This window comes from Flavobacterium sp. (assembly GCF_035292545.1).
Taxonomy (GTDB): Bacteria; Bacteroidota; Bacteroidia; order Flavobacteriales; family Flavobacteriaceae; genus Flavobacterium.
The window spans coordinates 1-40438 of sequence record NZ_DATDPV010000081.1 but is presented as its reverse complement, the minus strand read 5'-3'; the positions used below and the strand labels follow the sequence as shown (position 1 = coordinate 40438).

Annotated in this window: 35 protein-coding genes and 1 tRNA gene; 18 read left to right on the top strand and 18 right to left on the bottom strand. The window is 35.5% G+C overall.

The window, feature by feature from the left end; all coding sequences use genetic code 11:
- The coding region (locus tag VI621_RS14085) for a T9SS type A sorting domain-containing protein (protein ID WP_324219047.1) at nucleotides 1-1429 on the top strand (1429 nt) is incomplete at its 5' end.
- A 119-nt stretch (nucleotides 1430-1548) separates the two neighbouring features.
- Here VI621_RS14085 and VI621_RS14080 read toward each other — a convergent pair.
- The 9 genes from VI621_RS14080 to VI621_RS14040 all read right to left on the bottom strand — a co-directional run bounded on the left by VI621_RS14080 (nucleotide 1549) and on the right by VI621_RS14040 (nucleotide 9542).
- Entirely contained in the window at nucleotides 1549-2673 is a 1125-nt protein-coding gene (locus tag VI621_RS14080; RefSeq protein ID WP_324219046.1) for an ABC transporter permease, read from the bottom strand.
- 109 nt (nucleotides 2674-2782) lie between these two features.
- On the bottom strand, nucleotides 2783-3889 hold the full coding sequence (locus VI621_RS14075; RefSeq protein WP_324219045.1) for an ABC transporter permease: 1107 nt from the start codon (nucleotides 3887-3889) through the stop codon (nucleotides 2783-2785).
- Between the two features lie 32 nt (nucleotides 3890-3921).
- On the bottom strand, nucleotides 3922-4656 hold the full coding sequence (locus VI621_RS14070) for an ABC transporter ATP-binding protein (RefSeq protein ID WP_324219044.1): 735 nt from the start codon (nucleotides 4654-4656) through the stop codon (nucleotides 3922-3924).
- Between the two features lie 3 nt (nucleotides 4657-4659).
- Nucleotides 4660-5571, bottom strand: a complete 912-nt coding sequence (locus VI621_RS14065; RefSeq protein ID WP_324219043.1) for an ABC transporter ATP-binding protein — start codon at nucleotides 5569-5571, stop codon at nucleotides 4660-4662.
- A 7-nt stretch (nucleotides 5572-5578) separates the two neighbouring features.
- On the bottom strand, nucleotides 5579-6463 hold the full coding sequence (locus tag VI621_RS14060) for an HlyD family secretion protein (RefSeq protein ID WP_324219042.1): 885 nt from the start codon (nucleotides 6461-6463) through the stop codon (nucleotides 5579-5581).
- 16 nt (nucleotides 6464-6479) lie between these two features.
- On the bottom strand, nucleotides 6480-7742 hold the full coding sequence (locus tag VI621_RS14055) for a TolC family protein (protein ID WP_324219041.1): 1263 nt from the start codon (nucleotides 7740-7742) through the stop codon (nucleotides 6480-6482).
- On the bottom strand, nucleotides 7739-8332 hold the full coding sequence (locus VI621_RS14050) for a TetR/AcrR family transcriptional regulator (RefSeq protein ID WP_324219040.1): 594 nt from the start codon (nucleotides 8330-8332) through the stop codon (nucleotides 7739-7741). The genes VI621_RS14055 and VI621_RS14050 overlap by 4 nt, the downstream gene beginning before the upstream one ends.
- 110 nt (nucleotides 8333-8442) lie before the next feature.
- Nucleotides 8443-9084, bottom strand: coding sequence for a Crp/Fnr family transcriptional regulator (locus VI621_RS14045; protein WP_324219039.1), 642 nt, complete (start codon nucleotides 9082-9084; stop codon nucleotides 8443-8445).
- Complete coding sequence (locus tag VI621_RS14040; protein WP_324219038.1) at nucleotides 9081-9542, bottom strand: DUF1801 domain-containing protein; 462 nt, start codon at nucleotides 9540-9542, stop codon at nucleotides 9081-9083. The genes VI621_RS14045 and VI621_RS14040 overlap by 4 nt, the downstream gene beginning before the upstream one ends.
- A 110-nt stretch (nucleotides 9543-9652) precedes the next feature.
- On the opposite strand from VI621_RS14040, the gene VI621_RS14035 reads away from it, so the two are divergent.
- The 6 genes from VI621_RS14035 (at nucleotide 9653) to VI621_RS14010 (ending at nucleotide 14598) form a co-directional block, all read left to right on the top strand.
- Complete coding sequence (locus VI621_RS14035; protein WP_324219037.1) at nucleotides 9653-10420, top strand: dienelactone hydrolase family protein; 768 nt, start codon at nucleotides 9653-9655, stop codon at nucleotides 10418-10420.
- A gap of 31 nt (nucleotides 10421-10451) precedes the next feature.
- A complete protein-coding gene (locus tag VI621_RS14030) occupies nucleotides 10452-11405 on the top strand; it encodes a DUF3667 domain-containing protein (RefSeq protein WP_324219036.1) in 954 nt (317 codons plus the stop codon).
- 5 nt (nucleotides 11406-11410) lie between these two features.
- Nucleotides 11411-12430: a M28 family metallopeptidase gene (locus VI621_RS14025; protein ID WP_324219035.1), complete on the top strand. Its 1020-nt coding sequence runs from the start codon at nucleotides 11411-11413 to the stop codon at nucleotides 12428-12430.
- 112 nt (nucleotides 12431-12542) lie between these two features.
- The gene (locus VI621_RS14020; RefSeq protein ID WP_324219034.1) at nucleotides 12543-13016 is read left to right on the top strand and encodes an RNA polymerase sigma factor; all 474 of its coding nucleotides are present in this window, start codon (nucleotides 12543-12545) and stop codon (nucleotides 13014-13016) included.
- Complete coding sequence (locus VI621_RS14015; protein WP_324219033.1) at nucleotides 13003-13599, top strand: hypothetical protein; 597 nt, start codon at nucleotides 13003-13005, stop codon at nucleotides 13597-13599. The genes VI621_RS14020 and VI621_RS14015 overlap by 14 nt, the downstream gene beginning before the upstream one ends.
- A gap of 72 nt (nucleotides 13600-13671) precedes the next feature.
- The gene (locus VI621_RS14010; RefSeq protein ID WP_324219032.1) at nucleotides 13672-14598 is read left to right on the top strand and encodes an alpha/beta hydrolase; all 927 of its coding nucleotides are present in this window, start codon (nucleotides 13672-13674) and stop codon (nucleotides 14596-14598) included.
- A 15-nt stretch (nucleotides 14599-14613) separates the two neighbouring features.
- Here VI621_RS14010 and VI621_RS14005 read toward each other — a convergent pair whose 3' ends face one another.
- From VI621_RS14005 to VI621_RS13985, 5 genes are all read right to left on the bottom strand, one after another.
- Entirely contained in the window at nucleotides 14614-15078 is a 465-nt protein-coding gene (locus VI621_RS14005) for a hypothetical protein (RefSeq protein ID WP_324219031.1), read from the bottom strand.
- Between the two features lie 91 nt (nucleotides 15079-15169).
- A tRNA-His gene (locus VI621_RS14000) sits at nucleotides 15170-15243 on the bottom strand.
- Between the two features lie 62 nt (nucleotides 15244-15305).
- Complete coding sequence (gene bshB1, locus VI621_RS13995; protein ID WP_324219030.1) at nucleotides 15306-16022, bottom strand: bacillithiol biosynthesis deacetylase BshB1; 717 nt, start codon at nucleotides 16020-16022, stop codon at nucleotides 15306-15308.
- Nucleotides 16019-17095, bottom strand: a complete 1077-nt coding sequence (locus VI621_RS13990) for an isochorismate synthase (RefSeq protein ID WP_324219029.1) — start codon at nucleotides 17093-17095, stop codon at nucleotides 16019-16021. The genes bshB1 and VI621_RS13990 overlap by 4 nt, the downstream gene beginning before the upstream one ends.
- A gap of 49 nt (nucleotides 17096-17144) precedes the next feature.
- On the bottom strand, nucleotides 17145-17570 hold the full coding sequence (locus VI621_RS13985) for a PaaI family thioesterase (RefSeq protein ID WP_324219028.1): 426 nt from the start codon (nucleotides 17568-17570) through the stop codon (nucleotides 17145-17147).
- Nucleotides 17571-17716: 146 nt separating this feature from the next.
- On the opposite strand from VI621_RS13985, the gene VI621_RS13980 reads away from it, so the two are divergent.
- The 9 genes from VI621_RS13980 (at nucleotide 17717) to VI621_RS13940 (ending at nucleotide 33959) form a co-directional block, all read left to right on the top strand.
- The gene (locus VI621_RS13980; protein ID WP_324219027.1) at nucleotides 17717-19279 is read left to right on the top strand and encodes a hypothetical protein; all 1563 of its coding nucleotides are present in this window, start codon (nucleotides 17717-17719) and stop codon (nucleotides 19277-19279) included.
- Nucleotides 19280-19539: 260 nt separating this feature from the next.
- The gene (locus VI621_RS13975) at nucleotides 19540-21660 is read left to right on the top strand and encodes an endonuclease (protein WP_324219026.1); all 2121 of its coding nucleotides are present in this window, start codon (nucleotides 19540-19542) and stop codon (nucleotides 21658-21660) included.
- Nucleotides 21661-21748: 88 nt separating this feature from the next.
- Complete coding sequence (purL, locus tag VI621_RS13970; protein WP_324219025.1) at nucleotides 21749-25402, top strand: phosphoribosylformylglycinamidine synthase; 3654 nt, start codon at nucleotides 21749-21751, stop codon at nucleotides 25400-25402.
- Nucleotides 25403-25524: 122 nt separating this feature from the next.
- Complete coding sequence (locus VI621_RS13965) at nucleotides 25525-27303, top strand: AMP-dependent synthetase/ligase (protein ID WP_324219024.1); 1779 nt, start codon at nucleotides 25525-25527, stop codon at nucleotides 27301-27303.
- Nucleotides 27304-27438: 135 nt separating this feature from the next.
- Nucleotides 27439-27819, top strand: a complete 381-nt coding sequence (locus VI621_RS13960; RefSeq protein ID WP_324219023.1) for a hypothetical protein — start codon at nucleotides 27439-27441, stop codon at nucleotides 27817-27819.
- Nucleotides 27820-27969: 150 nt separating this feature from the next.
- Complete coding sequence (locus VI621_RS13955; RefSeq protein ID WP_324219022.1) at nucleotides 27970-28452, top strand: MarR family winged helix-turn-helix transcriptional regulator; 483 nt, start codon at nucleotides 27970-27972, stop codon at nucleotides 28450-28452.
- 83 nt (nucleotides 28453-28535) lie between these two features.
- Nucleotides 28536-30926, top strand: coding sequence for a 3-hydroxyacyl-CoA dehydrogenase/enoyl-CoA hydratase family protein (locus VI621_RS13950; RefSeq protein ID WP_324219021.1), 2391 nt, complete (start codon nucleotides 28536-28538; stop codon nucleotides 30924-30926).
- Between the two features lie 38 nt (nucleotides 30927-30964).
- On the top strand, nucleotides 30965-32146 hold the full coding sequence (locus tag VI621_RS13945; RefSeq protein WP_324219020.1) for an acetyl-CoA C-acyltransferase: 1182 nt from the start codon (nucleotides 30965-30967) through the stop codon (nucleotides 32144-32146).
- Nucleotides 32147-32168: 22 nt separating this feature from the next.
- Nucleotides 32169-33959: an acyl-CoA dehydrogenase family protein gene (locus tag VI621_RS13940; protein WP_324219019.1), complete on the top strand. Its 1791-nt coding sequence runs from the start codon at nucleotides 32169-32171 to the stop codon at nucleotides 33957-33959.
- 115 nt (nucleotides 33960-34074) lie between these two features.
- On the opposite strand, the gene VI621_RS13935 is transcribed toward VI621_RS13940, so the two are convergent.
- On the bottom strand, nucleotides 34075-35034 hold the full coding sequence (locus VI621_RS13935; RefSeq protein WP_324219018.1) for a YihY/virulence factor BrkB family protein: 960 nt from the start codon (nucleotides 35032-35034) through the stop codon (nucleotides 34075-34077).
- Nucleotides 35035-35049: 15 nt separating this feature from the next.
- Nucleotides 35050-36252: an FAD-dependent oxidoreductase gene (locus VI621_RS13930; RefSeq protein WP_324219017.1), complete on the bottom strand. Its 1203-nt coding sequence runs from the start codon at nucleotides 36250-36252 to the stop codon at nucleotides 35050-35052.
- A gap of 152 nt (nucleotides 36253-36404) precedes the next feature.
- Between VI621_RS13930 and VI621_RS13925 the strand changes: the two genes are divergently transcribed.
- Nucleotides 36405-36932, top strand: coding sequence for a superoxide dismutase family protein (locus VI621_RS13925; protein WP_324219016.1), 528 nt, complete (start codon nucleotides 36405-36407; stop codon nucleotides 36930-36932).
- An 82-nt stretch (nucleotides 36933-37014) separates the two neighbouring features.
- Nucleotides 37015-38208, top strand: coding sequence for an LETM1-related biofilm-associated protein (locus tag VI621_RS13920; RefSeq protein ID WP_324219015.1), 1194 nt, complete (start codon nucleotides 37015-37017; stop codon nucleotides 38206-38208).
- 39 nt (nucleotides 38209-38247) lie between these two features.
- On the opposite strand, the gene can is transcribed toward VI621_RS13920, so the two are convergent.
- Both can and VI621_RS13910 read right to left on the bottom strand, forming a co-directional pair.
- Complete coding sequence (gene can, locus VI621_RS13915) at nucleotides 38248-38886, bottom strand: carbonate dehydratase (protein WP_324219014.1); 639 nt, start codon at nucleotides 38884-38886, stop codon at nucleotides 38248-38250.
- A 100-nt stretch (nucleotides 38887-38986) separates the two neighbouring features.
- A partial coding sequence (locus tag VI621_RS13910) for a SulP family inorganic anion transporter (protein ID WP_324219013.1) occupies nucleotides 38987-40438 on the bottom strand: 1452 nt, incomplete at its 5' end.

Sequence of the window (40438 nt, the reverse complement as noted above, 5' to 3'; positions counted from 1 at the left end):
GGTTACATATAATATTTCGTTGATTCCAGACCCCACTTATAAGCCCACAAATGATTATGTACAGTGCGGTGATACAGATACTCAGACAGGTAGTATCTCAGCTGTGATAGCAGAAGCAGGAAATCCTTTTACTAAGACTTGTATTAGCAATACAAGCGGCGGTACAATTGGTGAAACCTCTGCAACTGGTTATACTTATTCTTGGTCACCGGCCACCGGCTTGACCGCAACTAATGTGAGCAGTCCAACAGCTAACCCATCATCTACCACCACTTATACGGTAACTAAAACTAATACCATCACTGGTTGCAGTGATACAGATACAGTGGAGATAACGGTGAACAATACAGCTGTAACGGCAGAAGCAGGAGATCCTTTTACCAAAACTTGTGTTAGCAATACGAGTGGTGGTACAATTGGAGAAGATGCTGTAGTTGGTTTTTCTTATTCATGGTCACCGGCCGCAGGTTTGAGTGCAACTAATGTGAGCAATCCAACAGCTAACCCTTCATCCACTACCACTTATACGGTAACTAAAACCACTTCCGCTAGTGGTTGCAGTGATACAGATTCAGTGGAGATATCGGTAAACAATACAACTGTTACAGCCGAAGCAGGAGATCCTTTTACCAAATCTTGTACCAGCAATATAAACGGTAAAACAATTGGAGAGGATGGTGTAGCAGGTTTTTCTTATTCATGGTTACCAGTCGCAGGTTTGAGTGCAACTAATGTGGGCAATCCAACAGCTAATCCATCATCCACTACCACTTATACGGTAACTAAAACCAATACTTCCAGTGGTTGCAGTGATACTGATACAATGACTGTTACAGTTAATACTGATACTCCAGACGACCCAACTTTTTGTGTAGTGTTGCCATCTTTGTGCGATATCACAAAAAAAGGAAGTCTTACTATCCTCACTCCAGTGGGAGCATTGGGAGATTATCAATATAGTATTGATAATGGAACAACTTGGCAAGATGATACCACTTTCAATGGTTTGGATCCAGGTTCAATAACTGGGGTAAAAGTTAAAAATTTAGCCAATGGTTGTATCTCAAATCCAGTAAATTGCAGTGATTCAAATATCTGCACACCATCATCTCCTAAAACAGCGGAAACAGTTGTTCCAATAAAAACATCGATAATTAATAAAACTGACAATGTAGGTTTTGATGCCTATCCGGTTCCTTTCAAAGACCTGCTTAACATCAAATATAAATTTGACTACAAAACTGATGTGAAAATTGAAATATTTGACTTGCGTGGTGTCTTGATACAATCGAAAACGGATACGGATAGTTATTTCGACAAAGAAATTATGCTGGAACTTAATTTCAATGTTAATAAAGAACAAATTTATATTGTAAAAGTAACAACTAACAGGGGTAGTAGTGCGAAAAAAATAATTTCTTCAAATTAGTTCTAAAATAATTTTAACTGGAAAGCATCCGCGAAAAACGGATGCTTTTTTATTTTTGTCAGGATCTGTGAAGTGGTAAAAATATTGCTGAACAGATTCCATACATTGAATTTAAAACATCAATTCGTTTTTTTATAACTCCAGACTGCAAACCCGTTTAAAATAAAAGCATACAAAACGATTATAAAAAACGGGGTGGAAATGTCTGAAAACGAAGCTCCTTTGAGCATCACCATTCGAATAACTTCCACAAAATACCGAATCGGATTAAACAAAGTCACCTTTTGTGCCCATACCGGCATACTTTCTATCGGTGTAAACAATCCGCTCATGAGTATAAAGATAACTGTAAAAAACCAGGCAATAAACATAGCTTGCTGCTGGGTTTCCGTGTGATTGGATATGAATAAACCAATGCCGAGAATTACCAATAAATAAACTGAGGTAAACAAATAAATTAATCCAATATTTCCTAACATCGGAATATTAAAAATCCCTTTGGCAATTAGTAATCCAACCGTTAAAATTACCAGTCCCAACACCCAAAAAGGGAATAATTTGCCGATGATAAATTGATATTTTTTGATTGGCGTAACATTAATCTGTTCTAGTGTGCCCATTTCTTTCTCGCGAACAATATTCATCGACGACAGAAATAATGTGAGCATCGTTACTAAAAGCACCAAAATCCCGGGAACCATAAGCGTTTTATAATTCAGGGTTTCGTTATACCAAAAAGACGGAATCGTGATTATATTTTGAGGCTGTATAAAAGAACCGTCATTGTATTGGAACAATTTGGTTTGTATCTTTTGATTAAAATTATTGATGATTTGCGAAATATAAACGTTCGTTACTCCAGCGGCGGCACCATCAATGGCATTGATACTCACCGAAAGATTTGATTTTTTGTCATTGAGAAGATTCCGTTCAAAATGATTGGGGATTTCCAGAATAACATCCACTTTTCCCATTTGCATTTGTCGGTCTGCTTCTTTTTTGGAAGAAAAATTTTGCACTACATTAAAATAAGCTGACGCAGAAAAGGTGCTGATTAATTCTCTTGATGCACTGGAATGATCATTATCAATATACGATAATTTGATATTTTTTACTTCAAAACTGGCTGCGTTAGACAATATCAGCAACTGGATTATGGGTAAAATGAATATAATCGGGAGCATGGCTTTATTTCTAAAGATTTGCCGGAATTCCTTTTGGATGATGAAGAATATAGTTCTCATGATAGTTAATGATTGTTTTAAACTAGCCCTGATTATAGTGGAAATCCTTTTGTTTTTTTCTTTAAAAAATAAAAGATTGGAGCGGAAAGCAGGAAATAGCTCCTAAAAATTATTCTATTCTTATTTTATATTTTTTGATGCTTAACACGATGAAAAACACGGTCATTCCTAACAAAATTAAGGTTTCTTTCCATATAATATCGAAAGTGGCACCTTTGAGCATAATGGCCTTGAGGATGATGATAAACCATTTGGCCGGGATGATATTACTGATGATTTGCAACGGTAAAGGCAGGCTGGAAATAGGAAAAATGAATCCCGAAAGTATGATTACGGGCAGCATTAATCCCATCAGGGAAATCATCATGGCGGTTTGTTGCGAATTGGAAATTGTGGAGATTAATATTCCGAGCGAAAGTGCTGAAATGATAAACAGAATACTCTCGAAAGCCAATAAAAACAAGCTGCCTTCAATGGGCATTTTGAACACAAAAAATCCCAAAAGCAGGATGACTGTCGCGTTGATAATGGAAAGAAAAATATACGGAAATACCTTGCCGATGATGACCTGAAAAGGTTTTAAGGGTGATACTAAAAGGACTTCCATGGTTCCGAGCTCTTTTTCTCTTGTTATTGAAATAGAGGTCATCATGGCTGAAACCAGCATCAAAATAATGGTCATAACTCCGGGAACAAAGGTAAAAACGCTTTTTAGTTCGGGATTGTAATACAGTCGCGTTTGGGTTTGAATCTGATACGTCGGTTTGTCAGTCTGGTTGATTTCCTGTAGGTAATTCTGTAAAATTGCGTTGACATAATTTGTGATGGTATTGGCGATATTCGGATCTGTGGCATCCGTTATCACCTGAATTTTGGCTTGCTTTTGTGTTTGTAAATTCTTGATGAATTCTTTTTCGAAAACCAAAACGGCTTTTACTTTCCCCTTTTTAAAAATAGATTCAATCTGGGCTTCACTGGTAATTTCCTGCTCGATATTAAAATACTTGGAAGCGTTGATTTTGTTGATTATTTTTTGCGTTTCGGTATCTTTGGATTTATCTAATATGGCGACATTTACGTTTTTGATTTCATTGGTAATGGCAAAACCAAACAACATAATTTGGGCAATGGGCATTCCGAAAAGAATAAACATAGAACGTTTGTCACGAAAAATATGATAAAATTCTTTTGTGACAAAACCGATAAATCTTTTCATTTTTTAGATTTTTTGATGGTTTTATTTTTAGACTATTCGATATTACGAGCTAATTTCAGGAATACTTCATTCATGGAATCCACATTAAATTGCTTTTTCAGGTTTTTTGGAGAGTCCAAAGCTTCGATAGTTCCTTCGACCATAATAGAAACCCGGTCACAGTATTCGGCTTCATCCATATAATGTGTGGTTACAAAAATGGTGGTTCCTTTGTGCGCTTCAGCATAAATCATTTCCCAGAATTGTCTTCTTGTAATGGGGTCAACGCCACCAGTTGGTTCATCCAGAAACACAATCTTGGGTTCGTGTAATAAGGCCACCGAAAATGATAATTTCTGTTTCCAGCCCAATGGCAAAGAGCCCACAAGTTTATTTGCTACTTCATGAAGTCCTAACTCATCGATTAATTCGGATGTTTTTTCTTTGATTTTAACTTTTGATAATCCATAGATGCCTCCAAAAAAAGTAATATTTTCTTTGATGGTCAAATCGTCGTACATCGAAAATTTCTGGCTCATGTAGCCAATGCTATTCTTGACCATTTCGGCATTGGTTTTTACATCAAAACCGGCAACTGAAGCTTCACCAGAGGTAGGTTTTGAAATCCCGATGAGCATTTTCATCGCAGTGGTTTTTCCGGCACCATTGGCTCCAAGAAACCCAAAAATCTCGCCTTTCTGGACATCAAAAGAAATACTTTTGACGGCAGTGAAATTACCAAATGATTTGGTGAGATTTTTTACGGATATGATTTTTTCAGGGTTCAAAATTTACTGATTTAGGGTTGTTAAATCCATGAAAACGTCTTCAATTGTTGTATTGGAAACATGGATTTCTATTGCGGAATGCTGTTTATCTTCAAGATATTTTTGCAAATCGGCAGCTTTAAAGTCTCCGCCTTTATCAATGTAATGGATGTATTCTCCAAAGGCAAAAACACTGTATTGATTTGGATAATCTTTCAAATCCTGAATCAGCTGATAGGTATTTTTGGCCCTAACATTATAAATGGTTTTATCGTATTTAGTAATGATATTTTGCGGGGTATCAATTTTTAAGATTTTTCCTTTTTGGATTAAAGCAATTCTGTCGCACAATGCGGCTTCGTCCATATATGGTGTAGAAACCAAAATCGTGATGCCTTTTTGTTGCAAACGCTTGAGCATTTCCCAAAATTCCTTTCGGGAAACCGGATCAACACCGGTTGTGGGTTCGTCAAGAAATAATACTTTGGGTTTGTGGATTAACGCACAACACAATGCCAATTTTTGCTTCATTCCACCAGAAAGTGCTCCTGCCCTCCTATTTTTGAAAGGTTCAATCTGAACGTAAATATCTTTGATTAAATCGTAATTTTCTTCAATTGTAGTGCCAAAAATAGTGGCAAAGAATTTCAAATTTTCCTCCACCGTTAAATCCTGATACAACGAAAACTTTCCTGGCATATACCCCACCGAATTCCGAATGGCTTTATAGTCTTTCACCACATCAAAACCGGCAACGGAGGCAGAACCTTCATTGGCTATTAAAAGTGTGGTCAATATTCTGAAAAGAGTCGTTTTTCCGGCACCATCGGGACCAATCAGTCCAAATAATTCGCCTTCCTCAACTTCAAAAGAAATTGCATCAACCGCTTTGATGTGGTTATACGATTTGGAGATATTTTGAACTAGTATACTCATCCGATGATTATTTAATCCACATTTCGGCTGGCATACCGATTTTTAAACTGCCATCATTTTTTACTTTCACTTTTACAGCGTAAACCAGATTCACCCGTTCTTCTTTGGTCTGAATAATTTTAGGCGTGAATTCTGCCGAAGAAGCAATCCAGGAAATCGTTCCGCCATAGGATTTCATATCTTTTTCAGCATCAATTTTAACGGTAACTTTTTGTCCCGATTTTATTTGAGACAATTGGGTTTCGCTTACATAAACTCTCAGTGTCATTTCTGAGATATCGGCAATTTTGTAAAGCGGTTTTCCAAAAGAAGTAATCTCGTTTGGCTCAGCATATTTTGCTAAAACCGTTCCTTTTATCGGATTGATTATTTTGCTTTTCTGGATTTGGTCGTTGATTTTTTCGATTTGCACCTCGATTGATTTTACTTCGTTTACGATGGGAGTATTTTGTGTTGCAACACTTTTTATTTGTTCATTCAGCACATTTACTTTTCCGTCAACCTCATCCACTTGTCTTTTGGTTGCTGCGTTTTCGGCAAACATATTCTGAATCCTTTTTTTCTCAATCAAAGTGGTTTTGAGTTGTTCTTTTAAGACATTGATTTGTGACAATACGTTTTTTGATTTTGAAAAAACGGTTCCTTTAGAAGCAATCAATTGTTGTTTGTTGAAATACAATTGGGTGGTATCAATCAATCCTACCTGAGCATTGGCTTCCAGCATGTCGCCTTCTTCCAGTTTTAAAAACTCGATTTTTCCATTGGCTTCTGATGAAATGGTTACTTCAGTTGCTTCAAAATTGCCGTATCCATCTGCTTTTTCGTTGCTTTTATCACAAGAAACTAAACTTGCTAAGACAAAAAATACTACTATTATTTTTATATTTTTCATATGTGATTCTTACTTTCTAATTACTATTTCCCTTGATAACCTGATAATTTGCTTTTGCCAAAGCCAACTGGATTTCATGCAGTCTTTGATTGGTTTTGGCGTCATATAAATGAATCAATTCCACCAAATATTCGGAGGAAGTAATCACGCCGTTTTTTAACTGAGCATCTGAAGATTTAACGACATATTCGCGCAGATCGATGATTTCAGCATCCGTTAGTATCACTTCTTCTGACTTTTTTATTTCGCTTTCCATTTCCTGTAATTGCAGGTTGTTGTTGAGCAAAAAGGTTTCTTTTTCGGAAGTTACAATGGCTTCCGCAATTAAAAGAGCTTGTTGATCCGTCTTGGATTTATTCCAGTCAAATACATTCCAATTGGCTTTTAAGCCCACCATATAAAAAGTCTGAAACGAATTGTCTAACATATTCAGGCCCGGATTTCCGTAACCGGCCTGACCAAAAGCATTTATTTTTGGCAGATTGTTTTTGAAAATCACCTTTTTTGAAACTTGAATTTGCTCGTTTTGCAAATCAAATAATTTCAATTCCGGACGAGAATTTTCGGCAGAAAAATCAGAAGCAATTGTGGGTTTAACCAAAGTGGTATTTTCATTAATGGAAGAAAAAGTTAGCGATGAAAGATTTTCGAGTAATCGTTTTTTGTCAAATTGAATTTCGGTTAGTTGTTGTTTTATTTTTAAATTTTCGGCTTCCAGCACTTTCTCTGAAGCGGGAAGAATAGCGCCAAATTTCACTCCCGATTTTACTTCTTTGATTTTAGAACCTAATTGTTCCTGTTTTAAAAACAAAATCGCTTTTCGTTCCTGTAACAATAAAACCGAAAAATACAACTGATTGATTCTGGTTTTGAGTTGGTACAAATTGACTTCTACCTGTTGCTGTTGTGTTTTGATTTGTACGTCTTTGAGTTTCGCATTGGCATCAATCATTCCGCCGTTGTACAACAATTGATTAACGTCTAAAGTAGCGCGATATTGGTCTTTGTTGGGAGGATTTACAGAAACATTGGGCAATTGAAAAGGCAGTTGGGTCACATCGGACTGATACGTTGCCTGCGCATTCAAATCTATTTTTGGTAATTTTGATTTGTTGAGCGCTTCAATTTCTAAAGTAGATTTTTGCTGCAATAAATCCGTTTGTCTGGCTAACGGATAATTTTTGTTTACCAAAATATAGCATTCTTCCAAAGACAAGGTTTGCTGTGCATTTGAAAATACTGAAAAAATCATCAGCAATAAGAAGAGTCCCTTTTTCATTTTTTTATCGAATTAATAATTTGTTCGGCAATGGTGGTTTTACGTTCTTCCATCATTTCGTTAAATTCTGTTTCAGAAATTTGCAAAATTCCTTTCATCATCATTTGAGCTGCGAAAGGAAAAATCGTCATCGAAAAAACATCCAGTAAAAGTTGTTTGGGTTTAATGGGTTTTATTATTCCATCTGCAATTTCTTTTTCTATTTGGGAAATCAATAAGGTGGGATTGGGTCGATTTTCATTTTTCAAAAAAGTCATCACAAACTCGGGATTATTATTCATTTCCTGAATGATAAATTGTGGTAAATACGGATTGTGAATCACAAACGAGATGTAACTATGGGTAAAATTTTTTATTTTATCAAAAACCGTGTCCTGAGAATTGAAGATCTCATTGATTTGCGGCGCCAATTGCCCAAAAGCATTCATAAAAACCGCCTCAAAAAGCGATTGTTTGTTTTTGAAACAATAATGAAGCATAGCCTTGTTAATCCCTGCTTCATCGGCTATTTCCTGCATGCGGGCGCCAGCAAATCCTTTTTTTTGGAATATAACTCTGGCGGCATTAAATATTTTTTCTTCGGTTGTCATGTGTTTAACTCTTTGGTTTAACCATTTAGTTAACAAAGGTAAATAAAAAAAGTATTCCACAAGAAATACTTTCAATTTAAATTTCCAACTTCATTAAAATATATCTTTCCTTAACTATTATTTTTTTCAAGCACTTCAATGGAAGCCCTGTTCAAACGGATTTTACCTTCATTTTCCAATACTTTCAACAATCGTGAAATGACTACACGGGAAGTATTCAAATCATAAGCAATTTCCTGATGTGTATTCTGAATTTGATTCGTCTTATTAATTTTGGCTTTCTCATAAATATAGTTCAGCAGTCTTTCGCTCATGTTCATAAAAGCCAAATTATCAATGGCCGAAAGCATTTCTTTTAAACGATTATTGTAACTGTTGAAAACAAAATTCCTCCAGCTTTTATATTTGCCTAACCACTCCTCTATTTTCTCCACTGGAATCATGATAACAGTACCATTAGTTTCTGCGACAGCCCTGATTTCACTTTTAGTTTGGCCCATACAACACGCCATCGTCATGGCACAAGTATCGCCTTTTTCAATAAAATACAATAGCAATTCGCCTTCATCGAAATCCTCCCGCAATATTTTGATGGCACCATGAAGCAAGAGCGGCATTTTTTTTATATAATCACCAAAATCGATAAGAATTTCTCCTTCCTCGAAATCATGAAGTGAAGAAACTTGTGCAATTTCTTCTATCAATTTTTCTTCAAAAATAGCTCCGTAGGTTTTCTTGAGTAAATCTATCATTTCTGCTTTTTAAAATTATTTTCATACCTAGAAATCCAATCCTGAACTGTCATTTTAGTTGCCAATTCGCCAATTAACTCATACGGGATATCTTCCATTTTTTTGAACCGAATACAGCTTTTTCCCATATCGAGCTTAGTTTTGGCATGCTTTGGATATTCCGATACAAACCAGGCTAACAATTCGGGGTCTGCATAAATTCCCATGTGGTATAAAGCTACAAAATTCTTTTGCGAAGCGATATTCATAAACGGCAATGGCAATTTAGGATCACAATGATAGCCGTTTGGATATATAGTATGTGGTATAACAAAACCCAGCATGCCATAACCCATCACTTCTTCAAATCCTTTTGGGATATTTTTTAAAATAACGCTTCTCAATTTACTAATGACTGTTTTTCTGTCCTCAGGCAATGAATCTATGTATTTTTGAGGTGTTTTTGTCGTTGATTGCATTTTCTTAAATTTAGATTATAAAATTAGAAAAAAAACAACAGCAAGTATTGATTTTTGAAGTATTCTACCGATTTATTTCGGATATTTGTAATGCACTAAAAATCAACATCATGAAAAAATCCTGTATCTTATTATTTGTTGTATTGATGATTACAACATCTGGTTTAGCGCAACTCAAACCAGTATCCTATAAAGACGGTAAACAAGTCTTGAATGGTTTTCAAACCAAACCAAAAAAAGCCAACAAAGAAAAACCCGGCATACTTATTCTTCCGGCTTGGAAAGGAATCGATAAACATGCTAAAAATACGGCACAGCAACTTTCAGATTTAGGATATTATACTTTTGTAGCCGATATCTATGGAGAAGGGAATTATCCAAAAGATACTAAAGAAGCCGGAGAACAAGCTGGTTTTTATAAGAAAAACGTCGACCAATATCAAAAACGAATTCGTCTGGCATTAGAACAACTTATAAAATCGGGCGCGAATCCGGATAAAATCGTGGTGATTGGCTACTGTTTTGGCGGAACAGGCGCTTTGGAATCCGCAAGAGGGCAATTGCCTGTAAAAGGTGTCGTTTCTTTTCATGGCGGTTTAGGCAAAGACGGTACAAGAATTACTAAAGATTTAACTGCAAAAGTATTGGTTTGCCATGGTGCTGATGACCCATATGAATCAAAAGAAGAAATAACGGCTTTTCAGCAAGAAATGCGTGATGCAAAAGCGGATTGGCAAATGATTTATTATGCGAATGCCGTACACGCTTTTACAGATCCGGAATCTGGAAATGACAATTCGAAAGGTGCCGCTTATAATGAAAAAGCAGCCAAACGCTCCTGGGAACATTTATTGCTTTTCCTGAAAGAAGTTTTATAATCAGCTACTTTTATAACAGAATTTTTTGTTCATGAGTAAAAATCTTTTAAGAAAAGACAAAACCTGTTTAAACTGCAGACATGTGGTTGAAAATAGATTTTGTCCCAATTGCGGGCAGGAAAATATTGATACAAGAAAAACATTTTATCAATTGTTTATCCATTTTTTTGAAGATTTAACGCATTATGAAAATGCTTTTTGGAAAACCATAAAAAACCTGCTTCTTAAACCTGCAATATTAACAAAGGAATATCTTTCCGGTAAACGATTATCTTATTTAGCACCGTTTCGTCTTTATATTTTTATTAGTTTCATTACCTTTTTTTTGATCACTATTTTTCCGAATAAGGCTTCAAATATAACAACAATAAAAGAAGCGGATACAGTAAATCAAACCGAAAAGAAAGAAGTTAAAGATTTTCTGTTTTTTGGCTATGATTCAACAAAAGAGTTGGATTCTATTCAAAAACACGGAGCAAAATCGGATAAATTATCGTCCTTGCAATATTGGGCAATAAGAAAAGGGTTAGCTGTTAGTGAAAATAATACTCCAACAGAGATTTTCAAAAAATTCAAAGAATCTTTTATTAATAATTTCTCAAAATTTTTATTTATATACATGCCAATCTTTGCCTTTTTTCTATGGCTTTTTCATAGCAAAAAACGATGGTATTACTTTGATCATGGCATATTTACACTGCATTATTTTTCGTTCTTATTATTACTCTTTTTAATCCTTTTCTTGATAGATAAAGTATTTCTGTTTTTTGGCTCATCAGGTATTTCCGATTTTATAAACGGATTGATTAATTTTGCTGGATATACATGGATGGCCTATTATTTTTTACCCGCACATCATCGTTTTTATGGCGAAACCCGAATTGTTTCTTTTATAAAAAGTTCCTTTCTATTTTTCATAAACTTCTTTTTTATTATAATAATATTGTTGTTATTTGCTTTTTATACATTCATTAACCTACACTAAGAAAAATGAAAAAAACAATCTCATTAGCTCTTCTGCTGGCTTTAAGCGTAAGTTGCTCAGCTCAAAAACTGGCAAATTCTCATGTAGAGCCAACAAAATATATGAATTCCATCACTCCCAGAGAGTTAAAAACACATCTTTATATAGTGGCTTCCGATGAAATGGGAGGTCGTGAAACCGGATCAGAAGGTCAGAAAAAGGCAGGCAAGTATTTAATCAATCAATACAAAGCCGATAAAATTCCTTTTCCTAAAGGAGCTACAACTTATTACCAACCGATTCCTGCAGCTTATCTGAACGAAAAACACGATGAGAATTTACCCGATTCCGAAAATATCTGGGCATTTATCGAAGGATCTGAAAAACCGGATGAAATCCTTGTCATTTCCGCTCATTACGATCATGTAGGAATAGAAAATGGCGAAATTTTTAATGGTGCCGATGATGATGGTTCCGGAACCGTAGCTTTATTAGAAATAGCACAAGCATTCATGCAAGCCAAAAAAGAAGGTCACGGACCAAAACGTTCCATCCTTTTTCTACATGTAACCGGTGAAGAACACGGTCTTCATGGGTCCCGTTTTTATTCCGAAAATCCATTGTTTCCATTAAAAAACACGATTGCTAATATCAATATAGACATGATTGGCCGTCGTGATGTAGAGCATGCCAACACCAATAATTATGTCTATGTGATAGGTTCCGACAGATTATCGACAGATCTTCATACCGCTAATATAATAGCAAACAAGAAATATGTCAATCTCGATTTGGATTATAAATTCAATGATTTAAAAGATCCTAATCGTTTCTATTATCGTTCGGATCATTACAATTTTGCTAAAAATGGCATTCCATCAATATTCTTTTTTAATGGTGTTCACGCTGATTACCACAAAGAGAGTGATACTCCAGACAAAATTGAATACGATGCTTTGGCAAAAAGAGCGCAACTTGCCTTTGTTTTAGCATGGGAATTGGCAAATCGAGAAAATCGTCCTGTAGTTGATAAAGACGGGAAATAAATTATGATTTAAAAATTGAAAAACTCCGACATGAATCGGAGTTTTTTTATTTGTAACATTTTACATTTTCTGGTATCCAAAATCAATAAACCAATTTTAACGAATACATTTTATGGAATTTGAGGAAATTTATAAAACCTATTGGCAAAAGATTTATCGCGTCTGTCGTGGTTATGTCAGCGACGACGATTGGGCAAAAGACATAGCTCAGGATACTTTCATTATCGTATGGAATCAATTGCACACTTTTAGAAATGAATCTGCAATCAGCACTTGGATTTACCGAATTGCGGTCAATAATTGTCTGAGACAAATTGAAAAACAAAAAAGATTGCCTGCAGCAAATTTTCCGGAGCATTTGAGTGAAACTTTAGAAATTCCCCTAGATAGCAAAATTGCCTTTTTATACCAATGCATTAATGAATTAAAGGAAGTGGATAGAATCATCATTTCATTAGAACTGGAAGATATCAAACAGGCCGAAATCGCAACAATTGTCGGTATTTCCGAAGCAAATGTAAGAGTGAAAATTCACAGAATAAAAGAAAAATTAACCGAAAAATTCAAGCGCTATGACCGAGACTAATTTTAAAGATTTGTGGCAAAGCCAAAATACAAATGCCAATTTGAATTCAAAAGATATTATATCGAAAGCTGAGCAATTACAAAAGAAAACACGAATAAAACTGCTATTGACAAATGGGTTACTATTCGTCACCATGTTATTTATAATTGGCATCGTATTGTATTTTAAACCCGAAATGATAACTACAAAAATTGGAGTAGTGCTTGTTATCATTGCCATAGTTATGCAAATTGTAGCTTCCAGCAAGCTTACTTCGGTATCTGATAAAAATAATGCGCAAACCAGTAATGCCGAATATTTGCAGCAATTATTGATGTTTAAGAAGAAACAGGTTTTTTTGCAATCGACCATTATGACTGCTTATTTCATATTATTAGGGCTCGGAATTGTATTGTATATGATTGAATACACGATACGAATGAGTGTTTTGGGTGCAGCATTAGCTTATGGAATTACAGGATTATGGATGGCGCTGAATTGGTTTTATTTCAGACCTAAAATCATAAAAAAGCAACAACAAAAACTGAATGATATTATTGCTGATTTAGAAAAAATTAATGACCAATTTTTAGAAGAAAAATAAATATTTTTAAATACAACTGTAACTTTTTACCATTTCTTGTATCCAAAATCAACAAACTAAAAAAGTCTACAAATGAAAAAAATTATTTTATTATTCGTCCTTATGTTCTCAATTTACAATGGTGTTGCTCAAGAACTTTACAGCAAAACTTTTGGAAATGCAAATGACGCTCCCATCCTATTTCTCCATGGTGGTCCTGGATACAACTGCGCTGGTTTTGAAACTTCAACAGCACAAGAATTGGCCAATAACGGTTTTTTTGTAATTGTTTATGACCGTCGTGGCGAAGGTCGTTCAACGGATGTAAATGCTAGATTTACTTTCCAGGAAACTTTTGATGATATTATTGGCATCTATAAGAAATACAATCTAAAAAAAGCCAATCTTATCGGTCATAGTTTTGGCGGAATTGTTGCCACTTTATTCACTGAAAAATATCCGGAAAAAGTAAGCATGCTTGAATTGGTTAGTACGCCGATATCTTTACCGGAAACCTTTAAAACCATACTTCAATCATCAAGAAAAATTTACATAGCAAAAAATGATGTAACCAATCTGAATTATATCGATATGATTGAAAAAATGGATCCGACATCTGTCGAATATTATGCTTATAGTTTTGGACATGCCATGCAAAATGGGTTTTATTCTCCAAAGAAAATGAGTGAGGAAGCCAAAGCCATTTATTCGAATTTTGCAAAAGATGCTTCATTTAAGTATGCTTCCCAAATGAGCCGTGAAGCGCCACAAGGTTTTTTGAAAAACGAAAACTATACTTCCATTGATTTGACCAAAACATTGCAAAAATTAGTTTCCAACAAAACTAAAATCTATGGATTATACGGAAAAGACGATGGATTATATTCTCGAGAGCAAATAGCCCAATTGCAGAAAATTATTGGAAATGATAATCTAAACTATTTTGATGATTGTTCACATAATGTCTTTATGGATCAACAATCTTTATTTATCAATTCAATTAAAAATTGGGTCAAATAGTTTTTAAAGTAAAATTTAGAATTTCGATTTATATTCGGTTAATAAGGCATCCGAAAAGAACAAAGAAGAATAAGATTCTCTAGCCTCAACATTATTCAATTCAAATTCTGTTAATTTATTTCTGTATAATTCCAATTGCTCTTTCGTCAAAAGATTGCGGTAATCCTCTTCCTGACGCATGATAATTTTTACAAATGCAGTTGAAGCTTTTTCATCCTGAGTTTCTACCATTATCTTGAAAACAGGAATAATTTCACGATATTGATTAATAAATAATTCCTTGAACTTTGGATTTTGCTCGTCAGTATAATTCACGATAGCAAAAGTAATTTTACCTTTAGTTTGCCAGAATGCCTGCTCGCCATCCGCACCTTGGTTGACAAAATTCTGTAAAATCCCAATTTTAAACTGCAATGATTTTTCAAGCTGTGCAAATGAAAATAATGGCAAAAGCAATAATAATAAAATAATCTTTTTCATATCTGGAGATTTTTAAAGAAGTGGAAATATATTTATTTTTTTTGGAAAAACAAAAAAAGCTTCGAGTTTCCTCGAAGCTTTTGCGTTTTTGGGTGGCTGACCGGGTTCGAACCGGCGACCCTCGGCACCACAAACCAATACTCTAACCAGCTGAGCTACAACCACCATTTTTAACGAGTGCAAATATAGTACAAATAAATTATTTTGCAAACAAAATTATCGAAAAATTACATCAAATCCCCTAAGCTATTGACTGCCACACTTCTTTCTACCGTAAATCCTTCGGCATAATCGGTGCCAATTAACCTTCCTAAATCCTGGGCGCGATAATGAATGCTGTCAAGAAAGTTTTTTGTGGCAATTGGTGTTACGGGTTCATTTGTATTTGGATTATAAAATTGAGAGCCATAAGCCATAATCGCTTCCGTTTTTTTATCGGTATAACCCGTGATATCAACCACAAAATCGGGTTCTATATTTTTCCATTGAATGTAATGATAGACTAATTTTGGACGCCAGGCAGCTTGATTTTCTCCATCTATGGAAGTTTCAACCTTTAGTAATCCGGATAAAAAACAGGCATCCGAAACAAGTTTACTTCCTTTTCCATGATCGATATGACGGTCATCAATAGCATTGCATATCACAATTTCAGGTTTGTACTTCCGTATCATTTGAATGATTTTCAATTGATGACTTTCATCATTTACAAAAAAACCATCTCGCATATTGAGGTTTTCACGTACAGCAACTCCCAGAATTTTTGCAGCTGCATTCGCTTCCTGGTCTCTAATTTCAGCCGAACCGCGTGTTCCGAGTTCCCCTCTTGTCAGGTCAATAATTCCAACTTTTTTTCCTAAAGCAATCTCTTTGGCAATCGTACCGCCACAACCCAATTCTACATCATCCGGGTGTGCACCAAAGGCAAGTATGTCTAATTTCATATTATAATTTTTTTCATGGTCAATGATTTATTGACTGTTTCTTCCCATTCTTTTTCAGGAATGCTGTCTTTTGTTATACCGCAACCCACATACAAATGGGCTTGTTTATCCTTAATTTGCATGCATCTTAAATTAACAAACAAGTCGGATTTTGATTTTGATTTTGATTTTCGTTTTTTGGCAACTTTCTTATTTAATTCGCCTAAAAAACCAGTGTAATATTCCCTGTCGTAACCTTCATTTTCCAAAATAAAATCTTTTGCAACCAGTTTAGGCAACCCACAAACGGCGGGTGTCGGATGCAAAATAGAAACTACTTTTTTCAGGTTTGATTTTTTATTTATAATTCCTTCAATATCTGTTTTGATATGTAATAAATTCCCCGCTTTTAACGTATAAGGACTGGAAACAGACACTTCTGAAGTTACACCTTTTAGATTATCCAAAATAAAATCAGTCACAAATTGTTGTTCTTCTTTCTCTTTATTTTCCCAATCGACTTCAGAAGAACCGTGAAAACTCTGCGTTCCTGCCAAAGCCATAGTATAAAATTTATTTTTCTTAGCTTTCAACAATCGCTCCGGTGTTGCGCCCATCCACAAACCAATTTTTGGATGAAACCAACAATAGGTAAAGGCTGTTGGATAGGTTCGGGCTAATTTTTCAAAAACTGAAACCAAATCAAAATTAGGCACATCGACGATTTCTTCTCGTGATAAAACGACTTTATTGAAAAATCCTTTTTCAATGGCGTCTATTCCTTTTTGAACCAATGTTTCAAAATGTTCTTTGGATTGATTATTTTTAGAAAACGCAAAATCAGCATGATGATTTTCTTCAAAGGTAATCAACCGGGTTTCCCATTTTACGGATTGTTTTTTTGGGATGAGTATCATTTGTGCCCCATCAAAAGGAGCGAAAACAAATCCTTTTTCATCAAATTTTTCAGCGAAATACAAATGGTCATTTTTCTGAAAAAATCCTGTTAACTTATTTTTATTTGGCTTACTGTAAATTACGAAAGGCAAATGTAAGGCTTCCTGCTGTTTTACTTTTATAAAAAAATCAATCATACTTAATTTATTTTAAAGATTAATTTAACCGAAAAAACATTCTTTTTTCTTATTTCTTTCTTGACAAAACCATGTTGGTTAATTTACAGATTGAAATCAGATTATGCTCCTCATCGGTAATTCTAATTTCCCAAAGATGTAAGGTTCGTCCTCTGTGAATGATTTTTGCCGTTCCGAAAACTGTTCCTTCTCTTTTACTTCTTATATGGTTTGCAGAAATCTCGATACCTCTTACCTCCTCTTCCTTTGGATTGATGAACATGAAAGAAGCGGCGCTTCCAACACTTTCAGCCAACGCTACAGTTGCGCCGCCATGAAGTAATCCCATGGGTTGATGCACATTTGGGTTTACCGGCATTTTTGCAGTCAAGAAATCTTCGCCTGCATCTATATACTCTATTTCTAAGGTTTGCATCAATGTGTTTTTAGCAAATTGATTACACATGGCTAATATTTTTTCCTTGTCGAAAGTCATTAAATTTGTTTTTTGTAAATGTAAAAAATAATATATTTATGGGGATAGGCAAAAGACACAGACTAAATATATAATTTTTTTCGTTATCTATGTAATTAATTTACAAATTGACTCATTTTTCCTATTTTTACCAAAATTCAACACCAATGCGTAATTCTATTTTTATACTTTTTATCGGAATATTAATTTCAATGTCTTCTTGCAGAAAAGATTTTGATTTTGAACCGAGCACCGGAGATTTACAATTTTCAAAAGATACGGTTTACCTGGATACGGTTTTTGCAAACATTGGTTCAAGCACTTACACCTTAAAAGTTTACAATAGAACCAATAAAGACGTCAAAATTCCTAAAATTCAATTAGAAAAAGGCGATGCTTCCAAATACCGAATTACCGTAGACGGAATGGAAGGCGTTGATGCCGATAATAGCGGTTATGGCGATGGGAAAATTTTCAATAATGTAGAACTTTTAGCCAATGACAGTCTGTATGTTTTTATAGAGACCACTGCAGATGTTGCAGATGCCAATCCGACTGATTTTCTTTATACCGATCAAATTCAGTTTGATTTAGGGAGTAATCTGCAAAATGTGGAATTAGTCACTTTAATACAAGATGCCGTGTTCATTTATCCAAACAGACCTTTGGATACCGGAATAAAAGAAACGCTCTTAGTGGCCGGATTAGAAGGTGTTGAAGGACATACCTTAACCGATTCTGAATTGCATTGGACCAAAGACAAACCTTATGTGATTTATGGCTATGCTGCAGTTTCAACCGGAAAAACATTGGTTATTGACAAAGGTACCAGAGCGCATTTCCATGCCGATTCAGGTTTGGTTGTTGATAATGGTGCTACTTTAAATATAAATGGTGAAGTCAATGTCTTTGATGCCACCGGAAACATAATTACACAAAATGAAGTTACGTTTGAAGGCGATCGATTAGAACCTCTTTTTGAAGATGTTCCCGGGCAATGGGGAACGATTTTGTTGTTTTCGGGAGAAAACAATACCATCAATCATTTAACTTTAAAGAATGCGGCGATTGGTATTTTCATGCAAAGGAACGTGGCGACAACTACACCAAAATTAGAAATCAATAATTCCCAAATTTACGGTTGTTCCAATTTTGGAATTTTGGCACGAAGCTCAAATATAACTTCAGAAAACCTGGTAATCAGTAGCGCGGGTCAAGCCAGTTTAGCTTGTACACAAGGCGGTGATTATAATTTTACCCATTGCACCTTTAATAACAATTGGGCAAGCTCTAAACAGGCTGCCGTTTTGGTTGATAATTATTATCTGGACGAAAACAATCAGCCGGTAGCTTTTGATTTAACTCAGGCTACTTTCTCCAATTGCATCATTTATGGCTCTAACCAAGTGGAATTATTTTTGAATAAGAATGACAGCAAACTGTTTCTACACCAATTCAACAATTGTTTGATAAAATTTAATGATACCAATACTTCCCTTGCCAATAATACTTTATATGATTTTATAAGAAATCAGCAAAATGGAAATATTAAAAATCAAAATCCTAACTTCTTAAATACAAATCAGAATAAACTAAACATTGACGATTCTTCCGGGGCTTATCAAAAAGGAAGTTTAAGTTATCTTGTGCCTTTCGATATTTTAGGAAAACCACGCACATCAAACCCTCCGGATATAGGGGCTTATCAAAGTGCTCCTTTTCCAGAGTAATTTATTTTTTTAGAGAAATCAAAATTCCGTTTTTAATTTATTTAAAAACGGAATTTTTTTTTGTTTAAAATCTAAATCGACAACCTTACCATCTTTTAAATTTATATCGTGAGAAAATCATGATTAAGTAAACATTTCTTAACCTCAGTGATCTTGATAAATTTTACTTTTGTAAGGATTATAAGAATATTAACTTCAAAATCAGGTTTTTAATAGTTTTTATATTACTTTTAGAAAACCAAACCATCAAATTTGAAACCATGAAAAAAGGCTACTCGTTATTATTACTGATGTTCTTCACTGCCGGTTTTGCACAGATTCCTGCAACTTACTACAACAATGCGACCGGAACCGGTTATACCTTAAAAACCCAATTATACAATATTATTAAAGGTCACACAGATAGAGGTTATGCGGGACTTTGGACTACTTACAGCACTTCAGACAGGGATAATCAATATGAAAATGACAATTCAATAATAGATGTCTATTCTGAAAATCCAACCGGAGTGGATCCTTATAAATTTCTGTACAGCACAGACCAATGTGGGACTTATAGTATGGAAGGCGATTGCTACAATAGAGAACATATGATACCGCAATCGGTATTCAATACTTCCGCACCAATGGTTTCTGATGCGCATTTCATTACCCCAACCGATGGAAAGGTAAACGGAATGAGATCAAATTATCCACACGGGATGGTAAATGCTCCAACTTATACTTCTCAAAATGGAGGCAAATTAGGTCCTAATTCAAATTCAGGTATCTCCGCCGGATATACCGGAACCGTTTTCGAACCAATTAATGAATTTAAAGGAGATATTGCAAGAATGTATTTCTATTTTGCCACTCGTTATCAGAATACCGTTTCAGGTTACCCTTATCCCATGTTTGACGGTTCAAGCAATAAAGTATTTACAACTGCTTTTTTAAATATCCTTTTGGCTTGGAATGCTCAAGATCCGGTAAGTGCAAGAGAAATTGCACGAAACAATGCTATTTATGCCCGTCAAAATAATAGAAATCCCTATATTGACCATCCGGAATATGTGCAAAGAATTTGGAATCCTACTGCAGATACTCAGGCTCCGACTACCCCGAGCAGTTTAGCTTCCACATCAAAAACAACGACTACAATTTCATTAAGCTGGCTGGCTTCTTCTGATAATATTGGTGTTACAGGCTATGCCGTTTACGCAAACGGAGTGCTTAAAACTACTGTAACAGGAACTAGTTATACCCTATCAGGTTTGACTTCATCAACTGCTTATTCTATTTATGTTATTGCAAAAGATGCCGCAGGAAACTCTTCGCCATCAAGTAATACGATAACCGTAACGACTAATTCAGCTACGGATACTCAGGCTCCAACTGCCCCGATCAGCTTAGCTTCAACATCAAAAACAACGACTACAATTTCATTGAGCTGGCTGGCTTCTTCTGATAATGTTGGCGTTACCGGTTATAATGTTTACGCAAATGGTGTTCTAAAAACTACTGCAACAGGAACTACTTATACTATATCCGGTTTAACGGCTTCAACAGCGTATTCTATTTATGTAATTGCAAAAGATGCCGCCGGAAATTCTTCGATATCAAGTAATACAATAAGCGTAACAACTAATGCCGCAAGCGTTGGGGCAACAGATTTGCTTTTCTCTGAGTATATTGAGGGATCGTCAAACAACAAAGCTTTGGAAATTTCAAATTCAACTGGCAGTCCGGTGGCCATGTCAGCTTATAGCATAAAAAAACAAACCAATGGTGCCGGAACATGGAGTACCGGTTTGAGTTTAACGGGTACATTAAACAGTGGAAGCAAATTTACCATTGTAAATAGTTTAATCGCTTCAACTTGCTATGCAATAGGCTCAGCAAACTTGTCTACTGCTGCTGCAGAAATGACTTTTAACGGAAATGATGCTGTCGGTTTATTTAAAAATGGAACCCTTATTGACATCATTGGAACTTTTAATGGCGGAACGGCAAACTTTGCAGCTGACCAAACATTAAGAAGAAAATCAACAGTAACTGCTCCAAGTACAACCTTTAATAAAACTACCCAATGGGATTCATTTATATCAGATACTTGCACCAATTTAGGAAGCCGTTTCGGTGAAGATTCAAATGAAGTTGTTTTAGACTTTAGCGAAATAAAAATTTACCCAAATCCTTCAAACGGAAACTTTACAATTGATTTTGGCAGTACAAACAACGTCTATTCAGTAGAAATTTATTCTATATTAGGACAGAAAGTATTTGAAAAAGAAAACAGTAAAAACCCTTCCATTTCAGTTTCAAACTTTCAAAAGGGAATGTATTTAATGCGGGTTAACAAAGATTCTAAAACTTATATCAAAAAAATAGTAATCAATTAATTAAAAAAGCGGCAATTGCCGCTTTTTTTTTATTCGGATTTTAATCTTAATTGATTAAATTTGCACCACAACAATAACTACACATACAATGATTCATTTCTTCGGAAACCAAACCAAGACGGTTTTTGCAGTTCAGTCGCAAAACCAAATTTCTACAGAAGACATTTCAAAATTAAACTGGCTTTTTGGCGACGCGCATAAAATAGAAAAATCCGTACTAGCGGATTTTTTTGTTGGACCACGTGTGACAATGATAACGCCTTGGAGTACTAATGCAGTGGAGATTACTCAAAATATGGGAATTTCAGGCATCATCCGAATTGAAGAATTTGAAAAAGTTTCTGAGGATTTTATGGATTTCGATCCCATGCTTTCGCAGAAATATTCCGAATTAAATCAGGACATATTTACCATCAATATCAAACCGGAAGCGATTCTTGAAATTGATGATATTGCCGGTTATAACCAAAAAGAAGGTTTGGCTTTGAGTCCCGAAGAAGTAGAGTATTTGGATAATCTGGCGACTAAATTGGGTAGAAAACTAACGGACTCGGAAGTTTTTGGTTTCTCACAAGCCAATTCAGAGCACTGTCGTCACAAAATTTTCAACGGAACTTTTGTTATCGATGGAGAGGAAATGCCTTCTTCGCTCTTCAAATTAATCAAGAAAACATCGGCAGAAAACCCTAACGATATTGTTTCGGCTTATAAAGATAATGTAGCTTTTGTAAAAGGGCCAAGAGTACAACAATTCGCACCAAAAAGTGCCGACAAACCTGATTTTTACGAAGTTAAAGAATTTGATTCAGTAATTTCCTTAAAAGCAGAAACCCACAATTTCCCAACGACTGTAGAACCTTTCAACGGAGCAGCAACAGGTTCGGGTGGAGAAATTCGCGACCGTTTGGCAGGTGGACAAGGTTCTTTGCCATTGGCAGGAACGGCGGTTTACATGACTTCGTATTCGCGATTGGAAGAAAACAGACCTTGGGAAAACGGAATGACCGAAAGAAAATGGTTGTATCAAACTCCAATGGATATTTTAATCAAAGCTTCCAACGGAGCTTCTGATTTTGGAAATAAATTCGGGCAACCATTAATTACAGGTTCTATCCTGACTTTCGAACACGAAGAAGACGCCCGTAAATTAGGTTTCGATAAAGTGATTATGCAAGCCGGAGGAATCGGTTACGGAAAATTAGACCAAGCCATAAAGAAAAAACCACAAACAGGCGATAAAATCGTTATCCTTGGTGGTGAAAATTATAGAATCGGAATGGGTGGTGCAGCAGTTTCTTCTGCAGACACCGGTGCTTTTAGTTCAGGTATTGAATTAAATGCAATCCAACGTTCAAATCCTGAAATGCAAAAACGTGCTGCCAATGCCATTCGTGGTTTGGTGGAAAGCGATGTAAATCCAATTGTATCTATTCACGATCACGGCGCTGGAGGACACTTGAACTGTCTTTCGGAATTGGTCGAAGAAACTGGAGGTTTGATTAATTTAGATAAATTGCCAGTGGGTGACCCTACCCTTTCGGCAAAAGAAATAATCGGTAATGAATCCCAAGAAAGAATGGGATTGGTTATTGGCCAAAAAGACATTGACACTTTACAACGTATTGCCGATAGAGAACGCTCACCAATTTACCAAGTTGGGGAAGTTACGGGAGACCATCGTTTTACTTTCGAGTCAAAAACTACGGGTGCTAAACCAATGGATTTTGCTTTAGAAGACTTTTTTGGAAGTTCTCCAAAAGTGGTGATGACCGACAAAACTATCGACAGAAAATATAGTGATTTAGAATATTCTACAAGGAACATCTCAACGTATCTGGAACAAGTACTTCAATTGGAAGCTGTTGCCTGTAAAGACTGGCTGACCAATAAAGTCGACCGTTGCGTGGGCGGAAAAGTAGCCAAACAACAATGTGCCGGTCCCTTGCAATTGCCATTGAACAATTGTGGTGTGATGGCTTTGGATTATTTAGGAAAAGAAGGAATCGCCACTTCAATAGGACATTCCCCAGTTGCCGCTTTGATTGATCCTGTTGCAGGAAGCAGAACGGCCATTGCAGAAGCATTATCAAATATTGTTTGGGCACCTATCAAAGATGGTTTAGACGGAATTTCCCTTTCGGCCAACTGGATGTGGGCGTGTAAAAACGAAGGTGAAGATGCCCGTTTGTATGCAGCTGTAAAAAGCTGTTCGGATTTTGCCATCGAATTGGGGATCAATATTCCAACCGGAAAAGATTCGCTTTCGATGAAACAAAAATATCCAAACGAAGAAGTGATTGCGCCGGGAACGGTAATTATTTCGGCAGGTGGAAATTGTACCGATATTAAAAAAGTGGTGGAACCTGTTTTACAAAGAGACGGTGGTTCTATTTATTATATCAATCTTTCGCAAGATGACTATAAATTGGGTGGTTCTTCGTTGGCACAAACGATGAATAAAATTGGAAATGAGGCACCGACTATTAGAGATGCAGCTTTTTTCAAAAGAGCTTTCAATACGATTCAGGAATTAATTTTAGAAGACAATATCCTTGCAGGACACGATATCGGAAGTGGTGGTTTAATTACAACTTTGTTAGAAATGTGTTTTGCTGATGTGAATTTAGGAGCTAAAATAGATTTCTCTGTTTTTGAAGAAAAAGACATCATCAAATATCTTTTTGCAGAAAATATCGGAATTGTTTTTCAGGCAAAAATTGATGCTGATATTGAATCTAAATTAAAAGCAAATAACGTTTCTTTCTATAAATTAGGAACAGTTACTTCTGAAGAAACTTTGGACTTTGGTCCATGTGGATTGAGTATTCCAAAATACAGGGACATTTGGTTTAAAACTTCTTTTTTATTAGACCAGAAACAATCTAAAAACGGAATGGCTCAAGCGCGTTTCGACAATTATAAAAACCAACCGTTACAGTTTGTTTTTCCTACCCATTTTACAGGAAAAAAACCGGTAATCGACAATTCAAAACCGCGCCCAAAAGCTGCTATTATCCGTGAAAAAGGAAGTAATTCCGAGCGCGAAATGGCAAATGCGATGTACTTGGCCGGTTTTGATGTAAAAGACGTTCACATGACCGATTTGATTTCGGGTCGTGAAACTTTGGAAGACATTCAATTCATTGGAGCAGTCGGAGGATTTTCCAATTCAGATGTTTTGGGTTCTGCCAAAGGTTGGGCCGGAGCCTTTTTATACAATGAAAAAGCAAAAACGGCTTTGGACAATTTCTTTAAAAGAGACGATACCCTTTCTGTCGGAATCTGTAATGGCTGCCAATTGTTTATGGAATTAGGATTAATCAATCCGACTCACGAGATAAAACCGAGAATGCTTCATAACGATTCCAAGAAACACGAAAGTGGCTTTACTTCAGTAAAAATTCAGGAGAATCATTCTGTTATGCTAAGTACTTTAGCAGGAAGCACTTTGGGAGTCTGGATTTCGCATGGTGAAGGGAAGTTCGATTTGCCTTATTCGGAAGACAAATATGATGTTGTTGCCAAATTTGCTTATGATGGTTATCCAGCAAATCCAAATGGATCGCATTTTGACATCGCAATGATGGCAAGTAATGACGGTCGCCATTTGGTGATGATGCCACATATTGAACGCTCTACTTTCCAATGGAACTGGGCTAATTATCCAAAAGACAGAAACGATGAAGTTTCGCCTTGGCATGAAGCCTTTGTCAATGCAAGAAAGTGGTTAGAAAATAAATAATTCAAACACTCATTATTATATATATCAAGGAGTTGGCAGTTGTCAGCTCCTTTTTTTATAAAATACATTCAAGAATAATAGTTTTTTTACTAATTTGCATCAAAATAAATACTGCATCAAAAATGAACGCTATTACCCGATTGTTCGATTTTCCTTATTACCAACTTGAAAAACATTCTATTTCTGATGCATTGGTCACGAAATATAACGGTGTTTGGATAAAAACTTCAACCGAAGAATATATTGCTAAAGCCAATGCCATCTCAAGAGCACTTCTGAGGATGGACGTTCAAAAAAACGATAAGATTGCTGTAATTTCTACCAATAACAGAACCGAATGGAATATTCTTGATATTGGAATTTTACAAACCGGCGCACAAAATGTTCCTATTTATCCGACCATTTCTGAAGAGGATTATGAATATATTCTGAACCATTCCGGAGCCATTTATTGTTTTGTTTCTGATGCGGAAGTATTGCGAAAAATAAATCTGATTAAACATAATGTCCCTGCTTTAAAGGAAGTTTATGCATTCAATGAAATCCCAAATTGTAAAAACTGGACAGAATTATTGACTTTAGGTAAAGACCAAAGCAATCAAAATACAGTTGAAGAAAGAAAAAACAACGTACAATCCGAGGATTTAGCCACTATTATTTATACTTCGGGAACTACCGGAAGACCAAAAGGCGTGATGCTTTCTCATAAAAATATTGTTTCCAATGTATTGGATAGCTCTTCAAGAATTCCTTTTGAAGCGGGTAAAAGTCGAGCATTAAGCTTTCTTCCTATTTGTCATATCTTCGAAAGAATGATTTTATATTTATACCAATATTATGGTGTTTCCGTTTATTTTGGTGAATCAATAGACAAAATCAGTGACAATATCAAAGAAGTAAAACCAACGGTAATGACAGCCGTTCCAAGACTTCTTGAAAAAGTATATGATAAAATCTACGCAAAAGGAACTGAATTAACCGGCATCAAAAAGAAATTGTTTTTTTGGGCTATTGATTTGGGATTGCAATATGAACCTTATGGAGCTAATGGCGCATGGTATGAATTTCAATTGAAAATCGCACGTAAACTAATTTTCAGCAAATGGAAAGAAGGTTTGGGCGGTAACTTAGATTTAATGGTTTCGGGAAGCGCCGCTTTACAACCCAGATTAGCCCGAGTTTTTGCCGCTGCGGAAATTCCGGTTATGGAAGGTTATGGTTTAACCGAAACTTCTCCCGTTATTTCAGTAAATGACATGAGAAACGGAGGTTTCAAAGTAGGAACCGTTGGAAGAGTCATTGACAATGTGGAAGTGAAAATTGCAGAAGACGGAGAAATCCTTTGCAAAGGTCCTAATGTGATGATGGGCTATTATAAAGATGACAAATTAACCAATGAAGTTATAGAGAATGGCTATTTCCATACTGGCGACATTGGAGAAATAGATAAAGAAGGTTTTCTTAAAATTACCGACCGTAAAAAAGAAATGTTTAAAACCTCCGGTGGGAAATATATTGCGCCACAATTACTGGAAAACGCAATGAAACAATCCCGTTTTATTGAACAAATCATGGTTATTGGTGCTGGCGAAAAAATGCCGGCAGCTTTCATTCAGCCAAATTTTGATTTTATTGTTGATTGGGCGGCTATCCATAATATTGACATTGGAGCAACCAATGAAGAAATTATTGCCAATCCAAAAGTAATCGAGCGCATCCAGGAGGAAATAAATATGTTAAACGAAAAATTTGGCAACTGGGAAAAAATTAAACGCTTTGAATTAACACCTGATATTTGGTCCATTAATAGCGGGCACCTTACTCCTACACTGAAACTCAAAAGAAAAATTGTGATGGAAAAATATATAGATCTTTATAAAAAAATTTATATTCCGGCTTAAATTTAAAACTCCCTAATACAGGGAGTTTTTTTTTTGCTACAGATTTCCATGCCATAAAGAATAAGATTATAATTGTTAATTTTTGTTAATTGTTTTATATATTTACACAACTAATCAAATTAAAACCAAGACATTATGAAAATTAAAAATTTTTTACTCGCTGGTATTGCCGGAGGTATTGCCGATTTTTTGCTAGGCTGGTTGTTGTATGGAATTGTTTTTAAAGACTATTTCCCAAGTGAAATGCCAAATATGTTGTTTATCTTTTTGGGTTGCATGACTTTTGGGTTTTTTATTTCCTATATATTTATCCAATGGGCGTCTATTTCAAATTATCTGACAGGTCTAAAAGCCGGAGCAATGATTGGAATATTTATAGGACTAATGACTAATTTTTTTATGCGTGCTTCTTCAATGGAAGTCGATTATCAAAATTTCGGACTTGATTTAATAATTGGAATCGTAATGGGTGCTCTAGTCGGAGCTGTCGTTGCGGCAGTAAATGGAAAATTATAAAAGATTAAAATTTAACATTCTTTCTTATCCTAAAAACTCCTCAATCCTGAGGAGTTTTTTTTATATATCTCATTTGAAATAAAAAAATAACACTAATTTATTATGCGTGCATAATATTTTTTATTATATTTGATATTCTGATTTTGAAATATGAAAGATAAAACGATAGATTATATTTTAAGGGCCACCTGGCAAGCCGTTTCGAGAATGTATAATGAAGAAGCTTCAAAATACGGTGCAACCATGGCTACTGGGTTTGCCTTATTGAGTATGGATAAAGACAAAGGAACTCCTTCCACGGCTTTAGGTCCAAAAATGGGAATGGAAGCTACCAGCTTAACCAGAACCCTAAAATCGATGGAAGACAAAGGCTTAATCATCAGAAAGAAAAATCCTGAAGACGGTCGTGGCGTATTGATTTACTTAACCGAATTTGGTAAAGAAAAAAGAGAATTGTCAAAGAATACAGTTTTGAAATTCAACGAAACCGTAAGACAACATATTTCAGATGAAAAACTCCAGCATTTTATGGAAGTTTCCGAAATTATCAACGATTTAATTCAGGAAAAAAACATATTTAATCACACGAGCGTCAGCGAACTGGCGGAGCAAACCGAAAAAAAAAGAAAATGACATCGTCATGATTAAAAAAAACAATCAATAATATAAGAATGGCGATACCATATTCCAATAAAAAAAACAAATATTAACTACGTATGAAACGCACAATTAAAAAAGTTGCAGTAATCGGATCCGGAATTATGGGTTCGGGAATAGCCTGTCATTTTGCCAACATTGGTGTCGAGGTTTTGCTTTTGGATATTGTTCCAAGAGAGCTCACCGAAGCCGAAGCTAAAAAAGGACTCACTTTAGAAAGTAAAATCGTAAGAAACCGATTGGTAAATGAGCATTTGGCCAATTCATTAAAATCGAAGCCATCCCCTATCTACAATCAGAAATTTGCCAACCGAATTACAACGGGCAACACTACTGATGATATGTCAAAAATCGCTGCTGTCGATTGGATTATCGAGGTAGTTGTAGAACGTTTAGACATCAAAAAAATGGTGTTTGAACAAATCGAAAAATTCAGAAAACCCGGAACTTTAGTTACCTCAAATACTTCCGGAATTCCTATTCATTTTATGAGTGAAGGACGAAGTGACGATTTTCAAAAACACTTCTGTGGAACCCACTTTTTTAATCCCGCGCGCTATTTAAAATTATTCGAAATCATCCCAGGTCCGCAAACTTCAACTGAAGTATTGGACTTCCTTACTATATATGGAGAGAAATTTTTAGGCAAAACTTCGGTCGTAGCCAAAGATACTCCGGCTTTCATCGGAAACCGAATCGGTATTTTTGGTATCCAAAGTTTATTCCATTTGGTCAAAGAAATGGGATTAACCATCGAAGAAGTAGATAAATTGACTGGTCCAGTTATTGGCCGACCGAAATCGGCTACGTTCCGAACGGTTGACGTGGTTGGTTTGGATACTTTGGTACATGTTGCCAACGGAATTTACGAAAACTGTCCAACCGACGAAGCCCACGAATTGTTTAAACTTCCGGATTTCATCAACAAAATGATGGAAAACAAATGGCTGGGAAGCAAAACAGGACAAGGGTTTTATAAAAAAGTCGACAAAGACATTCTAACTTTAGATTTAGATACATTAGAATATCGTCCAGCTAAAAAAGCTTCCTTTGCAACTTTAGAACTTACTAAAACGATTGATAAACCAATTGACCGTTTCAAAGTTTTGGTAAAAGGGACAGACAAAGCTGGAGAATTTTACCGAAAAAGTTTTGCCGGAATGTTCGCTTACGTTTCCAACAGAATCCCTGAAATCTCTGATGAATTATACAAAATTGACGATGCGATGAAAGCCGGTTTCGGTTGGGAAAATGGTCCATTCGAAATTTGGGATGCCATCGGTGTTGAAAAAGGAATCGAAATCATGAAAACTGAAGGATTAACTCCTTCAGCTTGGGTAAATGATATGTTGGCTTCCGGAAGCAACAGTTTTTATACTGTAAAAGAAGGAGCAACTTATTTCTATAATATTCCAGCAAAATCACAAACTAAAGTTCCGGGGCAGGATTCGTTTATCATACTGAATAACATTCGCGAAAGCAAAAAAGTTTGGAGCAACAGCGGTGCCATTATACAAGACTTAGGAGACGGAATTTTGAATTTAGAATTCCAATCCAAAATGAATACCATTGGCGGCGATGTTTTACAAGGAATTAACAAAGCCATTGATTTAGCCGAAAAAGAATACCAAGGTTTGGTTATCGGAAATCAGGCAGCCAATTTCTCTGTTGGAGCCAATATCGGAATGATATTTATGATGGCCGTCGAACAAGAATACGATGAGCTGAATATGGCCATTAAAATGTTCCAGGACACAATGATGCGTGTGCGCTATTCCGGAATCCCAGTAGTCGTTGCACCACATGGGATGACTCTTGGTGGCGGTTGCGAAATGAGCATGCACGCTGATAAAGTGGTAGCTGCTGCAGAAACCTATATCGGATTAGTGGAATTTGGTGTCGGAGTAATTCCAGGCGGTGGCGGATCTAAAGAAATGGCATTGCGTGCGTCTGATTTATTCCGTAAAAACGATGTCGAACTGAATGTTTTACAAGAATATTTCTTAACTGTTGCTATGGCAAAAGTATCTAGCTCTGCTCATGAAGCATTCGATTTAGGAATTCTTCAACATGGAAAAGATATTGTAGTAGTGAATAAAGATCGTCAAATTGCCGAAGCCAAAAAACACGCTTTGTTAATGGCAGAAGCCGGTTACACACAACCTATTCGTAGAAATGACGTGAAAGTTCTCGGGAAACAAGCCTTGGGAATGTTCCTTGTTGGAACCGACCAAATGCAAGCCGGAAAATACATCTCGGAACACGATAAAAAAATTGCCAACAAACTGGCTTACGTAATGGCTGGTGGCGATTTATCCGAACCAACATTAGTATCCGAACAATATTTGTTGGATATCGAACGGGAAGCTTTCTTGTCCTTGTGTACCGAAAGAAAAACGTTGGAAAGAATCCAATTCATGTTAACCAAAGGAAAACCTCTAAGAAATTAAGAATTATAAATTTTTTATAAAAAATTTAAAATGTCCATATGAAAACAGCCTATATAGTAAAAGCATACAGAACAGCCGTTGGTAAAGCACCAAAAGGCGTGTTCCGATTTAAAAGACCCGATGAATTGGCGGCAGAAACCATTGAGTTCATGATGAATGAATTGCCTGATTTCGACAAGAAACGTATTGATGATGTCATGGTTGGAAATGCCATGCCTGAAGCAGAACAAGGTCTGAATGTGGGAAGATTGATTTCCTTAATGGGATTAAAAATCGAAGATGTTCCCGGTGTAACCGTAAACCGATATTGTGCATCAGGATTAGAAACCATCGGAATGGCTACAGCCAAAATCCAATCCGGAATGGCCGATTGTATTATTGCCGGTGGTGCAGAAAGCATGAGTTTTATCCCGATGGGCGGTTATAAACCCACTCCTGATTATGCTGTGGCAAAAGCAGGAAACGAAGATTATTATTGGGGAATGGGATTAACTGCCGAAGCGGTAGCCCATCAGTATAATATTTCTCGAGCAGACCAAGATGAGTTTGCTTATCAATCCCATATGAAAGCTTTGAAAGCGCAAGCTGAAGGTAAATTCGATAAACAAATTGTTCCAATTTCTATCGAGCAAACGTTCATCAATGAAAATGGTAAAAAAGAAACCAAATCGTATATAGTTAATAAAGATGAAGGACCAAGAGCCGGAACTTCTGTGGAAGCATTATCAGGATTAAGACCTGTTTTTGCAGCAGATGGAAGCGTAACCGCAGGAAATTCTTCTCAAATGAGTGATGGTGCGGCTTTTGTTTTAATCATGTCAGAAGAAATGGTTAAAGAATTAAACCTTACGCCTATTGCCCGATTGGTAAACTTTGCATCCGCAGGAGTTGAACCAAGAATCATGGGAATTGGTCCGGTAAAAGCCATTCCAAAAGCCTTGAAGCAAGCCGGTTTACAATTAAAAGATATTGATTTAATTGAATTGAATGAAGCTTTTGCTTCCCAATCATTAGCTGTAATTCGCGAATTGGATTTGAATCCTGATATCGTGAATGTAAATGGCGGAGCGATAGCTTTAGGTCATCCATTAGGTTGTACCGGAGCAAAATTATCCGTTCAATTATTTGACGAAATGAAAAGACGAGGAAACAAATACGGAATTGTTTCGATGTGTGTGGGAACCGGACAAGGTTCAGCAGGAATATATGAATTACTATAACTAACCGATAAAAGACATAATAATGAAAGATATAACAAGAGGCGGACAATTCCTCGTAAAAGAAACAAAGTGCGAAGACATCTTCACTCCAGAAGATTTTTCAGAAGAGCAATTAATGATGCGTGACTCGGTGAGAGAGTTTGTCGACAAAGAAATTTGGCCCAACAAAGACCGTTTTGAAAAGAAAGATTTTGCTCTTACAGTTGAATGTATGCGCAAGGCCGCAGAAATGGGCTTTTTGAGTATCGCTGTTCCTGAAGCCTATGGCGGAATGGGAATGGGTTTTGTAGAAACCGTTTTAGTTTGTGATTATATCTCGGGAGCAACAGGTTCGTTTTCGAGTGCTTTCGGTGCGCATACAGGAATTGGCACTATGCCAATTACTTTATATGGAACGGAAGAGCAAAAGCAAAAATACGTTCCTAAACTGGCTTCAGGCGAATGGTTTGGTGCTTATTGCCTGACAGAACCTGGCGCTGGATCGGATGCCAATTCCGGAAAAACAAAGGCTGTTTTATCCGAAGACGGAACGCACTATAAAATTTCTGGACAAAAAATGTGGATTACCAATGCCGGTTTTTGCAGTTTATTTATTGTATTTGCCCGAATTGGTGATGACAAAAACATTACAGGCTTTATCGTAGAAAATGATCCGAAAAATGGAATTTCTATGAATGAAGAAGAACATAAATTAGGAATTCGTGCCTCTTCTACCCGTCAGGTTTTCTTTGCAGAAACAAAAGTTCCTGTTGAAAACATGTTATCCGAAAGAGGAAATGGTTTCAAAATCGCCATGAATGCCTTAAATATCGGTCGTATCAAATTGGCTGCTGCCTGTCTGGATGCGCAACGCAGAATTACGACAAATGCAACCATATATGCCAACGAGAGAATTCAATTTAATACTCCCATTTCACAATTTGGAGCCATTCGTTCCAAATTAGCAGAAATGGCAGCCAATTGTTATGCCGGAGAAAGCGCTACATACAGAGCTGCGAAAGATATCGAAAATCGAATTGAAGCACGTGTAGCTGAAGGTGCTACTCATCAAGAAGCCGAATTGAAAGGGGTTGAAGAATATGCTATTGAATGTTCTATTTTAAAAGTAGCCGTTTCGGAAGATGTTCAAAATTGTGCGGACGAAGGAATTCAGATATTCGGTGGAATGGGCTTTTCTGAAGATACACCAATGGAAAGCGCCTGGAGAGATGCCCGAATTGCACGTATTTATGAAGGGACAAACGAAATCAACAGGATGCTTTCGGTAGGAATGCTAATCAAAAAAGCCATGAAAGGTCAGGTGGATTTATTAGGCCCCGCCATGAAAGTTTCCGAAGAATTAATGGGAATTCCTTCTTTTGATACTCCAGATTATTCAGAATTATTCGCCGAAGAAAAAGAAATGGTCGGCAAATTGAAAAAGGCATTCTTAATGGTTGCAGGAAGTGCCGTTCAGAAATTTGGCCCTGATTTGGATGCACACCAACAATTATTGATGGCTGCCGCTGATATGTTGATTGAAATTTATATGGCAGAATCTACCATTTTAAGAACCGAAAAATTAGTCAAAAAAGAAGGGGAAGCCAAAGTGCAGGAACAAATCGCTATGGCTAAATTATACTTATACAAAGCAGTTGATATTGTTACTCAAAAAGGTAAAGAAAGCGTGATTTCCTTTGCAGAAGGAGATGAACAACGCATGATGTTGATGGGCTTAAGACGCTTTACCAAATATACTAATATGCCAAATGTAGTTGCATTAAGAGAAACCATTACAACAAAATTGGTTGGAGAAAACGAATATTGTTTTTAAAAAATAGTTTTTAGTTAAGTTAATTGTTGAAAAAACCGTCAAGTTAAAATAACGAGACGGTTTTTTTTGTTTTTGAAGTCATTTCTTTATTAAAAAAAATCCTAAATATTGCCTATTATAAATTCTGTTTTTTTGCCTCTTCAGCAATTGAGATCATTTCTTTCTTTTTAATTTCTATAATCTCCACCTTAATTCCAACAGCATAAGCATTCGGAATAATTTTATTGCCATGTGCATTGGCATAAACTTTGGTGAATTCCGCTCCAAAATATAAGATAATTGCCGAATAATAAACCCAAATCAAAATGATAATCACAGACCCGGCCGCACCATAAACGGTTGCAACTGTGGAGCTTCCTAAATAAAATCCAATAGCAAATTTTCCTATCATAAAGAAAAATGAAGTAAAACTAGAACCTATCAAAGCATCTTTCCAGACAATATATCCATCGGGTAATGTTTTAAAAATAATTGAAAACAATACTGTCGTAGTCGCAAACAAGATTAATATGTTTAGAATATAAAATAAATAAACCGTGGTATTAGGAAAATGAATAATCAAGCGCGCATTTATAATATCCATTACCGTATTTACCATCAAACTTACTAATAGCAAAAACCCAACAGATGCAATCATAGAAAATGACATCAATCTGTTTTTAATAAATTTCATAACTCCTTTATTGGGCTTGGCTCTTAAACCCCAGATATAATTGATGGAACTTTGTATCTCAGCAAATACCCCAGATGCTCCTATTAACAACATGATTCCTCCAAATATAGCAGCAAACACATTACTGTTAGACAACTCGATATTCTTAATTGTTTCCTGGATTTGTAATGCCGCTTCATTGCCCACCATTCCATTAATTTGGATAAAAAACCTCCCGGTTATCGCTTCTCTTCCAAAGAAAAAACTTAAAATTGACAAAATAATAATTAACAATGGAGGCAATGAAAATATAGTAAAATATGACAATGAAGCACTCAATTTTAAGGCATTATCATCATCAAATTCATTGAAAGTTGTTTTTAATAAACCCCAACTTGTCTTAGCCAATTCTTTATGCTTCATATTTAAAACTATTTTTTATACTCTTCCGAAAGAAAATATTTCGGCATCCTTATTTTCATTTCCTTGAATTAAATCCCTAATTATTTCGGCAGCAATTAAACTGAATGTAATGCCATTGCCTCCAAAACCCAAAGCAAAATAACTGTTCGGCAATTTTTTATATTCACCAATAAAAGGTAATCCGTCCTTAGTGGCGCCAAAAGTTCCTGTCCAGCTAAATTCGGATTTGAATTCTAAATCGGGGAAAATTTTATGAACATCATTAACCAATTGTCTGGCTTTTTTGGCTATCAGCTTATCTCTTTTTTTAGGATCATAAAAATTAACATCTCTTCCTCCTACCAAAATTCGACCATCAGGAGTAGTTCGCATATATAAGTATGGATTTGCAGTATTCCACATTAAAACATTGTCCTTCCAGAAATTTTTCGATTCATATTGCTCACTAATTACTGCATAAGTAGATTTCAAATCAACTATTTTTTTATCAATAAAATGAGTTACTTCATACCCTGTCGCGTAAATTAATTTTTTGGTTTTAAGAATAAAACCGTGTTCGGTTTCCAGTTGAACACCATTTTTATGATGCTTAATTTTGGTTATGGTTGTGCGATCAAAAATATTTAAATCCTTATCTTTTTTATGTTGCAATAACCTATGGGTAAAGGCATAAGCATTTGTCTGGGCACCGTGATTAGATAAAATGGCTCCCGGTGACGAAAAATTAAATTCTTCTCGAATCGTATTTTCATCTAAATAGCGAACATCAAAACCCGCTTTTTTTCGGGCTGCATATTCTTTTTTTAGAAAAGGAACGTCTTTTTTGTAGGCAGCATAATAAAGGCTTTTTTTGAATTCAAATTCTTTAAACTCTAATTTTTTCGCAATTTCACCCAGCTCTTCTATGGCATGATTGCATAATTGATAGGCTCTTTCCGCATTTTTTTCTCCAACTAAATTTTTTAATTCTGATAATGGTGTGTCAATCTCATATTGCAAAAGTGACGTACTCGCACAACTGCTTCCTAATCCTATGGTTCTAGAATCAACAGTAACGCAATTTATTCCGGCATTAATTAAATAATAACGAACTAATGCTCCTGATATTCCCGCACCTATGATGACTACATCGGTTTCTATATTTTTAGTCAATTTAGGAAAGGTATAGGGCAAACCGTCTTTAATTAACCAAAATGGAAAACCCGCTTTTAAATTCATAATTGTACTAATTACTATAACCCTCAAAATTACACAAATATTGATTACGAATTTGAAATGACTATTGCATAATTTCCACATTCACGAAATTATAAAACAAAATCAGATTATATAATACCTATAATTTTCTTACCTTTGATAGAAAACATATCATGAAAAAAATAGTCATATTATTTAGTTTGGGATTAATCCTTTTTATTGGTTGTAAAACCAATATGGCATCTGATTATGATAAAAAATTAGCCGTTGGTTTTTTGTCAAAAAGTAATAGTAAAGTTTCCGGAACCGCTGTTTTTAAAGAAAAAGATGGAAAAGTTATCTTAGAAGCAAAAGTTACAGGATTGAAACCAGGAATCCATGCTATCCATATTCATGAGAAATCAGATTGTTCAGCTGCAGATGGAAGTTCAGCAGGTGGACATTGGAATCCTACTTTCAAAAAACATGGAAAATTAGGAGAAGGTGAAGCCCATAAAGGTGATATCGGGAATTTTACAGCAGATGAATTTGGAAACGGAACCGTAATTTTCACTACAGATGAATGGTGTATTGGTTGTGATGATAAGACAAAAGATATTCTTGGAAAAAGCTTAATCATACATCAGGATCCTGATGATTATATTTCTCAACCTACAGGAAATGCCGGAGCCAGAGTAGCTTGTTTGGCTATTATCAAATAAACTTTAATTTAAAATAAACTTAATACCAACTACATCCTCCATTTCACAAAAAAACATAGATTTGCAGCTTTAAACTATAGCAATGATTAATCCTTCGGCAAACGGCTGGATAGACAAATTTTTCTTGACGCAAAAACCTTCATCGGTTTCGGTTCATCCTGATTTGTTTTATAAAAAAGTGAGAGAAACTGGTTTCATTTATGGACACATTGTTTCTTTTGATACACTTGTCCCAATAAATACGAAAGGGTGGATTCAAAATGAAATTTCTAAAATTGCCTTACTCAATACTTTATATACTATTTATGGGCTAACTACTAAAGAAAGTAATCCTGAAAGCTTTGTATTAAAGGTCGTGGCTTTTTATAATGAAATGAACCCTCAAGGATTTAGTTTGTTTAAAAAAGTATTGCCCAATAGTTCACCCTCTTTAAATTTAGAAAAAATAATCGATACCCGTGTTCAAACCAATATCGATATTATTAGCAAAAACTTTTCTCATATTCTAACCAATGCCTTGCTTTTTGTAGATGCTTTGGCTTTTCACCAATATCTCATTCATGGTACAATTCCTGAAAAATATTTAAAAAAGATAGAAGAAGCCATTGTCAGTATTGTTTCGCTTGCGCTGAAAACCAAAACAAATAAATCTAAATATGATGATTTATTAATTAAACTTTTTGAGGCATCGGTTCGTTATAGTAAATTTTCCAAAGTAAATGTTCAGAATCTGGAAGACCTAAAATTAGATTATTTTACCTCTGAATTAGAGAAATATTATTTGATTGATATGGCAGGAATGGCGTTATGGAGTGATGGAATTATCGAAAAAAACGAAGCTTATTTTCTGCATAAATTAGCGGAATTCATGAGTGTTCCTGATAATTTTGTAACGGAAAGCATTAATAAAACCAATGGATTTATTACAAAATACAAAGATGAAATTCCTTATTTCAACTATTCAAATCCTGTAAAACATTTTTACGATCAAACGACCCAAAGTGTAGTGGTTTTGATTACTCGAAATAAAAATCGTTTGTATAAAGAAATATCCGAAAGCAAAGAATTGATGGTTTTACTGGCTCATTCCACAAGAAGGGATTTGAACGAAAAGGAAAAGAAAAAAGTCAAAAAACAATTGTTGGATATCTGCAAATCCATTCCTTCGCTAACCATCTTTTTATTACCCGGCGGAAGTTTATTATTACCGATATTAATCAAATTCATTCCTAAAATGTTACCATCATCATTCAATGAAAATCTGGATATTGAATAATAAAAAAGCCACTCGAAAGTGGCTTAATATTTAAAATATTTATTCAAAATTCAATTGATAGACTGCATCTAAATCTTTGTCCGAACTAAAATTGACATTCAAATCAGTAACAAACCCTGAATTCAATCCATAAGCCCAACCATGCAAAGTTAAATCCTGACCGTTTTTCCAAGCGGACTGAACAATCGACGTTTTAGCCAAATCGTATACTTGCTCTTTTACGTTTAATTCTACAAAAGTATTAAATCTTTCGTTTTCGTCAACAATCGAGTCCAAGTAAGCATTATGCAATCGATAAACGTCTTTTATATGACGAATCCAGTTGTCGATAATCCCAATGGAATCATTCCCCATTGCCGCTTTAATACCGCCACAACCGTAATGTCCGCAAACGATAACGTGTTTTACTTTCAAAACATTCACGGCATAATCCAGAACACTCAACATATTCATATCCGAATGCACCACCATATTGGCAATATTTCTATGCACGAAAACCTCCCCTGGTTTTGCACCGATGATTTCATTCGCCGGAACGCGACTATCTGAACAGCCAATCCATAATAATGGCGGCGTTTGTCCTTTGGCTAAATCTTTAAAATAATTGGGGTCTTTTGCCAATGCAGATTCAACCCAAACTTTATTATTATCTAATATTTTTTTATAAAAATCGCTCATAATCTTCTGTAATTATTGTTAATTATACAAACTTTAGTGTTAAATATTTACAACGTAAAGGAACTATTTTTTTACCTTTAATCCCTAATTATTGTATTTTTTATTGGTTTAGTAAGCCTTCTTTTTTAATTTCTTTTTTAATCATAACTCTTTTTGCAGCATCATAATAATGCTCAATAGTAACATGATTCTGCGTTTCCTCAGTGTTCTCTAACTGATATGCTTTTTTAAACCCTTTAAGTTTGACTTTAATATTTTCATCAATGGCTCTTGTGGTTTTAAATTCATGGATTAAATCCAAAATATCGTGAGCAATATAAACCGTATCATGAGCATTGATAATCACTTTTGAGTTTTCAGGAATTTCACTTAAGGTTGATTTGATTGCCGCTTTATTTAAAAAAGAAACTTCCTGTGCCAAATCAATATGAATAACATCGCCATCAGCATATTCTTCTTTTCTAAAATTGTAAGCTCGTTTGAGGTTTCCTTTTAAAACAAAAATGACACTGATAATGATTCCTAAAGCCACACCTTTCAATAAATCGGTAAAAACAACCGCCAGTAAAGTAGCGATAAATGGGACAAACTGGTATTTTCCCTTCTCCCAAAAGTGTTTAAAAGTCGCTGGTTTAGCCAATTTATATCCAACTAATAAAAGAATTGCAGCTAAGGTAGCCAACGGAATTTTATTCAAAACCAGTGGAATTGTAACCACACTTATCAATAACAAAAACCCGTGAATTATAGCTGACATTTTAGATTTGGCACCCGAATTATTATTTGCTGATGTACGTACAATTACAGATGTTAATGGCAAACCTCCTAAAAGTGAGCTCACCATATTACCAATTCCCTGAGCTTTCAATTCTATATTTGTATCAGTATAACGCTTCTGTGCGTCCATCCTGTCAGCCGCTTCAATACTTAATAAAGTTTCTATTGAAGCAACAATTGCTATTGTCAATGCTATCACCCAAACTTTAGGGTTAGTAATTCCCGAAAAATTTGGAGTAACTATAATGGACTTGAACTCCTCTAAAGTCGTAGGAACCGGCAAAGAAACCAAATGTTCTTTCCCAATAGCCAAAGAGCTTCCTGATATTGTGAAAATTTCATTTAAGATCACACCAACTACAACCGCAACAAGTGCGCCCGGAACCAATTTTAATCGCTTCAGAAAAGGTAATTTATCCCAGGCAATCAAAATAATTAAGGATAAAGCTGTGATGATTATAGAACCCAATTGAATATAATCCAAAATACCTAATAAAGCAGAAAACGTATTGCTTCCGTCCATCTGCACAAAGGATTGATCTCCTTCAAAATCGCTATCATAACCGAAAGCATGGGGCAATTGTTTCAAAATAATGATAATTCCGATTCCGGCCAACATTCCTTCAATCACATTCGTCGGGAAATAATTAGAAATGCTTCCCGCCTTAAGAAATCCTAATGCCAACTGGAATAACCCTGCAAAAAAAACTGCAGTCAAAAAGATGTCAAAAGCGCCTAAATCGGTAATCGCGGTAAGAACAATAGCCGTTAAACC

Excerpts from the sequence above, each read along its gene's own strand:
- VI621_RS14055 (WP_324219041.1), bottom strand. The coding sequence starts at position 7,742 with ATGAAAAAGGGACTCTTCTTATTGCTGATGATTTTTTCAGTATTTTCA.
- VI621_RS13975 (WP_324219026.1), top strand. The coding sequence starts at position 19,540 with ATGAAAAAAGGCTACTCGTTATTATTACTGATGTTCTTCACTGCCGGT.
- bshB1 (WP_324219030.1), bottom strand. The coding sequence starts at position 16,022 with ATGAAATTAGACATACTTGCCTTTGGTGCACACCCGGATGATGTAGAA.
- VI621_RS14010 (WP_324219032.1), top strand. The coding sequence starts at position 13,672 with ATGAAAAAAATTATTTTATTATTCGTCCTTATGTTCTCAATTTACAAT.
- VI621_RS13925 (WP_324219016.1), top strand. The coding sequence starts at position 36,405 with ATGAAAAAAATAGTCATATTATTTAGTTTGGGATTAATCCTTTTTATT.
- VI621_RS14020 (WP_324219034.1), top strand. The coding sequence starts at position 12,543 with ATGGAATTTGAGGAAATTTATAAAACCTATTGGCAAAAGATTTATCGC.
- VI621_RS13990 (WP_324219029.1), bottom strand. The coding sequence starts at position 17,095 with ATGATTGATTTTTTTATAAAAGTAAAACAGCAGGAAGCCTTACATTTG.
- VI621_RS13985 (WP_324219028.1), bottom strand. The coding sequence starts at position 17,570 with ATGACTTTCGACAAGGAAAAAATATTAGCCATGTGTAATCAATTTGCT.
- VI621_RS14065 (WP_324219043.1), bottom strand. The coding sequence starts at position 5,571 with ATGAGTATACTAGTTCAAAATATCTCCAAATCGTATAACCACATCAAA.
- VI621_RS13935 (WP_324219018.1), bottom strand. The coding sequence starts at position 35,034 with ATGAAGCATAAAGAATTGGCTAAGACAAGTTGGGGTTTATTAAAAACA.
- VI621_RS14035 (WP_324219037.1), top strand. The coding sequence starts at position 9,653 with ATGAAAAAATCCTGTATCTTATTATTTGTTGTATTGATGATTACAACA.
- VI621_RS14025 (WP_324219035.1), top strand. The coding sequence starts at position 11,411 with ATGAAAAAAACAATCTCATTAGCTCTTCTGCTGGCTTTAAGCGTAAGT.
- VI621_RS14045 (WP_324219039.1), bottom strand. The coding sequence starts at position 9,084 with ATGATAGATTTACTCAAGAAAACCTACGGAGCTATTTTTGAAGAAAAA.
- VI621_RS14005 (WP_324219031.1), bottom strand. The coding sequence starts at position 15,078 with ATGAAAAAGATTATTTTATTATTATTGCTTTTGCCATTATTTTCATTT.
- VI621_RS13955 (WP_324219022.1), top strand. The coding sequence starts at position 27,970 with ATGAAAGATAAAACGATAGATTATATTTTAAGGGCCACCTGGCAAGCC.
- VI621_RS13940 (WP_324219019.1), top strand. The coding sequence starts at position 32,169 with ATGAAAGATATAACAAGAGGCGGACAATTCCTCGTAAAAGAAACAAAG.
- VI621_RS14050 (WP_324219040.1), bottom strand. The coding sequence starts at position 8,332 with ATGACAACCGAAGAAAAAATATTTAATGCCGCCAGAGTTATATTCCAA.
- VI621_RS13950 (WP_324219021.1), top strand. The coding sequence starts at position 28,536 with ATGAAACGCACAATTAAAAAAGTTGCAGTAATCGGATCCGGAATTATG.
- VI621_RS13960 (WP_324219023.1), top strand. The coding sequence starts at position 27,439 with ATGAAAATTAAAAATTTTTTACTCGCTGGTATTGCCGGAGGTATTGCC.
- VI621_RS14040 (WP_324219038.1), bottom strand. The coding sequence starts at position 9,542 with ATGCAATCAACGACAAAAACACCTCAAAAATACATAGATTCATTGCCT.
- VI621_RS13965 (WP_324219024.1), top strand. The coding sequence starts at position 25,525 with ATGAACGCTATTACCCGATTGTTCGATTTTCCTTATTACCAACTTGAA.
- purL (WP_324219025.1), top strand. The coding sequence starts at position 21,749 with ATGATTCATTTCTTCGGAAACCAAACCAAGACGGTTTTTGCAGTTCAG.
- VI621_RS14030 (WP_324219036.1), top strand. The coding sequence starts at position 10,452 with ATGAGTAAAAATCTTTTAAGAAAAGACAAAACCTGTTTAAACTGCAGA.
- VI621_RS13920 (WP_324219015.1), top strand. The coding sequence starts at position 37,015 with ATGATTAATCCTTCGGCAAACGGCTGGATAGACAAATTTTTCTTGACG.
- can (WP_324219014.1), bottom strand. The coding sequence starts at position 38,886 with ATGAGCGATTTTTATAAAAAAATATTAGATAATAATAAAGTTTGGGTT.
- VI621_RS13980 (WP_324219027.1), top strand. The coding sequence starts at position 17,717 with ATGCGTAATTCTATTTTTATACTTTTTATCGGAATATTAATTTCAATG.
- VI621_RS14080 (WP_324219046.1), bottom strand. The coding sequence starts at position 2,673 with ATGAGAACTATATTCTTCATCATCCAAAAGGAATTCCGGCAAATCTTT.
- VI621_RS13945 (WP_324219020.1), top strand. The coding sequence starts at position 30,965 with ATGAAAACAGCCTATATAGTAAAAGCATACAGAACAGCCGTTGGTAAA.
- VI621_RS14015 (WP_324219033.1), top strand. The coding sequence starts at position 13,003 with ATGACCGAGACTAATTTTAAAGATTTGTGGCAAAGCCAAAATACAAAT.
- VI621_RS14060 (WP_324219042.1), bottom strand. The coding sequence starts at position 6,463 with ATGAAAAATATAAAAATAATAGTAGTATTTTTTGTCTTAGCAAGTTTA.
- VI621_RS14075 (WP_324219045.1), bottom strand. The coding sequence starts at position 3,889 with ATGAAAAGATTTATCGGTTTTGTCACAAAAGAATTTTATCATATTTTT.
- VI621_RS13930 (WP_324219017.1), bottom strand. The coding sequence starts at position 36,252 with ATGAATTTAAAAGCGGGTTTTCCATTTTGGTTAATTAAAGACGGTTTG.